At 63.1% G+C, this 57105-nt stretch carries 49 protein-coding genes and 1 pseudogene (1 of these 50 only partly in view); 28 read left to right on the top strand and 22 right to left on the bottom strand.

What is annotated here, in order from left to right:
- Positions 1-2298: the 3' portion of a xanthine dehydrogenase molybdopterin binding subunit gene (xdhB, locus tag NKH98_RS18275; RefSeq protein WP_352900509.1), read on the top strand. It extends 54 nt beyond the left edge of the window; only the last 2298 of its 2352 coding nucleotides appear in the window; its start codon lies off the left edge, out of view; the stop codon is at positions 2296-2298.
- A gap of 62 nt (positions 2299-2360) precedes the next feature.
- The gene (gene xdhC, locus NKH98_RS18270) at positions 2361-3341 is read left to right on the top strand and encodes a xanthine dehydrogenase accessory protein XdhC (protein ID WP_352900353.1); all 981 of its coding nucleotides are present in this window, start codon (positions 2361-2363) and stop codon (positions 3339-3341) included.
- Positions 3342-3349: 8 nt separating this feature from the next.
- Here xdhC and dps read toward each other — a convergent pair whose 3' ends face one another.
- From dps to NKH98_RS18250, 4 genes and pseudogenes are all read right to left on the bottom strand, one after another.
- Positions 3350-3838 carry a DNA starvation/stationary phase protection protein Dps gene (gene dps / locus NKH98_RS18265; protein ID WP_023676226.1) on the bottom strand — a complete coding sequence of 163 codons (489 nt, stop codon included), beginning with the start codon at positions 3836-3838 and terminating at the stop codon, positions 3350-3352.
- A 147-nt stretch (positions 3839-3985) separates the two neighbouring features.
- Positions 3986-5238, bottom strand: a pseudogene (locus NKH98_RS18260) (LLM class flavin-dependent oxidoreductase).
- Positions 5235-6248, bottom strand: coding sequence for an LLM class flavin-dependent oxidoreductase (locus tag NKH98_RS18255; protein WP_352900350.1), 1014 nt, complete (start codon positions 6246-6248; stop codon positions 5235-5237). Before NKH98_RS18255 ends, NKH98_RS18260 begins: the two are co-directional and overlap by 4 nt.
- Before the next feature lie 75 nt (positions 6249-6323).
- Positions 6324-7244, bottom strand: coding sequence for a LysR family transcriptional regulator (locus NKH98_RS18250; protein WP_352807437.1), 921 nt, complete (start codon positions 7242-7244; stop codon positions 6324-6326).
- 139 nt (positions 7245-7383) lie between these two features.
- On the opposite strand from NKH98_RS18250, the gene NKH98_RS18245 reads away from it, so the two are divergent.
- From NKH98_RS18245 to NKH98_RS18230, 4 genes are all read left to right on the top strand, one after another.
- Entirely contained in the window at positions 7384-8601 is a 1218-nt protein-coding gene (locus NKH98_RS18245; RefSeq protein ID WP_352480069.1) for a urate hydroxylase PuuD, read from the top strand.
- 1 nt (position 8602) lies between these two features.
- Complete coding sequence (gene guaD, locus NKH98_RS18240) at positions 8603-9916, top strand: guanine deaminase (RefSeq protein ID WP_352900347.1); 1314 nt, start codon at positions 8603-8605, stop codon at positions 9914-9916.
- 74 nt (positions 9917-9990) lie between these two features.
- Entirely contained in the window at positions 9991-10494 is a 504-nt protein-coding gene (locus NKH98_RS18235; protein WP_352900345.1) for a heme-degrading domain-containing protein, read from the top strand.
- Positions 10491-11756 (top strand): glycerate kinase type-2 family protein, encoded by a 1266-nt coding sequence (locus NKH98_RS18230; RefSeq protein WP_352900342.1) that lies wholly within the window; start codon positions 10491-10493, stop codon positions 11754-11756. The genes NKH98_RS18235 and NKH98_RS18230 overlap by 4 nt, the downstream gene beginning before the upstream one ends.
- A 1-nt stretch (position 11757) precedes the next feature.
- Here NKH98_RS18230 and NKH98_RS18225 read toward each other — a convergent pair whose 3' ends face one another.
- The 3 genes from NKH98_RS18225 to NKH98_RS18215 form a co-directional block, all read right to left on the bottom strand.
- Positions 11758-12435, bottom strand: coding sequence for a UdgX family uracil-DNA binding protein (locus tag NKH98_RS18225; protein WP_352900341.1), 678 nt, complete (start codon positions 12433-12435; stop codon positions 11758-11760).
- 132 nt (positions 12436-12567) lie between these two features.
- Positions 12568-13989: a glutamine synthetase family protein gene (locus NKH98_RS18220; RefSeq protein ID WP_352900338.1), complete on the bottom strand. Its 1422-nt coding sequence runs from the start codon at positions 13987-13989 to the stop codon at positions 12568-12570.
- 14 nt (positions 13990-14003) lie between these two features.
- Positions 14004-15386 carry an aspartate aminotransferase family protein gene (locus NKH98_RS18215; RefSeq protein WP_352900336.1) on the bottom strand — a complete coding sequence of 461 codons (1383 nt, stop codon included), beginning with the start codon at positions 15384-15386 and terminating at the stop codon, positions 14004-14006.
- 158 nt (positions 15387-15544) lie between these two features.
- On the opposite strand from NKH98_RS18215, the gene NKH98_RS18210 reads away from it, so the two are divergent.
- Positions 15545-16000, top strand: a complete 456-nt coding sequence (locus NKH98_RS18210; RefSeq protein WP_302893581.1) for a hypothetical protein — start codon at positions 15545-15547, stop codon at positions 15998-16000.
- A gap of 8 nt (positions 16001-16008) precedes the next feature.
- On the opposite strand, the gene NKH98_RS18205 is transcribed toward NKH98_RS18210, so the two are convergent.
- Together NKH98_RS18205 and NKH98_RS18200 are read right to left on the bottom strand one after the other, a co-directional pair.
- Positions 16009-16983, bottom strand: coding sequence for a WD40 repeat domain-containing protein (locus NKH98_RS18205; protein ID WP_254816026.1), 975 nt, complete (start codon positions 16981-16983; stop codon positions 16009-16011).
- A gap of 151 nt (positions 16984-17134) precedes the next feature.
- On the bottom strand, positions 17135-18202 hold the full coding sequence (locus tag NKH98_RS18200; RefSeq protein WP_352900333.1) for a CobW family GTP-binding protein: 1068 nt from the start codon (positions 18200-18202) through the stop codon (positions 17135-17137).
- A 198-nt stretch (positions 18203-18400) separates the two neighbouring features.
- On the opposite strand from NKH98_RS18200, the gene NKH98_RS18195 reads away from it, so the two are divergent.
- Both NKH98_RS18195 and NKH98_RS18190 read left to right on the top strand, forming a co-directional pair.
- On the top strand, positions 18401-19123 hold the full coding sequence (locus NKH98_RS18195) for an intradiol ring-cleavage dioxygenase (RefSeq protein WP_352800645.1): 723 nt from the start codon (positions 18401-18403) through the stop codon (positions 19121-19123).
- Positions 19124-19326: 203 nt separating this feature from the next.
- Positions 19327-19809 (top strand): MarR family winged helix-turn-helix transcriptional regulator, encoded by a 483-nt coding sequence (locus tag NKH98_RS18190; protein WP_352900331.1) that lies wholly within the window; start codon positions 19327-19329, stop codon positions 19807-19809.
- 1 nt (position 19810) lies between these two features.
- On the opposite strand, the gene NKH98_RS18185 is transcribed toward NKH98_RS18190, so the two are convergent.
- Positions 19811-20683, bottom strand: coding sequence for an AraC family transcriptional regulator (locus NKH98_RS18185; protein ID WP_352900507.1), 873 nt, complete (start codon positions 20681-20683; stop codon positions 19811-19813).
- Between the two features lie 51 nt (positions 20684-20734).
- Between NKH98_RS18185 and NKH98_RS18180 the strand changes: the two genes are divergently transcribed.
- The 5 genes from NKH98_RS18180 (at position 20735) to NKH98_RS18160 (ending at position 24818) form a co-directional block, all read left to right on the top strand.
- Entirely contained in the window at positions 20735-21142 is a 408-nt protein-coding gene (locus NKH98_RS18180) for a DUF2000 family protein (protein ID WP_254816031.1), read from the top strand.
- A gap of 176 nt (positions 21143-21318) precedes the next feature.
- Positions 21319-22203 (top strand): DMT family transporter, encoded by an 885-nt coding sequence (locus NKH98_RS18175; protein WP_352767319.1) that lies wholly within the window; start codon positions 21319-21321, stop codon positions 22201-22203.
- A gap of 68 nt (positions 22204-22271) precedes the next feature.
- On the top strand, positions 22272-23294 hold the full coding sequence (locus tag NKH98_RS18170; RefSeq protein ID WP_254816382.1) for a LacI family DNA-binding transcriptional regulator: 1023 nt from the start codon (positions 22272-22274) through the stop codon (positions 23292-23294).
- On the top strand, positions 23291-24271 hold the full coding sequence (locus NKH98_RS18165) for a 2-hydroxyacid dehydrogenase (protein ID WP_352900327.1): 981 nt from the start codon (positions 23291-23293) through the stop codon (positions 24269-24271). The genes NKH98_RS18170 and NKH98_RS18165 overlap by 4 nt, the downstream gene beginning before the upstream one ends.
- A gap of 151 nt (positions 24272-24422) precedes the next feature.
- Entirely contained in the window at positions 24423-24818 is a 396-nt protein-coding gene (locus NKH98_RS18160) for a hypothetical protein (RefSeq protein ID WP_352900324.1), read from the top strand.
- Between the two features lie 6 nt (positions 24819-24824).
- Here the strand turns inward: NKH98_RS18160 and NKH98_RS18155 are convergent, their stop codons facing one another.
- Positions 24825-25598, bottom strand: coding sequence for a gamma-glutamyl-gamma-aminobutyrate hydrolase family protein (locus NKH98_RS18155; RefSeq protein ID WP_352807403.1), 774 nt, complete (start codon positions 25596-25598; stop codon positions 24825-24827).
- A gap of 284 nt (positions 25599-25882) precedes the next feature.
- Between NKH98_RS18155 and NKH98_RS18150 the strand changes: the two genes are divergently transcribed.
- A complete protein-coding gene (locus tag NKH98_RS18150) occupies positions 25883-26992 on the top strand; it encodes a TRAP transporter substrate-binding protein (RefSeq protein WP_352469878.1) in 1110 nt (369 codons plus the stop codon).
- Positions 26993-27058: 66 nt separating this feature from the next.
- On the opposite strand, the gene NKH98_RS18145 is transcribed toward NKH98_RS18150, so the two are convergent.
- The 4 genes from NKH98_RS18145 to NKH98_RS18130 form a co-directional block, all read right to left on the bottom strand.
- Positions 27059-28081, bottom strand: coding sequence for a zinc-dependent alcohol dehydrogenase family protein (locus NKH98_RS18145; protein WP_352900322.1), 1023 nt, complete (start codon positions 28079-28081; stop codon positions 27059-27061).
- Positions 28082-28113: 32 nt separating this feature from the next.
- Positions 28114-29892 (bottom strand): TRAP transporter large permease, encoded by a 1779-nt coding sequence (locus NKH98_RS18140; RefSeq protein WP_352480106.1) that lies wholly within the window; start codon positions 29890-29892, stop codon positions 28114-28116.
- A complete protein-coding gene (locus tag NKH98_RS18135) occupies positions 29892-30476 on the bottom strand; it encodes a TRAP transporter small permease subunit (protein WP_292658329.1) in 585 nt (194 codons plus the stop codon). Before NKH98_RS18135 ends, NKH98_RS18140 begins: the two co-directional genes overlap by 1 nt.
- A 181-nt stretch (positions 30477-30657) precedes the next feature.
- Positions 30658-31563 (bottom strand): branched-chain amino acid ABC transporter permease, encoded by a 906-nt coding sequence (locus NKH98_RS18130; RefSeq protein WP_254816038.1) that lies wholly within the window; start codon positions 31561-31563, stop codon positions 30658-30660.
- A gap of 138 nt (positions 31564-31701) precedes the next feature.
- Here NKH98_RS18130 and NKH98_RS18125 point away from each other — a divergent pair, with 138 nt between their 5' ends.
- The 11 genes from NKH98_RS18125 to NKH98_RS18075 all read left to right on the top strand — a co-directional run bounded on the left by NKH98_RS18125 (position 31702) and on the right by NKH98_RS18075 (position 45388).
- Positions 31702-32310 (top strand): CGNR zinc finger domain-containing protein, encoded by a 609-nt coding sequence (locus NKH98_RS18125; protein ID WP_352900319.1) that lies wholly within the window; start codon positions 31702-31704, stop codon positions 32308-32310.
- Positions 32303-32833 carry a hypothetical protein gene (locus NKH98_RS18120; RefSeq protein ID WP_352900316.1) on the top strand — a complete coding sequence of 177 codons (531 nt, stop codon included), beginning with the start codon at positions 32303-32305 and terminating at the stop codon, positions 32831-32833. Before NKH98_RS18125 ends, NKH98_RS18120 begins: the two co-directional genes overlap by 8 nt.
- A 224-nt stretch (positions 32834-33057) precedes the next feature.
- Positions 33058-36537: an indolepyruvate ferredoxin oxidoreductase family protein gene (locus NKH98_RS18115; protein WP_352900313.1), complete on the top strand. Its 3480-nt coding sequence runs from the start codon at positions 33058-33060 to the stop codon at positions 36535-36537.
- Between the two features lie 152 nt (positions 36538-36689).
- Complete coding sequence (locus NKH98_RS18110) at positions 36690-39002, top strand: putative bifunctional diguanylate cyclase/phosphodiesterase (RefSeq protein ID WP_352650062.1); 2313 nt, start codon at positions 36690-36692, stop codon at positions 39000-39002.
- A 150-nt stretch (positions 39003-39152) separates the two neighbouring features.
- Complete coding sequence (locus NKH98_RS18105) at positions 39153-39932, top strand: N-acyl amino acid synthase FeeM domain-containing protein (protein WP_352650061.1); 780 nt, start codon at positions 39153-39155, stop codon at positions 39930-39932.
- A gap of 119 nt (positions 39933-40051) precedes the next feature.
- Positions 40052-40201 (top strand): DUF3096 domain-containing protein, encoded by a 150-nt coding sequence (locus NKH98_RS18100; protein ID WP_013528205.1) that lies wholly within the window; start codon positions 40052-40054, stop codon positions 40199-40201.
- Positions 40202-40374: 173 nt separating this feature from the next.
- Positions 40375-40599: an aa3-type cytochrome c oxidase subunit IV gene (locus NKH98_RS18095; protein WP_352900309.1), complete on the top strand. Its 225-nt coding sequence runs from the start codon at positions 40375-40377 to the stop codon at positions 40597-40599.
- An 81-nt stretch (positions 40600-40680) separates the two neighbouring features.
- Complete coding sequence (locus tag NKH98_RS18090) at positions 40681-41955, top strand: Re/Si-specific NAD(P)(+) transhydrogenase subunit alpha (RefSeq protein ID WP_352650059.1); 1275 nt, start codon at positions 40681-40683, stop codon at positions 41953-41955.
- Complete coding sequence (locus tag NKH98_RS18085; RefSeq protein WP_302893582.1) at positions 41955-42377, top strand: NAD(P) transhydrogenase subunit alpha part 2; 423 nt, start codon at positions 41955-41957, stop codon at positions 42375-42377. The genes NKH98_RS18090 and NKH98_RS18085 overlap by 1 nt, the downstream gene beginning before the upstream one ends.
- Positions 42378-42383: 6 nt before the next feature.
- A complete protein-coding gene (locus NKH98_RS18080; RefSeq protein ID WP_352650058.1) occupies positions 42384-43781 on the top strand; it encodes an NAD(P)(+) transhydrogenase (Re/Si-specific) subunit beta in 1398 nt (465 codons plus the stop codon).
- 92 nt (positions 43782-43873) lie between these two features.
- The gene (locus NKH98_RS18075; protein WP_352900306.1) at positions 43874-45388 is read left to right on the top strand and encodes a hypothetical protein; all 1515 of its coding nucleotides are present in this window, start codon (positions 43874-43876) and stop codon (positions 45386-45388) included.
- A 105-nt stretch (positions 45389-45493) separates the two neighbouring features.
- On the opposite strand, the gene NKH98_RS18070 is transcribed toward NKH98_RS18075, so the two are convergent.
- From NKH98_RS18070 to NKH98_RS18055, 4 genes are all read right to left on the bottom strand, one after another.
- Entirely contained in the window at positions 45494-46411 is a 918-nt protein-coding gene (locus tag NKH98_RS18070; protein WP_352650055.1) for a hypothetical protein, read from the bottom strand.
- A gap of 246 nt (positions 46412-46657) precedes the next feature.
- On the bottom strand, positions 46658-49129 hold the full coding sequence (gyrB, locus tag NKH98_RS18065; protein WP_352900304.1) for a DNA topoisomerase (ATP-hydrolyzing) subunit B: 2472 nt from the start codon (positions 49127-49129) through the stop codon (positions 46658-46660).
- Between the two features lie 146 nt (positions 49130-49275).
- On the bottom strand, positions 49276-51942 hold the full coding sequence (locus NKH98_RS18060; protein ID WP_352900301.1) for a caspase family protein: 2667 nt from the start codon (positions 51940-51942) through the stop codon (positions 49276-49278).
- Between the two features lie 57 nt (positions 51943-51999).
- Positions 52000-52569, bottom strand: a complete 570-nt coding sequence (locus tag NKH98_RS18055) for an NADPH-dependent FMN reductase (RefSeq protein ID WP_352882283.1) — start codon at positions 52567-52569, stop codon at positions 52000-52002.
- A 185-nt stretch (positions 52570-52754) separates the two neighbouring features.
- On the opposite strand from NKH98_RS18055, the gene NKH98_RS18050 reads away from it, so the two are divergent.
- On the top strand, positions 52755-54128 hold the full coding sequence (locus NKH98_RS18050) for a cytochrome P450 (protein WP_352900298.1): 1374 nt from the start codon (positions 52755-52757) through the stop codon (positions 54126-54128).
- 21 nt (positions 54129-54149) lie between these two features.
- On the opposite strand, the gene NKH98_RS18045 is transcribed toward NKH98_RS18050, so the two are convergent.
- The gene (locus NKH98_RS18045) at positions 54150-55124 is read right to left on the bottom strand and encodes a complex I NDUFA9 subunit family protein (RefSeq protein WP_352900295.1); all 975 of its coding nucleotides are present in this window, start codon (positions 55122-55124) and stop codon (positions 54150-54152) included.
- A 98-nt stretch (positions 55125-55222) separates the two neighbouring features.
- Here NKH98_RS18045 and NKH98_RS18040 point away from each other — a divergent pair, with 98 nt between their 5' ends.
- A complete protein-coding gene (locus NKH98_RS18040; RefSeq protein ID WP_352900292.1) occupies positions 55223-55639 on the top strand; it encodes a hypothetical protein in 417 nt (138 codons plus the stop codon).
- A 57-nt stretch (positions 55640-55696) separates the two neighbouring features.
- Here the strand turns inward: NKH98_RS18040 and NKH98_RS18035 are convergent, their stop codons facing one another.
- Together NKH98_RS18035 and NKH98_RS18030 are read right to left on the bottom strand one after the other, a co-directional pair.
- Complete coding sequence (locus tag NKH98_RS18035) at positions 55697-56698, bottom strand: Ldh family oxidoreductase (protein WP_352900289.1); 1002 nt, start codon at positions 56696-56698, stop codon at positions 55697-55699.
- A 33-nt stretch (positions 56699-56731) separates the two neighbouring features.
- Positions 56732-57105: ABC transporter permease subunit (locus tag NKH98_RS18030; RefSeq protein ID WP_352900286.1), on the bottom strand; the 374-nt coding region annotated here is incomplete at its 5' end.

The raw sequence follows: 57105 nt of genomic DNA, 5'->3' as shown, positions 1-57105 counted from the left end.
GCCACTGACCAGCGCCATGATTCCGCGCACAAGCATGTCAGTGGCACGGCCGTTTACATCGACGACATGCCGGAACCGGCCGGCACGCTGCACGGCTGCCTTGGGCTTTCGACGGCGACGCATGCCACCATCACCAGCATGGATCTTTCGGCGGTACGCGCCGCACCCGGCGTCGTCGATGTGCTGACCGCGAGCGACGTGCCGGGCGAGAACGACATTTCGCCGACCGGCCGTCACGACGAGCCGGTGCTGGCCGACGGCAAGGTGCAATTTTTCGGTCAGCCGATCTTCTGTGTCATCGCTGAAACCCGCGAGCAGGCGCGCCGCGCGACAAGGCTGGCCAAGGTCGAATACGAGGAATTGCCGTTCATCGCCGATATCGGCGAGCTCGATCCCGGGAAAGACAAGCTGGTCACGCCGCCGCTGACGCTGAAGCGTGGTGATGCAGCGGCTGCGATCAATGCGGCGCCGCGCCGGCTGAAGGGAAAAATGCGCATCGGCGGCCAGGAGCATTTCTATCTCGAAGGCCATATCGCCTTGGCCATCCCTGGCGAGGACCACGACGTCACCATCTATTCCTCGACCCAGCACCCGAGCGAAATCCAGCACATGGTCAGCCATGCGCTCGGTGTTTCGAGCCACGCGGTGACGGTGGAAATCCGCCGGATGGGCGGCGCTTTCGGCGGTAAGGAAACGCAAGGCAATCAGTTTGCGGCATTGGCCGCTATCGCCGCGAAGAAACATCATCGAGCCGTAAAAATCCGGCCCGACCGCGACGACGACATGATCGCCACCGGCAAACGCCACGATTTCCTCGTCGACTACGAGGTCGGCTTCGACGACGAGGGCAATATTCTGGGCGTAGATTTCATGTTCGCGGCGCGTTGCGGCTTCTCGGCCGACCTCTCCGGCCCGGTCACCGACCGCGCGCTGTTCCATTGCGACAACACCTATTTCTGGCCGGCGGTGCACGCGCAGTCGGCGCCGCTTTACACCAATACGGTATCGAACACCGCCTTTCGCGGCTTCGGCGGCCCGCAAGGCATGGTCGGCGCCGAGCGCGTCATCGACGAAGTCGCGTTTGCCGTCGGCAAGGACCCGCTCGAAATCCGCAAGAAGAACTTCTACGGCACCTCAGACCGCAACATCACGCCCTACCACCAGACGGTCGAGGACAACATCATCCACCGCATAGTCGCCGAGCTGGAGGCGAGTTCCAACTATGCGAGGTGCCGCCGCACCATCGATGCTTTCAATGCCAACAGCCGCTTCATCAAGCGCGGACTGGCGCTGACGCCGGTCAAGTTCGGCATCTCGTTCACCGCCACCCATTATAACCAGGCCGGCGCGCTGGTGCATGTCTATACCGACGGTTCGGTGCATCTGAACCACGGCGGCACCGAGATGGGGCAGGGCCTCTATGTCAAGGTGGCGCAGGTTGTGGCGGAAGAGTTCCAGATCGACCTCGATCAGGTCAAGATCACCGCGACGACGACCGGCAAGGTGCCGAATACCTCGGCCACCGCCGCGTCTTCCGGCTCCGATCTCAACGGCATGGCGGCGCAGAATGCCGCCCGCCAGATCAAGGACCGGTTGACCAATTTTGCCGTCGAGAGATACCAGGTGCCGCGCGACCAGGTGCTGTTCCTGCCCAACCGCGTGCGCATCGGCAACCAGGAGATCGCCTTCGCCGATCTCGTCAGGCAGGCCTATATGGCGCGCATCCAGCTTTCGGCGGCGGGTTTCTACAAGACGCCGAAAATCCATTGGGACCGCGACAAGGGCGAGGGCCGGCCCTTCTATTATTTCGCCTATGGCGCCGCGTGCTCGGAAGTCTCTGTCGACACGCTGACCGGCGAATATATCGTCGAGCGTACCGACATCCTGCACGAAACCGGCCGCTCGCTGAACCGCGCCATCGACCTCGGCCAGATCGAGGGCGGCTTCATCCAGGGCATGGGCTGGCTGACAACGGAGGAACTGTGGTGGGACGACAAGGGGCGGCTGCGCACCCATGCGCCATCGACCTACAAGATCCCGCTCGCGTCGGACCGGCCGAAGATTTTTAATGTGACTTTGGCCGACTGGGCGCAAGCAGGCGAGCCGACGGTGTACCGCTCCAAGGCGGTCGGCGAGCCGCCCTTTCCGCTCGCAATGTCGGTGCTGCATGCGCTGTCGGACGCAGTGGCGAGCGTTGCCGGCCACAAGATCTGCCCACGCCTCGACCCGCCGGCCACGCCGGAGCGTGTGCTGATGGCGATCGAACGGCTGAAGCGGGAAGCCAGGACCGGCACTTGAATCCCGGAAACGTGCAATTCAGGCCGAAAAACTCTATATTTCCCGATAGGGAACACGAAATTATGAACGCGAAAGTGCAGAGCCTGAAAGCCTTTCTTGCCGGCGCCGGCCGGGTCGCCTTAGTTGAGGTGGCCGGGACAAAAGGTTCGACGCCGCGCGAGACGGGTGCCTTCATGCTCGTCTCAGGATCGGCCACTTTCGGCACGATCGGCGGCGGCCAGCTCGAATACATGGCGATCGACAAAGCGCGGCAGATGCTTTTCTCCCCCCTTGAGGGGGAGATGGCCGCGGAGCGGCCAGAGGGGGTCGTCTCAGAAGGCACCGCCGGTGCGTCGAGCACTGCCGCAGCGACCCCACCCGGCGGCTTCGCCGCCACCCTCTCCTCAAGGGGGAGGGATACCCTCGACATCGCGCTCGGCCCGGAGATCGGGCAGTGCTGCGGCGGCAGGGTCGAGCTGCTGATCCAGCTGGTCGACCCCGCGCTTGAAGCCAAGCTGGTTGCGGCGGCGGAAGCCGAGGAAGCGCAGCTACCGCATGTCTACATCCTCGGCGGCGGCCATGTCGGCCAAGCGCTGGCCTCGGCGATGGCCTTGCTGCCGGTGCATATCGTCGTTGTCGAGACGCGAGCCGAGGCGCTCAAAGGCATGCCGGAAGCAGTCGAAACCAAGCTGACGCCGATGCCTGAGGCGATGGTGCGCGAAGCCCCGGCTGGATCGGCCTTCGTCGTCGTCACCCATGACCACGCGCTGGACTTCCTGATCGTCGCCGAGGCTCTGAAACGCCGGGATGCCGCCTATGTCGGCATGATCGGCTCCAGAACCAAGAAGGCGACGTTCCGGAACTGGTTTCTGAAATCGGCGGACGGAAGCGAGGCGGAATTTGCCCGCCTCGTCTCGCCGATCGGCGGCGATGCCGTTAAGGACAAGCGCCCGCAGGTGATCGCCGCACTCGCCGTAGCCGAGATTATGACGGCGTTGGCCGGCCATGCGGCGGCACCGTCCGCTCAGTCCAAAACCCCTCGCCGCAAGGCGATGGCCGGCTGACGTTTTGGCTATTCCTTCTCCTGCGTGTGCGCCTCAAGGAACCACAGCAATTTGTCGAGCGAGCGTGAATAGGCGGTGAAGATGTCGGCGGTGTCGGCATCGCCCGCGCCAGCCGCCTCGTCGATCGCCGCGCGTGCCCGCTTGGCGGTTGCGGCATAGCGGTCGATCAGCGCCGCCAGATGATCCCGGGTCTTGTGGATGTCGGTCGGATAGGCCTCGAGCATAGTCGCCTTCGACACCTCTTGCGATGTGCCGAGCGCCGTCCCGCCGAGTTGTACGGCGCGCTCGGCAATGGTGTCGACATGGCCGTCGATCTCCTCGCGGAACGTGTCGAGCATCTCGTGGATGGCGATGAATTGCGGTCCCTTGACGTTCCAGTGCGCCTGCTTGGTGATCAAGGCCAGATCGATGGCGTCGGCAAGACGGGCATTGAGAAGATCGATACACTCTTTCTTGGCATTGGATTGCAGGTCGTTGCGGGTGGCGATGGCATCCATGATCGGCTCCTGTGGCGGTTGCGTCCGCTTGGTTTAAAAAAAGGCGAAGTTTGTGGAAGGTCAATCGAACATGCGCGCAGACGCCCTCATCGCCGCGCGGCACAGCATCCCAAAACGGCGATCTCCGACTTTCGTTCCGCTCGTCGTTTACGCCAGCCTTTTCAAGCCCAGATGGTCGCGCAGCGTGCTGCCTTCATAATCCGTACGGAACAGCCCGCGCCGCTGCAGCTCCGGCACGACTAGTGTGGCAAAGGCATCGAGTTGGCCGGGAAAATAGGATGGCATGACGTTGAAACCGTCCGCCGCGCCGCCCTCGAAGCGTGCTTCGAGCTCGTCGGCGATCTGGGCGGGCGTTCCGACGACGCGCCAATGGCCGCGCGCGCCGGCGAAATGACGGGCAAGCTGGCGAATGGACAGCTTGTCGCGGCGTGATTGCGATGACGAGCGCCTGCCGGCTCTGCATGCCTTCGCTGGCCGGCAGCTCGGGCAGCGGTCCGTCGATGGGATAGCGCGCGAGATCGGATATGCTGAGATAGCTGGAAAGCAGCGCGACACCGACATCGTCCGGTATCAGCTCCTGCAGTTCATCATGTTTTGCCCGGGCTTCCGCTTCGCTTGCCGCGACGACCGGCGCGATGCCGGGCATGATCTTGACGTCCCCCGGCTCGCGCCCATGGGCCGCCAGCCGTCCCTTGAGGTCGTCGTAGAAGGCCTTTGCCTCCTCGAATGTTTGCGCCGCAGTGAACACCACATCGGCGGTCCGGGCGGCGAGATCGCGGCCCTCATCCGACGCTCCCGCCTGGACCATAACCGGTGCACCTTGTGGCGAGCGCGGCAGATCGAGCGGGTCACGCGTCGAAAAACTTCTGCCTTCGTGTCCACCCTGGCCTTGCCAAAGGCCAGCAACCACGGCAGCGAATTCGCGCGCGCGTTCGTAGCGGTCCGCATGTGGGCGCAGTCCGGTCGAGCCGAAATTGGCGGCCTCGATCTGGCTGGCCGAAGTGACAAGGTTCCAGCCGGCTCGGCCGCCGCTCAGATGGTCGAGCGACAGGAAGGTTTCGCGCCAGCCCGTAAGGCTCGTTATAGCTCGTCGACGCCGTTGAGACGAGGCCGATGCGCTCCGTCTGCACCGCGAGCGCCGCAAGCAGGCTGATCGGCTCGAAGCCGATCGAGCGCGACGTTTGGCTGGCGATGTTGACATTGGCCTCGCGCACGCCGGCGGCGTCCTCGCAGAAGATCATGTCGAACTTTGCCGCTTCCGCCGTCCGCGCCAGCTGGATGTAATGATCGATGTCGATACCGGCCGTGACATGCGCCTGCGGATGGCGCCAGGCGGCGATGTGGTGGCCTGTCGCCCACAGGAAGGCGCCGAGCTTCATCTGGCCCCGACCGGCGCTCATTGCCGATCCTCCCCTGCAAGCCCGAGCTGGGCGCGCAGTGTCGCGGCGCTGTAGCCGGACCGGACAAGGCCGCGGCGGCGAAGCTCCGGCAGCACGAGACCGACGAAATCGTCGAGCGACGATGTGAACGGCATGGCGATGTTGAAACCGTCGCAGGCTTTCGAGCGAAAGCACTCTTCGAGCCTGTCCGCAAACAGGTCCGGCGCGGCGGTTGTTTCGGCGCTGCCGGTAACGTTCATCAGCACTTTCAGCGCCTCCGGCCTGCGCCCGAAAGTAAGCGCACGGTGCGTCAGATCGCCAGCCTTCGCCGGCTCGACCGATGGCTCATCCAGCAGGACGACATCGGCGGTGCGGGCGGCAATATCCATGGCGGGCTCGGACAGGCCGGACATGACCAGCACCGGCGTGTCCTGCGGCGACCGCGCTACGTTGAGCGGCCCGCGCACGGAAAAATATTCCCCCTTGTGGTCGAGAAGGTGCATCTTCTCGGGATCGAAGAAGCGGCCGGCAACTTTGTCGAACAGCAGCGCGTCTGCGTCCCAGCCTTTCCACAAACCTTGCACGATGCCGATGAATTCCTCTGCGCGCAGGCGGAAATCGTCGCCGAAAAACCCCTCCGGCCGGCTGAAATTAGCCGCCTCGCGCGGTTCGGGCCTCATGCTCGCGTTCCAGCCGGCGCGACCATGGCTGATAATATCGAGCGAGGCGAAACGACGCGCGAGATTGTAGGGCTGGTGGGCGACCGTCGACGCTGCCGCGACGAGGCCGATCCTGCTTGTCACCGTAGCCAGCGCTGCCAGCAAGGTCGTCGCTTCGAAGCGCATTTGCCGGTTCGGCCCACCTGCAACCGGCGCGGAATCGCCGAGCAACACCATGTCCAGGCCGGCCGCTTCGGCTTCTTGCACGAACCGCGCCAGCAGACTGAAGTCCGGGCCGGCGCCGGGCGGATGGGAAGGGGCGGCTTCCGGAGACAGTGAAACGGCCAGACACATTGTGGCGCCGTCGGCCATCGCTTTTCCCTGTTGAGCGAGATTCCTTGGGAATTATCTCGTCGGTTGGACGGAAAGCAACCGGCCAGCCGGCGATCATTTGCCGGCCAGAATATCCCGGATCAGCCGCTGGCAGCGCTCGGCCATGAAATCGAGCAGCAGCCGCACCTTCGGATCCTGCAGCTTTTTGTGTGGGTAGACGGCGGCAAACTGCACCGGCGTCGGCGGTGTGTTGCTCAGGATCACCTTCAGCCGCTGGTCGCGGATAAACGGCTCGACCTCGAAGCGCGGTTTGTTGATGATGCCGCGGCCGGACAGCGCCCAGCCGGTCAGCACGTCGCCATCATCAGTATCGTAAGGGCCGTGCACCTCGAACTTTTGCGGGCCGTTCGGCGTCTGCAGCGTCCAGACATATTCACGCGCGCCGGAATAGCGCAGCATCAGGCAATCGTGCTTCTTGCCGATCAGTTCCTGCGGCTCTCTCGGTTCGCCGCGCGCCTCCAGATATTGTGGGGCCGCCACCAGCACGCGCTCGCATTCCATGATGCCGCGCATCCTCAGGCTGGAATCCTCGATGATGCCCAGCCGGAACGCAACGTCGATGCCTTCTTTCATGATGTCGACATTGTGGTCGGAAAGCCGGAGCCGCACCTCGATATCGGGGTACCTGTCGTGGAAATCCGGAATGCCCGATGCCACCAGCCGCCGGCCGAGGCCGAGCGGCGCTGTCACCTTTATCGTGCCGCGCGGCTGGCCGGATAACGCGCTGACCGCCGCTTCCGCCTCGGTGACCGCCTCCAGCACCTGCTTGGCGCCGGAGTAGAACACCGTGCCGTGCTCGGTCGGCATCAATTGCCGCGTCGTACGGTTGAACAGCCTGACGCCCAGGTGCTTCTCGAGCTCCTTGATCCGGTTGGAAGCGACCGCCGGCGAAATGCGCATGTCGCGCCCAGCCGCCGACAAATTGCCGAGCTCGACGACACGGACGAAAACGGCGATGTTATCGAGATAGGCCATGCGGCTTTCGTGGCTCTCATGTGGCTGCGTATGATCAGCCTAGTATTTTCCAATTTTTTTTGAAAGTCATCGTGCGTCTCGGCCCTTTCCGTTTGCGCTCCAACCCGTAAAGTCAGCCGATCGGCAGGGACGATTTTTCATGATGGATTTCGCGATATTCTGGGATTGGCTGAGTTTCGCCGTGCGCTGGCTGCACGTCGTCACCGGCATCGCCTGGATTGGATCGTCCTTTTATTTCGTCGCGCTCGACCTCGGGCTGCGCCAGCGTCCGGGCATGCCTGCCGGAGCCTTCGGCGAGGAATGGCAGGTGCATGGCGGCGGCTTCTACCACGTGCAGAAATATCTGGTGGCGCCGGCCGAAATGCCCGAGCACCTGACTTGGTTCAAATGGGAATCCTACGCCACCTGGCTGTCGGGCTTCGCCATGCTGTGCGTCGTCTACTATGCCGGGGCGGACCTGTTCCTGATCGATCCGAATGTGCTTGCCATGTCGGTGCCTGCAGGCATCTTGCTGTCGCTGGCGACGATCGGCGTCGGCTGGGTGGTCTACGATCTCTTGTGCCGTTCGCCGCTTGGCAACAGCGACACCGGCCTGATGCTGGTGCTCTACGGCGTGCTGGTGTTCATCGCCTGGGGCCTGACCCACCTGTTCACCGGCCGCGCCGCTTTCCTGCATCTCGGCGCCATCACGGCGACGATCATGTCGGCCAACGTTTTCATGGTCATCATCCCCAACCAGAAGATCGTCGTCGCCGACCTGATCGCCGGCCGTAAGCCCGATCCGAAATACGGCAAGATCGCCAAACAGCGCTCGCTGCACAACAACTACCTGACGCTGCCGGTTTTGTTCCTGATGCTGTCGAACCATTATCCGCTGGCGTTCGGCACAGAGTTCAACTGGGTCATTGCCTCGCTGGTGTTCATCATAGGCGTGCTGATCCGGCACTATTTCAACACCAGGCATGCGCGCAAAGGCAATCCGACCTGGACCTGGCTGGCCGCCGCCGTCCTGTTCGTCGTCATCATCTGGCTGTCGACGGCACCGAAGCTGCTGACAGGCGAGGTCAAAACGTCCTCGGCGGCACAGGTCTACGTCGCCTCGGCGCATTTTCCCGCCGTACGTGATACGGTGCTTGGACGCTGTTCGATGTGCCATGCGGCGGAGCCGTCCTACGAGGGCATTTACCACGCGCCCAAGGGCGTGATGCTCGATACCGATGCCGGTATCGCCGAGCACGCCGGCGAGATCTACCTGCAGGCCGGACGCAGCCACGCCATGCCGCCCGCCAACGTCACCCAGATCACCGACAAGGAACGGGCACTGCTGGTAGCCTGGTTCGAAGGCGCGGGGAAATAGCATGACCAGCACGCTCCTGCGCGGCCGCACGCTGTCGTTTTTGCGCTGGCCAGAAACTATCGACGACCATTCCGCCTGGCGCTACGAGCAAGATGGCGGCTTGCTGATGCGCGACGGAAGGATCGTTGCCGCTGGCGCCTATGCCGAAGTCGAGAAAAAGGCGGGCGAGGGAACAAAAAAGATCGACCATAGGCCACATCTGCTGCTGCCCGGGTTCATCGATGCGCACGCGCATTTTCCGCAGATGCAGGTCATCGCTTCCTTCGGCGCCGAGCTGCTCGACTGGCTGAACACCTACACCTTTCCGGAAGAGACCAAATTCCAGAACGCCCAGCATGGCCGCCGTATCGCCAGGCTGTTCCTGGATGAAGTGTTGCGCCACGGCACGACGACTGTCGCAGCCTATTGCTCGGTGCACAAGGAATCTGCCGAAGCGTTCTTTGCCGAGTCGCATGACCGCAACATGCTCAACATCGCCGGCAAGGTGATGATGGACCGCAACGCGCCGGAAGGCGTGCTCGACACGCCGCAATCGGGTTATGACGACAGCAAGGCGTTGATCGAGGAGTGGCACGGCAAGGGGCGCCAGCACTATGCCATCACCCCGCGCTTCGCCATCACCTCGTCGCCCGAGCAATTGGAGATGGCGGGCGCGCTCTGCCGCGAATATCCTGATCTGCACATGCAGACGCATTTGTCGGAAAACCACGCCGAGATCGCCTTCACGCAGCAGCTTCATCCGCAGGCGCGCGATTATACCGACGTCTATGAGCATTACGGGCTGCTCGGCCGCAGAAGCATGTTCGGCCATTGCATCCATCTCTCGGAACGCGAGGCGGACGCGCTTTCCGATAGCGGCTCGGTGGCGGTGTTCTGCCCGACCTCCAACCTGTTTCTCGGCTCGGGCCTTTTCGATTATCAGCGCTTTCGCCGCCGCGAGAAGCCGCTTCGCATCGCCGCCGCCACCGATGTCGGCGGTGGCACCAACTATTCGATGCTGCGCACCATGGACGAGGGCTACAAGGTGATCGCGCTGAACGGCGAGAAGCTCAATCCGTTCCAGTCGTTCTGGCAATTGACCCGCGGCAATGCCGAGGCGCTGTCGCTTGCGGAAAAGATCGGCACCCTGGAGGAAGGCAGCGACGCAGATATCGTCGTGCTCGACGCCCGCGCCACGCCGGCGATGCGGCTGCGGGTGGAGACGGCGGACACGCTCGCCGAGGAATTGTTTCTGCTGCAGACGCTCGGCGACGACCGCGCCGTGCGCGAGGTCTATATCGCCGGCCGCGCGGCCAAGACGGATATGGCGGTTTAGCTGTCATATGCGACCGGCTTGACCGTGCGGCAGCCATCCGGCAAAGCGTGCGGCGAAGTTGACAGGGGAACGACATGGCCGTTGCGGACGACATCGCTCTGATCAAGAAACAGGAAGCCACGCTTGTCTTTTCGGCCTTCGATGAAGCCGTCGCTTTCGAGATCGGCTCGGCGATCCGCGACCGGGCTCTCAAGGAAAACCTGCCGATCATCGTCGATATCAGAACCTTCGACCGGCCGCTGTTCTATGCGGCAATGCCCGGCTCGAATGCTTCCAATCCGGATTGGGCGCGGCGCAAGATCAACGTGGTGCGACGGTTCCTGAAAAGCACCTACCGCATGGTGCTGGAGCAGCAGCGCCCCGACCGCAGCTTCAAGCCTGGCGAGGGACTGGATATTGCCGACTATGTGCTGGCCGGCGGCGGCTTTCCCATCACTGGCAAGGGCGCCGGCGTCATCGGCGTGATCGCCGTCTCGGGCCTGCCGGAGCGTGAGGACCACGGCGTGGTGGTCGATGCGCTGTGTGAGCATCTCCGCATCGACGCGCGCGAGCTGGCATTGCCGGCGGAAGCAAAATGACAGAGGTAGACCCCAAGCCCTTCCTCACCGCCATCTTCAACGCCGCCGTTGCCGCCGCCGATCCCCAGAGGACGATCAAAGATCATTTGCCGGCAAGGCCGAAGGGACGGACCATCGTCATCGGTGCAGGAAAAGGCTCGGCGCAGATGGCGGCGGCTTTCGAGAAAGTGTGGGACGGGCCGATCGAAGGGCTGGTCGTCACCCGCTACGGCTATGGCGCGGCCTGCCGGCGCATCGAGATCATCGAGGCGGCGCATCCGGTGCCGGATGCCGCGGGGCTCGAAGCTTCCCGGCGGCTGCTCGAAAAAGTCCAGGGACTGACTGCGGACGACCTCGTCGTGGCGCTCATTTCGGGCGGCGGCTCGGCGCTGCTGCCGTCACCTGCCGAAGGCTTGACGCTGGCCGACGAGATCGCCGTCAGCGAGGCGCTGCTCGCCTCCGGCGCGCCGATCGCCGCGATGAACACCATCCGCAAACATCTTTCCACGATCAAGGGCGGCAGGCTGGCGGCCGCCGCATATCCGGCCAAGGTGGTCTCGCTGGTTGTTTCTGACATTCCGGGCGACGATCCGGCTCTGGTCGCTTCTGGTCCGACCGTGCCGGATATAGGCAGCCGTGAGGACGCATTGGCATCGATCGCTGCCTATGGCATGAACCTGCCGGTTTCGGTCATGGCGCATATCAATTCGCCGGCGGCCGATGCGCCACGTCCGGACGACCCGCGTTTTATCCGCAACGAGGTGCATCTGATCGCTTCCGCCGACGTCTCGCTGGAAGCCGCAGCGGCCGAAGCGAAGCGCCAAGGCATTCAGGCGGTCATTCTCTCCGATTCCATCGAAGGCGAGGCGCGTGAGGTCGGCGGCGTCCACGCCGCGATCGCGCGCGAAGTGGCAACGCGCAACCGGCCGTTTGCAAAACCGGTTCTGATCCTGTCCGGCGGCGAGACGACGGTGACCCTGCGTGCAAAAGGCAAAGGCGGCCGCAACTCGGAATTCCTGCTCGCCTTCGCCATTGGCATCAGCGGCATAGTCGGCGTGCACGCACTGGCCGCCGACACTGACGGCATAGACGGTTCGGAAGACAATGCCGGCGCCTTCGCCGACGGCTCGACCGTGTCGCGGATGCGTAAGGCGGGCGTCGATGCCAAGGCCATGCTTGCCGGCAACAACGCCTGGACGGCATTCAATGCCGTAGATGACCTTTTCGTATCCGGTCCGACCGGCACAAACGTCAACGATTTCCGGGCGATATTGATCAAATAGCTCAGGCGGCCATCAGCTTTTTCACCGCTCTCATATCCTGCAGGAACCGGTCGCGTTCTGCCTGCTTATCCGCCGGCTCGCGAATGCGCAGGATGAAGGAAGGGTGGATGGTGACGAAGACACGCAAGCCATCGTCGCGCTCCACCACCGCCCCGCGCATCTTCATGATCGACACCACCTTGCCGAGCAGCGCCTGCGCCGCCGTCGCGCCGAGCGCTACCGCCAGATTGGGCTTGATCAGATCGATCTCCTTGTCGAGCCACCAGCGGCAAGCCTGCACCTCGCCGGCATTGGGCTTCGAGTGGATGCGCCGCTTTCCGCGCGGCTCGAACTTGAAATGCTTGACCGCATTGGTGACGTAGACTTTCAGCCGATCGACGCCCGCATCGTCCAGGATCGCGTCGAACACCTTGCCGGCCGGGCCGACGAAAGGCTTGCCCGCCAGATCCTCCTGGTCGCCCGGCTGTTCGCCGACGAAGACCACCTTGGCTTTATCAGGGCCTTCACCGAACACCGTCTGCGTGGCGTCGTGCCATAGCGGACAGCGGCGGCAGATCTTGGCCGTTTCGCGCAGTTCAGGAATCGTTCTGGCGTCGATTTCTGTCGTTTCCGGAGACTTGCTTGCAGGCAAGCTTCTTGCCTGCACCTTGGCATGGTGCGGCGTCGGGGTTGTCTGCATCCTGGCGATCATGACTAAAGGCGGCCTTGTTCGCTCCTGCAATCAGACACGCAATGAGCAAAGCCCGCCGAAGGTTCCGCTGAAATCATTCCGCATGGGCCTTCTACGGCGGATGGCCGACGATGTGATGCCCTACACCTCGTGCAGATAGAGGTGATAATCCAGTTCGCTGACCGTGCGCGCGACGCGCAGATATTCCGACTGCTTGATTGCCACGAACGTCCGGTGCAGGTCTTCGCCCAATGCGCCCTTTAGGAAACTCGACGCCCTTGCCGCCTCGATCGCGGCACGCCAGTCGACCGGCATCGTTGTGCGCGTGACGGCCGATTCGTAGCCATTGCCGGTGGTTTCGGGACCGGGATCGAGGCCTTCGTCAAGGCCTTTGACGATGCCTGCCAGCACCGTGGCTGCCACCAGGTAAGGATTCGCGTCGACGCCCGACGGCCGGTGCTCGATGCGCCGATTTTTTGCGTTGCCGGCCGGCACACGCAGTGCCACCGAACGGTTGTTGACGCCCCAGGTCGGCGCCACCGGCGCATAGGATTGCGAGACGAAGCGCCGCCACGAGTTGGCGTGCGGCGCAAAGACCAACATCGATTCCGCCATCGTCTGGATCAGTCCGCCGAGGCCGCGCAGCAGCGGCAGCGACCAGCTTTCACCGCCGGTTTCGGCAAAGACATTCTTGCCGGCATCGTCCAGCAGCGAGACATGAAAATGCATGCCCGAGCCGGCATATTTCTCGATCGGCTTGGCCATGAAGCAAGCGGTGACACCATGACGGCGCGCCTGCGCCCGCACCAGACGCTTGAGCATGACGAGATCGTCAGCCGCCCGCATCACATCCTTGCGGTAGTTGAGCGTCAATTCGTACTGGCCCGGCGCATATTCGGAAATGACCGTCTCGGCCGGGATGCCTTGCACCTTGGCTGCAGCATAGATGTCGGAAAACAGCGGCTCCATGCCGTGCAGATGATCGACGGAATAGACCTCCGTCTTGGCCGAGCGGCGTCCGTCGAGCACCGCGTGCGCCGGCTGCACCTTGCCTTCGGCATCGCGCTCGTTGGCGAGCAGGAAGAATTCGAGCTCGAAGGCGCCGGCCGGATGCAGGCCCTTGGCCGCAAGGATATCTACCTGGCGGGCGAGCGCCAGCCGCGGGTCGGACGACATCGGCTGGCCGTCGAGATGGTACATCGCCATCAGCACCTGGCCGCGCGGCGGCTGTGTGCCGAACAGCGGCACCAGTGTGCCGGGGATCGGCCATGCCCGGAGATCGCCGTCGCCAGTCGTCCAGATCAGTCCGGTCTCGTGCACGTCCTCGCCGGTGATATCGAGGCCGAGGATCGAGATCGGCATGTGCCGGCCGTTCTCGAAGATGCTCATCAACTCATGACGGCGCACGATCTTGCCGCGCCCGACACCGTTGGCGTCGGTCAGCACGATATCGAAGGCTTCGATCTCGGGATGGGCCTCAAGAAAGGCTCGCGCCTCTGCGGGCGTGGAACCCGAAGGTGACGTCACTATGGAACTCAAATCTGGCTTGCGCGCTTCTCTCATGTCGCAAGCTTGTCTCACGCCGTGAGCCTGGCCGCAACCGCCGCGAAGGCGGTCATCAGCCGGTTCACCTGGGCCGCACTCGTGGCCGGGGAGATCAGCATCATGTTGTGGAAGGGCGCGATCAACACGCCGCGATTGACCAGCGCGACATGGATCGCCGCTTCGAGTTCGGGCGCATGGGCTGCTTCCGCTTGGCCGCCATTCATCAGCGGGCCGGGCGCGCAGATGAACTCGACGCGGGCGCCGGCACGTGAGACATGCCAGGGCAGCCGGTAGCGGTCGATGACGGCGGTCAGTCCGGCGTCGAGCCGCCGCGCCAGACGATCCATATGGCCGTAGGCCTCGTCGGTCATTACCTCTTCCAATGTGGCGCGCATCGCCGCGAATTGCAGCGGATTGCCCGACAGTGTCGTCCCCATGCCTGAATAGCCCGGCTCCTTCACCCTGTTATAGGCGGCATAGCGGGTCGCGACGTCCTCGCTCATCCCCCACACACTGGCCGGCACGCCGCCGGCGATCGGCTTGCCCAATACGAACAGGTCCGGCTCCAGCCCGAATTTCCTCGTATAGCCGCCGGGACCGGTCGAGATGGTATGCGTCTCGTCGATTAGCAGCAGCGTGCCGGTCGCACGAGTAAGACGCCGCAACCCATCATGAAAGCCGGCTTCGGGCAGCACCATGCAGGAGTTGGTCAGCACCGGCTCGGTGATGACGCAGGCGACATCGTTGCCCCGGAGTGCCGCGTCGAGCGCCGAAAGATCGTTGAACTCGACGACATCAGCTGCCCTGGTCAGGTCGCGGAATTCGCCAGCCAGTCCTGGCCGGTTGACCGGTCTGCCGTCGATCAGCCGCACCATAGTCTCGTCGACCGAGCCGTGATAGCAGCCGTTGAAGACCAGGATCTTCTCGCGGCCGGTGACGGCGCGGGCAACGCGTAACGCAAAGCGGTTGGCGTCGGTCGCTGTCGTTGCGATCTGCCAGAAAGGCAGGCCGAAGCGCTGTTGCAGCAGCGGTCCGATGGCCAGTGCGTCTTCGCTGGGCAGCATATAGGTCAGGCCGCGTCCGGCCTGCCGGCGGATGGCGCGGGCGACCGGCGGCGGCGAATGGCCGAACATCGAGCCGGTGTCGCCAAGACAGAAATCGTCCAGTCGGTTGCCGTCGATGTCGGTGATCGTGGCGCCCTTGGCGCTGTCGACCAGAATCGGGAAAGGCGTCGGCCAGTCGTTCATCCAGTGCATCGGCACGCCGCCGAAGAAGCCGGGCAAGCCATTGCCGATTATGGCCATTGATTTCGGCCGCGCCTGGCGGAAGACTTCTGCCTCGATCTCGTACAACTCGGCGATCCGGGCCGGGCCGATGCCGCCGATGGAAGTCTTTGCATGGTCGATGACGTTCATGGCGGCCCCTCTCAGTCGCAGTTTAGACAATCGGCATCCGCCACCGCAATTGGCCGGGCGGCTGCCCTGTGTTGGGTCAGCGGTCATTTAAATGGAAACAGGCGCTTGACCGCGAGCCGCCTTCGGGCGCCAATGGTACTTCGGCCGGAGGGGACAAGATGGTGCGGGCGATCGTCTGCGCAGCAACGCTGCTGTCGTCGGTTGGTGCGGCTCTGGCGTCGGGCGGCATCTGGTGTTCCGCCGAGGATGCAGCCGTCAAATTTCAGGTCGGTGCCGGGGTCACCAGAGGCATGGGCGGGCCGACCTTCAATTTTAGCGGCGAGCTCGAAATTCTGGGCAGGCCGGCTGCCGACAGTCTGCGCAAGACGGTGTTCGGGGATCAGAACCTCACGCAATATTGGCTCGACAACAAGGAACTGCGGCTGCTTGTCTACCACGAACGGCAGGTCGAAAACGCCTATGGCTATGTCGAACTGGCGATCCTGACCAAGGCCAGCGACGAAGGCGTCTATGACGGCCGCTACTTGCTCTCAATCTATGATGTTACGGCTGATGCCGAAAAGGACGGCAAACCGGATGAATTGACCGGCAAAGTATCTTGCGGAGCCGAGTAAGTAACAGGCTACGCCGAAATATCGATGACGCCGCAGTCACCCGCGGCGCTGCCAAAGGCGACGCGGCGCTCTTGCCTGTCCCACATCATCGAGGTGACGGCGCCCTTGCCCGGCCGGCGCAACAGCACTTCCCTGGCGTCGGCGAAGCGCACCGCCATCACCATGCCGTCATCATAGCCGACAGCAACGACGTCCTGGCTCGGGTGACAGGCGACGGAGGTGACCATCGCATTGCCGCGCGTGCCGAGTTCCAGCGGCGCCTTGCCCATCGGCCCGTCCTTGCCCGAAAACGGCCAGACGATCGCCGCCGGCGCGCCGGAACTCGCCAGCCATTTGCCCTTGGCGCTCCACGACAGGCTTTTGACCTTGCCGGGGTAGCCGGACATCCGCATGTGCTTGCCGTCGGCAAGCTTCCAGCCATGCAGCGCGTTTTCCTGCATGGTGGTGACGACGAAGCCGCCGTCCGGCGAGAAGGTGATGCCGGTGTGGGCACCGGCCCATTCGAGTTCGACCGGCTTGCCGTCGGCGGCCGGGAAATGCAGCGTCGCGCCATTGTAGCGGGCAACGCCGAAGCGCATGCCCTTGGGCGAGAAGGCCAGCCCCTCGACCGAGCGCGGATGCGAGAATTCCCTGGTTTTGCCGTCGGCAAAGCGCACATAGGCAATCTTGCCCGAAGCATAGGCAACAGCGCCTTGCGGCCCGGCGGCGACGCTGGTGATCCATTTTTTGCCTGCGGTCGCCAATTCCGCGGTATTGCCGCCAGCGGTCACGCCAAAGATCCTGCCGTCCTCACCACCGGTGATCAGCCGGTCGTTCGCCGCATCATGGAAGGCGGCGAGCATCCCGTCATTGGCCTGCACCGTCTTGTGGCCGTGGTCGAGCCGATGGATTGTGCCGTCAGCCAGCGCAAAGTGCGGCACGTCGCCGAGGAACACGGCGGCGAGGCAGTGGCCTTCGAGATCGAGCGGGGCGACTGTGGGCATGAGAGATAGTTCCGTCCGAGGTTTCTGCTACCTCACCCTTAAGGGGTTGAGCTGCCCGTCTCAACCCGTGCTTCGGATCGTCGTGAGTAGAGAGCGCCAGCGTTGCGGCTGCCCCTCCTCCCACAAGGGGGAAAGGAAGAAGGTAGCTAAATCAAGCGGCCTGGCAGGCCTCGAAGCTTGTCTTCAGCCGCTCGGCATCGAGTTCGCGTCCGATGAACACCAGCCGGCTCTCGTGTTTCTCGCCGTCCTTCCAGGCGCGCTGGTGGTCGCCCTCGATGATCATGTGCACGCCCTGGATGACATAGCGCTCGTCATCGCCTTTCAGCGCGATGATCCCTTTCAGCCGCAGGATGTTCGGGCCTTCCATCTGGGTGACCTTCTCGATCCACGGGAAGAACTTTTTCGGGTCCATCTCGCCACCGCGCAGCGACACCGACTGCACGGTCACGTCATGGATGTCGGAAGGGTGCGCATGATGATGGCCGTCATGATCGTGGTGATCATGGCCGTCGTGATCATGGTGGTGGTGGTCATGATCATGATCATGATGGTCGTGATCGTCATGCGCCTCGAGGAAGTGCGGATCGTTCTCCAGCGCTCGGGACAGGTCGAACGCACCGCGATCCAGCACCTCGGACAGCGCCACGCTGGCGCGCGTGGTGCGATGGATGCGTGCCGCCGGGTTGATGGCGCGGATCGTTGCCTCAACCTTGCTCAGCTCTTCGGGGGTGACGAGATCGGTCTTGTTGAGCACGACGACGTCGGCAAAGGCGATCTGGTCCTCGGCCTCGCGGGAATCCTTGAGGCGCAGCGGCAAGTGCTTGGCGTCGACCAGCGCCACCACCGCATCGAGCCTGGTCTTGGAACGCACATCGTCGTCCATGAAGAAGGTTTGCGCCACCGGCACGGGATCGGCGAGGCCTGTGGTCTCGACGACGATGGCGTCGAAGCGGCCGGGTCTGCGCATCAGGCCTTCGACGACGCGGATCAGGTCGCCGCGCACGGTGCAGCAGATGCAGCCGTTGTTCATCTCGTAGATTTCCTCGTCGGATTCCACGATTAGCTCGTTGTCGATGCCGATTTCGCCGAATTCATTGACGATGACCGCGTAGCGCTTGCCATGGTTTTCCGAAAGGATGCGGTTGAGCAGTGTCGTCTTGCCGGCGCCAAGATAGCCGGTGAGGACGGTTACGGGGATCTGCGTCTGTGCGTCGCTCATAATGTGCCTCGAATAGGGATTGTCGGCTCCATATAGGATGTGTGCTCGGCTTTTGCACGAGCCAAACCGGTGGACCAAAGAGAGGCTGGTATTGCCGAACTTTCCTCAAATTGCCGAACTTTCATTGGCGCGGGTTGGCGGTGGGCTTAGATAGGCAAAGGTCATTCACGAGGGCTGTTCGCATTGAAGAGACGCCAGATGTCCGACAAGTCCTTGCCACTAAGCCGCCGGCAGGCGCTCCGTCTCGTTGCGGTTACCGCTGGCGGCATATTCCTGCCCGCCGGTGCAAGGGCCGGGAAGGTCTCGCCCTATGCCGGGCTTGCTTTGTTCGAAGCCGGTGCCGGCGTCTGCGCCATCACGCCTGAGGTCACCGAAGGGCCGTTCTATTTCGACCCGAAGCTCGAACGCGCCGATATCACCGAGGGCAAGAAGGGCATCGCCCTCAATGTGCGGCTGCAAATCGTCGACGCCGCCTGCCGGCCGCTTCCCGGCGCACGCGTCGACATCTGGCATTGCGACGCCCAGGGCGCCTATTCCGGCTATCCCGGACAGGGCGACGGGCAGGATATCGACACGTCCGGCCAGAGCTTTCTGCGGGGCTGGCAGAGAACCGATGAAAGCGGCATCGCTTCTTTCGCCACCATCTATCCCGGCTGGTATCGCGGCCGCACCACCCACATCCATTTCAAGATTTTCCCTGACGACCGCTCGGTAATGACCGGCCAGATGTTCTTCCCCGACAGCCTCAGCGAGCAGATATTCGCCACCGTCGCGCCCTATAAAGATCGCCCCGGAAAACGCGATACATCGAACGCGCGGGACGGCATTGCGCGGCAGGCCGGGCTGCTGTCGCAGGCAGCGCTGCGGGAAATGGCGGACGCCTTTCAGGCCTTGATGGTGGTCGCGGTGAAGGCCGGTTGAGAACGCCTCGTCACGTCCCCATCCAGCCATTGCGGAAAGTCGTTTGTCATCTAACTGAAATAAACATCTGGCATTAGCCACGGCGAACACCGCGAAGCTTGCCGGCAAAGCTATTTTCCGAGCCGGAATGTTTTCGATGGTCATTGCCAACCGGCGGGCTGCTTTTATGCTGTCCGCACCGGTTCGGCCGAGGAGGGATGCGCATGGCCAAGGCGGACAAGACTGCAACAATGAGCCGGCTGCATTCGGCGGCGCGGCTAGCTCGCACGGCGCTCGCCGCCCGGCTTCTGGCGCATGGTTTCTATGCCGGCCAGGACCAGATCATGCTGGCGCTCGACCGCGAGGATGGGCAGACGCCCGGCAACCTTGCCGGCCGCCTCGGCGTGCGTCCGCCGACCATCACCAAGACCATCAACCGGCTGCAGGCGCAGGGTTTTCTGGAAAAGCGCGCCTCCTCCGCCGATGCCCGCCAGGCGCATATTTTCCTCACCGACACCGGCCGCGAAATCATCCACGCCATCGAGAAATCGGTGAAGAAGACCGAAAAGCAAGCATTGAAGGGTCTCGACAAGAAGGATCAGAAAGCGCTGTTCAAGCTGCTTGCCCGCGTCGAGGCGAACCTGTCGAACGGCGAAATGGTGCTCCCGGACGACGAACTGGATATCGAAGACAAGATGTTTGAATAGCTCACGCGTTCGCCGCTGACGGCCGCCGCGTCAGTGCCGACCAACGTCCCGGTGTGACGCCGAACGCCTTCTTGAAATGCCGATTGAAATGGCTTTGATCACTGAAGCCGGCGGCGATTGCGATTTGCGCCAGCGGCTCGTCGGCTTCGATCATCCGACGGGCTCGCTGAAGCCGGCGCATCAACAGGAACCGGTGCGGGCTGGTCGAGAAAATGGCGCGGAAATGCCGCGACAGGGCATAACGGTCCAATCCGGTTATCGCCTCCAATTCGTCTGAACGTACAATCCGCGCGACATTTTCCTCCAGATAGTCGCGCGCCAGGCTGGCGGCGCGCCACGCCGTTTTCGCTACCGTTTTCGCCGGCTGACCGGCGTGCCGGGCCAGGCTTTGCATAAGCTGCGTCATGAAATCGACGACAAACAGCTCGTCCAGTTGCTGATCCAGCGGCCCGAGCGCCGAAAGCAGCGTGGCGCGGAGATCGAGGTCTGTCACCACGGCATTCCCGACGAATGGCAGTGATCCGCCGCCGAGACAATCGAGCATCAGGGACGGCTCCAAATAAAGCATTCTGTAACGCAGGCCGTCTGCGGTGCCGGCACCGCCATCGTGCAGTTCGTCTGGATGAAGGATAATGATCTGGCCAGGCAGGCTCTGATGCATTTGGCCGCGATAGCGGAAGCGCTGCACGCCATAAAGCGTCACCCCGATCGCATAGGTGTCGTGGCGATGGAGATCGAAGGCGTTGCCGTGGAACCGGGCCTCGATGCGTTCCATGCCGGCAGCACGGGGTGCCGGTACGATGCAGTTTTCGGCTGCATCCACGCACAAACGTCCAAGACCCTGAAAGGCTTCCCCGTCTAGACCGTGCGGCATCGCTTTTCTCGCAGCCTCGGATTGGCCCCCTTTCGGATTGGAAACTGTCGCATGTTCGATACGAAATTTGCAATCGTGCTCAAGGATGATCTTCCCGTCTGGCAAAAGCTCAATGTCACAGCCTTTCTGACCAGCGGCATCGTCGCGCAATTTCCCGACATTATCGGCGACCCCTACCGTGATCGCGCCGGCAATATCTACAACCCGCTGTCGATCCAGCCGGTCATCGTGCTTTCGGCGGACGGCCAGACGCTCGGCGCGATCCAGCGGCGGGCGCTGGAGCGTGGTGTGACGGTATCGCTCTATGTCGAGGAAATGTTTTCGACTGGTTATGATCTGGCCAACCGTGCCGTCTTTGCCGAATTTGCGCCGGAAGATGCCAAGGTGGTCGGCATCGCGCTTCGCGCCGAAAAGAAACTCGTCGACAAGATCACCAAGGGTGCCCGCATGCACGCTTGACTCGTCGGCCACCAGCAACAAAACCTTAGCCTGTCGTTGTGCCAGCCTCTTTTGGCTTGCCCGCAGGCGACAATTCCCGCATGGGTGAAGGACTGCCTTGCTTCCCGTCCGGCCTGAAATTGAATGCTTCCCCAAGACATGACGAAAGCGCGACATCGCCGGCGGCGATCCTGTGCATGCTTTCCGTCTATGTGTTTTTCACCTTCCTCGACACCAGCAGCAAGTACCTTGTCCTGGCCGGCGTCTCGGCGCTGATCGTCGCCTGGACCCGCTTCGCGGTCCATGTGCTGATCGTCGGCGTTTTTCTGCGAGGATGGCGTGAGCCGCTGCGCTTTCGTCCCGCCAACCTGCCGGCGCACATCACGCGCGGTCTGCTCCTGTTCGGATCGACGATGTTCAACATTCTGGCGCTGCGGACGCTGCAACTGGCGGAAACCACCTCGATCTACTTCTTCGGCCCGATGGTGATCACCGCGCTTGCCGGTCCGTTGCTCGGCGAATGGGCCGGCTGGCGGCGCTGGCTGGCGATCATGAGCGGCTTTGTCGGCGTCCTCATCATCACCCGGCCGGGTGTCGGCGTTTTTGGCGTCGGCCATCTCTTTGCGCTCGGCTCGATGCTGTCGAACAGTTTCTACGTCATCATGACGCGCCGCATGTCGGCTACGGAAACCTCCGAAAGCCTCATCCTGTTTTCGGCGCTGGCGCCGGCCGTGCTGCTTTTGCCGACACTGCCGTTTTCGCCTTCGCTGCCGCAGGATGGCTGGCACTGGTTCATATTGCTGATGCTTGGCGTCTTCGGCGCCATCGGTCATTGGCTTCTTGTGCAGGCCTATCGCCTTGCCACCACCACGGCCCTGGCTCCCTATCCCTATTCGCAGATGATCTGGATGATCATCTCCGGCCTGATCGTCTTCAACCAGTTTCCCGATCGCTGGACGCTGGTCGGTGCCACAGTCATCGTCGCCAGCGGCCTCTACATCGTTCACCGTGAGCACCGGCTTCGTTTGCGCAACCGCGCGACGCTGGACGCGGAGGCGGAAGCGCTGGCAAAAAAACTTTGATTTGCTCGGAATCGATGGCATAAGAGCCGGCCTTTAAACAGTTTAAATTGCTTCGGGAGCGCAGGGCGCTGGCACAGAAGATCAAGCTTTCGACCATCGCGGATGCGCTCGGCGTGTCCACGGCCACGGTCTCGCTGGCCTTGCGCGACAGCCCGCTGGTCGCCGGCGGCACCCGCGACCGCATCAAGGAACATGCCCGCGCCATCGGCTATATCTACAACCGCCGCGCCGCCAGCCTGCGCACCTCGCGCTCGGGCATAGTCGGCGTCGTCGTCCACGACATCATGAACCCGTTCTTTGCCGAGATATTGCGTTCGATAGAGAGCGAGCTTGACCGCAGCCGGCAAACCTTCATCCTGTCGAACCACTACGACCAGCTCGAGAAACAACGCACTTTCATCGACACGCTTCTGCAGCTCGGCGCTGACGGGGTCATCATGTCGCCGGCCATCGGCACGCCTCCCGAAGACATATTCATGGCCGAGGAGAACGGTCTCCCGGCAGTGCTGATTGCACGCACCGTCGAAGGTGCCGACGTGCCGGTGTTTCGCGGCGACGATGCCTATGGCACCGGGCTTGCCACCAACCATCTGATCTCGCTTGGCCACAAGCGCATCGCAATGATCGGCGGTACCGATCAGACGTCGACCGGCCGCGACCGCTATCAGGGATATGTCAACGCCATGGAGGCGGCGGGGCTTGAGGTCAGGCCGTCCTGGCGCATCGCCGGCCCGCGCACCAAGCAGGCCGGCTTCGAGGCTGCCGGGCAGTTCCTGGCGCTAAAGGACAGGCCGACCGCGGCCTGCTGCTGGAATGACCTCGTCGCCATCGGCCTGATGAACGGCATTGCCCGCGCTGGTCTGGTGCCGGGCATCGACATTTCGGTCACTGGTTATGACGACCTCGAGGAGGCGGCGATCGCGACGCCGGCGCTAACCACGGTCTGGAACGGCCAGCGTGAGGTTGGCCGCCGCGCTGCCAGCGCGCTGCTCGACAAACTCAACGGACAGACGGTGCGGCCGTCGCAGGAACTGATCAAGCCGGAACTGCATGTGCGCCAGTCGACCGGCAAACCGGTGGAACGTGCATGACAAAAACCGACCAGCAAGCTGTCACCATTCTGGTGCCGGGCCAGTTCAACGACCATGCGGTCGGCCGCATCGACGGGGCGTTCAGCCGCGTCCTGATCGAACGCGCCGATCCGTCGCTGGTCACCGACGAGATGCGCCTTACGGTGCGCGGCATAGCCGCCTTTGGCGGCATAAGCGCCGCGTTGATGGACGCGCTGCCAAAGCTCGAGATTATCGCCAATTTCGGCGTCGGCTATGATTCGGTAGATGTCCACCACGCCGCACGGCGCGGCATCATGGTCACCAACACACCGGATGTGCTGACCGAAGAGGTCGCCGACACGGCGCTCGGCCTGTTGATCAATACCATCCGCGAACTGCCGCGCGCCGAGGCCTGGCTGCGCGACGGAAGTTGGTTGCGCAACGGCAACTATCCGCTGAGCCGTCTGACTTTGCGCGGTCGCCATGTCGGCATCTTCGGCATGGGCCGCATCGGCCTCGCCATTGCCCGCCGGCTCGATGCTTTCGGACTGCCCATCGCCTATCACAACCGGCGCCGCGTCGAAGGCCTGCCCTATGACTATCACCCGACGCTGAAAGGTCTCGCCGAGGCGGTCGACACGCTGATCTCGGTGGCGCCCGGCGGGGCCTCGACGGACAAGGCCGTCAATGCCGAAATCCTCTCGGCTCTGGGGCCGAACGGCGTCTACGTCAATATCGGCCGGGGCAGCACGGTCGACGAACCAGCTCTTGCCGCCGCACTTGCCAGCGGCAGCATCGCCGCTGCCGGGCTAGACGTTTTTGCCGACGAGCCGAACGTGCCTGCGGCGTTGCTTGCCGCGCCCAACACCTCGCTTTTGCCTCATGTCGGCTCGGCCTCGCAGCACACCCGCCGCGCCATGGCGGACCTGTGCGTCGACAATCTGGTCTCGTGGTTTTCGCAGCGCAAGGCGCTGACGCCGGTGCCGGAGACGGCAAACGTCAAGGCGAGGCCGTGACCGCCCTATGTTAACTTCAGCTTAACCCTTCGGAATCATTCTGCCTCCTTGGCTAGTGTATGTCCCCTTGACAGCACATGGCAGCAAGATGAAGCGCGCCTCCTCCTGATGACATCGAACACGGCGCGCTTGAAATGCGCGGAGAAACAGGATGAAAACGCTTCCCGCATTGATGGCGATTGCTGCGCTGTTAGGCAGCGTCCAGCTGTTTTACGCCGGTAGCGGTCAAAGCCGCGCAGCCAGTGAACCAGCACCTTCGTCCAGCACCTACAGGCTGGTAGCCCATGGTGACGAGGCGTCTTGTGCGGTCACCCGTGGCGCCGAGATTTCGCAAGGCCTGTCGCTGTTGACGGTCGCCGCGAATTGCCGCCGGGTGTTGCCCGGTGTCGAGCAGGCGAAGTTCTGGCGAGAGCAGGATGACGCCACGGTCACATTCAGCGCCAACGGCAGCGATCCGATCGTCATGTTCTCGGTCGCCGATGGCGACGGTTACGAATCCTACGCGCCGGCGCTACCGCTACTGACCCTGGCGTCGGCCGGCAACTGACGAGCGCTATTCTGCCGCAGCGCGCGCACCCGATTTCGCCGCCTGATGCAGCCGCACCGCGTCGCCGAAAGCGCGAAATATCTTTACCGAGATGCTGTCCGATTTGACCCAGTATTCGGGATGCCACTGGACGCCGACGGCGAAAGCCCGTGCATCGCGCACCGAGACCGCCTCGACAGTGCCGTCGGCGGCGACCGCTTCGACCTGCAGCTTTGAGCCAAGCCGGTCGACAGCCTGGCGATGCACCGAATTGACCATGATGTCGCCGGCGCCGAAGACCCCGGCCAGGCAGCTGCCGGGTTTTATCGACACGCTCTGGCGGATGGCGAAGCGTTCGTCCTGATTGTCGCTTGCAGGCGCACGATGATCGAGCGAACCGGCGCGTTCCTGGATTTCAGTGGCCAGCGTGCCACCCAGCGCCACATTCATCTCCTGGATGCCGCGGCAGATCGCGAGCAGCGGTACTCCGCGCTCCACCGCCCTGCGGATCAGCGGCAGCGTGGTGGCGTCGCGGGCGGGGTCGTAGGGACCATTGGCTTCACTGGCGTCACCGCCGTAGAGCGAGGGATGAACGTTGGACTTCGAACCGGTGACCATGACGCCGTCGACGGCGGAAAGCAGTTCATCGAAGTCGAGCCGGTCGCCGAAGGACGGTACCAGCAGCGGGAACACGCCTGCCCCTGAAAGCGCCGCTTCAAGATATTGCTGCGGCGCGGCATGCCAGGTGTAATTGTCGAACTGGCGGACGTCGGTCGATATGGCGACGAGCGGCTGGTGCATTTGGTCCGGATCCCATCGGGTGCAACGAATTATCTGCCTGCAAAATAGGCGATCCGAAGGCGCATTTCCATGGCAAGTTTCGGCGTGTCGCGTAGACCAGTTAATCGACGTTAGACTATAGTTGCAAGATCTGGCCCAACGCCGTGAATTTCTCCGAAATGCGCCACTCAAACCGGGCTGCCGCGCTGGACTCGACTCCTTGCCTGTGTATTGTCGGCTCGAAGCCGATGCGGGCGCCGAAGCGTCCCGAACGTCGGTCAGTTGATCCAAACGGGAGGAACTTCATGGATCGTCGTTCGTTCATCCGCAAGGCCGGCACCACCGGTTTCGGCGCTGCGGCCGCTGCCGCGACACTTGCTGCGCCGGCCATCGCCCAGTCCAATCCGAAAGTAACCTGGCGGCTGGCGTCGTCCTTCCCGAAGTCGCTCGATACGATTTACGGCGGTGCCGAAGTGTTTTCCAAGATGCTTTCGGAGGCGACCGACGGCAACTTCCAGGTCCAGGTCTTCGCCTCCGGCGAACTCGTTCCCGGCCTGCAGGCCGCCGATGCCACCACAGCCGGCACGGTCGAGGCCTGCCATACTGTGGCATACTATTACTGGGGCAAGGACCCGACCTGGGCGCTGGGAGCGGCGGTTCCGTTTTCGCTCAACGCGCGCGGCATCAACGCCTGGCACTATCATGGCGGGGGCATCGATCTGTTCAACGAGTTCCTGGCGACGCAGGGTCTGTTCGGGCTGCCGGGCGGCAATACCGGCGTGCAGATGGGCGGCTGGTTTCGCAAGGAGATCAAAACGGTTGCCGACCTTTCCGGCCTCAAGATGCGCATCGGCGGTTTTGCCGGCAAAGTGGTGCAAAGGCTCGGCGTGGTTCCGCAGCAGATCGCCGGTGGCGACATTTATCCGGCGCTGGAAAAGGGCACGATCGATGCCGCCGAATGGGTTGGCCCTTATGATGACGAGAAGCTCGGCTTCTACAAGGTTGCGCCCTATTACTACTATCCCGGCTGGTGGGAAGGTGGACCGACCGTCCATCTGATGTTCAACAAGGCGAAATACGACGAACTTTCGCCGGCTTACAAGTCGCTGGTGCACACTGCCGCCCAAGCGGCCGATGCCAACATGCTGCAGAAATACGACTACCTCAACCCGGCGGCGGTGAAGCGGCTGGTTGCCGGCGGCGCCAAGTTGAGTCCGTTCAGCCAGGAGATCATGGCCGCCTGCTTCGAAAAGGCCAACGAGGTCTATGCCGAGATGGAAGCCTCGAACGCGCCGTTCAAGAAGATCTGGGACTCGATCAAGGCGTTCCGCAAGGAGCATTATCTCTGGGCGCAGGTGGCCGAGTACAACTACGACACCTTCATGATGGTCCAGCAGCGCAACAGCAAGCTCTGAACCTTGCTGCTCTGCGGCGCCGGCGTTCCTTCGGGACGCTGGCGCCGCAGCGCATTCCGTTTGCGATCAGCCGGGCACCACCAGAACCTTGACCTCGCCTGGCGCAGGCGGATTGGCGATCACTGCAGCTGACTCTTCAAGCGTGACCTGCCGCGATATCAGCCGGTCTACCTCCATTGCCCCCGAGGCGATAAGATCGGCGGCCCGGCGATGGGTAAAGGGATTGAGGAAGGAGCCCAGGACCTTCAACTCGCGGAACAGCAGGTCGAACGGTTCGAACGCCGCTTTCATGCCTTGCGGCATAACGCCGACGACGACAATTGTGCCGCCCGCTTTGGCCAGCCGCATCGCCTGCTCAACAGTGTCTTTCACGCCGGCGCATTCGAACACCACGTCGACGCCGCCCGGCATCAAACCCGACTGGCCGACGATCGCATCGGTGACATCGAAGGCGCTGGGATCGAGCGTCGCCGTTGCGCCAAGTTGCTCGGCAAGAGCCCGTCGCGAGGCCTGACGCGTCGACAGGATGATGGTCGTCGCACCGGCGAGCTTTGCCAGCTGAACGGTGAGCAGGCCGATCACGCCGCCGCCGAGCACCGCGACCGACGAGCCTGGTTTGATCGCGGCAAGGTCCACGCCATGCAGGCAGCAACCGAGCGGCTCGCAGAAAGCACCATGCGTAGGCTTCAGATCGCCTGGCAAGGCGAAGGCCTGTTTCTGCGGCAAGGCAACATATTCGGCAAAGCCGCCGTCGCGATGGATGCCGATGGCACGCAGATTGCTGCAGAGATTGACTCGGCCCGCCTGACAATGCGCACAGCGCCCGCAGGCAATATTGGGATCGCCGGTGACGCGGTCGCCGACCGAAAAGCCGGATACCTCAGGTCCGATCGCCTCGACGATGCCGGAGAATTCATGCCCGAGCGTCACCGGCGGCGTGCACGGGAATTCACCGTGGAAAAGATGCCTGTCGGTGCCGCAGACGCCGCACGCCTCGATCCGCACCAGCAGCTCGTCTGGCCCGGCAGTCGGTTTCTCGACCTCGCACACGGCGAGGCCGCCCACTCGCTCCAACCGAACCGCCTTCATGGCTGCAGGGCCTTCCTCAGTTGAAACTCGCCTCAGTTGAAACTCGGGGGTTGCGACAGATCGATTGCCGGCGCCGCCGGCTTCGCGGGCGGCTTTTCGTCGAAGCTCGGCGGCTGCGACAAATCCGGTGTGGAAGGTGAGGCCGGGGCAGTGCCGCCGTTGGCCGGCGGCGTGCCAAGCGGCGACAAGCCGATGCCAGGCGTTTCCGGCACCTGGTAGTTGATGGTGCCCGGATCGACGACGGTGCCTTTGTAGTGCATCACCATCTGCGGGAAGGCGATGGTCAGGCCGATCATGATCACCTGGATACAGACGAAGGGCACTGCGCCCCAATAGATCTGCCCGGTGGTGACCGGCGCGATCTGCTTGCCGGTGAGCCGGTCGAGATAGGGCACGCGCGCGGCGACCGAGCGCAGATAAAACAGCGCGAAGCCGAAGGGCGGATGCATGAAGGAGGTCTGCATGTTGACGCCTAAAAGCACGCCGAACCAGATCAGGTCGATGCCGAGCTTGTCGGCCGCCGGTGCCAAAAGCGGAACGATGATGAAGGCAAGCTCGAAAAAGTCGAGGAAGAAGGCGAGCACGAAGACGAGGATGTTGACGCCAATCAGGAAACCGACTTCACCGCCCGGCAGCGAGGTCAACAGGTGCTCGACCCAGATGTGGCCATTGACCCCGTAAAAGGTCAGCGAGAACACCCGCGCGCCGATCAGGATGAACAGAACGAAGGACGACAGCCTGGTCGTCGAGGCCAGCGCCTGCTTGACCACGTCGAGCGACAGCCGCCCCTTCATCGCGGCCATTGCCAGCGCGCCGACGGCGCCCATGGCGCCGCCTTCCGTCGGCGTGGCGATGCCGAGGAAGATGGTGCCCAGCACCAGGAAGATCAGCGCCAGCGGCGGGATCAGGACAATGATCACCTGCTGCGCCAGCCTCGACATCAGGTTGATCTTCAGGCGCTGGTCGACGATCGCCACGACATAGATGAAGATGACGCCAATAGTGGCGCCGAGGATATCGGCGTTGCCGCCATGGTTCGGCGCAAGGTAGCGATACGCCGCATAGGAAACCACCACCGCCGCCAGCACCGCCGCCAGCAGCGACAGCACGCCGTGGCCGAGCGTGCGGGCCTCCAGCGGCAGGGCCGGCATCGACTTCGGCCGGAAGATCGACATGAGCAGGATGTAGAGCATGTAGATGCCGGTCAAAATGAGCCCGGGGATCAGCGCCCCCTTGTACATATCGCCGACCGAGCGGCCGAGCTGGTCGGCCAGCACGATCAGCACCAGCGACGGCGGGATGATCTGGGCGAGCGTCCCGGACGCGGCAATGACGCCGGATGCCAGCCGCCGGTCGTAGCCGTAGCGCAGCATGATCGGCAGCGAAATCAGACCCATGGCAATGACGGAGGCCGCCACCACGCCGGTCGTCGCGGCAAGCAGCGCGCCGACGAAAATCACGGCATAGGCAAGGCCACCACGAACCGGTCCGAACAGCTGGCCGATGGTGTCGAGCAGGTCTTCGGCCATGCCGGATCGTTCGAGCACGATGCCCATGAAGGTGAAGAACGGGATCGCCAGCAGCGTATCGTTCGACATCACCCGGCTGCCATAGAAATTATCCGGCAACGCGTGCAGCAACGGCCAGGCGAGATTGATGGAGCCGCCCGAATAGGGCGACAGCAGCACGCCGATGAAGAAGAACATCAGGCCGTTGGCAGCGAGCGAGAAGGCGACGGGGTAGCCGATCAGCAGGAAGACGACCAGCGAGGCGAACATGATCGGCGCCATGTTCTGGGCGATGAACTCGATCACGAGCGCACCTCTTCGACGAGCGCCTTGGCTTCTAGCTCGGCCTGCTCATGCACCGATATGAACGGAGTGGGATCGTCCATCTGACCGCGCATGATGGCGATCTTCTTGATGATCTCGGAAATGCCCTGCAGCGCGAGCAGAAAAAAGCCGACCAGCAGAATCGCCTTCGCCGGCCAGATGATCAGCCCGCCAGAATTGTTCGACATCTCGCCGCTGCGATACGACAGCGACACATAGGGAACGAAATAGACGACCATCAACGTCACGAACGGCATCAGGAAGAAGACGTGACCGAAAAGGTCGATCCAGTGCTGCACGCGGCGCGAGAACATGCCGTAGACGATATCGATGCGGATATGGTCGTTCTGTTTCAGAGTGTAGGCGGCGGCCAGCATGAAGGCGGCGCCGAACAGATACCATTGCAATTCCAGCCAGGCGTTCGAGGACATGTCGAACACCTTGCGGATCACGGCGTTGGCGGCGCTTACCAGGATCGCCAGCAGGATCAGCCACGAAACCCATTTGCCGATGAATTCGTTCAAACGGTCAATGGCTCTGGAAAGAGCGAGAAGCCCTGCCATGCATTCCTCCCTTGTGTCGGAGCGCGCCGGTTCCCTGTCCGTCGCGTCGCTGTGGACCAACGGTATGCAGTGCGTGGTTCGGCGGGTCAACATCGGACAGCCCGCATAAACACAGTTGTGAGGTGGCCGCCGGCAAAATGCTGCCGCGTCCTTTGCATGTCCAACCAAAGTCGGATGCGGCTCAGGCGATCTTCTGTTGGTCGCGGCCGGAGCCGATCAGCACAAGCATAGCGACGAGGAACAGGTACATCCAGCCGTCCCGCCATTCGAGCGGGAAATAGCCGGACCATAGCGATTCGGCCATGCCGAAAGCGGCGGCGCCCAGTGCCGCCCGCAAAGGCGAGAGATAGCCGCCCACTGCGGTCACGAACAGGATTTTCAACCCGTAGACCAACCCTGTGCCGAAGCTGATGTTGCCGTAGTAGAAGGCGGCGAGCACGCCAGCCATTGCCGCGCAAAGGCCGCCGAAAAGCACTGCACGCCGAAACACCGCGCGGACATCGACGCCGCACATCGCAGCGGCCTTTGGATCGTCGGATACGGCACGCCAGCTTCGGCCGAAGCTGGAATGTGTGAACCCCCACGCAGCCAGCGAAATAGCCGCCAGCACGGCGGCGCAATCGAGCAACTGAATCAGTGTCAACGTCGCCTTGAAGCTGGCATTCTGCGCGAAGACGATGGTCTGGGCCAGCATTGGCGGCAACCATAGGTCATGGGTATCGGCGGCGATGCGGCTGGCTTCCGACAAGACCAGCAATATGCCGAGCGTCGTCACCACGATGGCGTTGGGCGAGCGGGCGGCCAGCGGTTCGAAGATGCTTCGCGACAGGACATGGCTGAGCAGCGCCGCATAAAGGAATGCCGCCACTACGCCGAGCGCGACCGATGCAAACAGCGTCAGCCACAGCGCCTGATAGCCGAACGCCGCGGTGAGGATCATCGTATGCCCGCAAAAGGCGAACAGCGCGCCATAGGCAAGATTGGTGCGGTGCAGGATGCCGTTGGTCAGCACGTAGCCGAAGGCAAGCAATGCGTAGAGCGCGCCCGAATGCAGCCCGTTCAGAACCTGCTGGAAGAAATAGAGCATGCAAGACCCTCGATGCATGCCCCACAATCGGGGCGGGGCTTGAGACGACGACATTCTCGATACGGCGATCGCCTCACTGACGAGCGTTGCACCCGGAATCTAACTTGTCAAACGCGATTTATCGGTTAGATTCGCGATATGACAGTATCCTGGACTCCGCACCGCTTCACCGGTGGCATGCTGGCGCTCGACACGGCGAACACCGTCGTTTTGCGGAACGATCCGGAGGAAACTTTCGACCGTTTCGACGATCCGGCCGAGATCGCCCGCTTTGCCGAAGCCGCGAGTGGCTTTCGCGCCACCGAGCTCGGCGGCAGGCGGCTCATAGCGCCGGCGCCTGAAAAGATCGCACCGGTGGTGCTGTCGATTCGCGAGACGACCGATCGGCTGTTTCGCGGCGCGGTATCGAAAGGTGCGATCGACACTGCCGACATGCCTGAATTCCTGGAAGCCTGCGCCGATGGCCTCGCCCATGGCCACACCGAAATAGGCGCGCCCGGAAAACCGTTCGGCGATCCGGCAACGCCGATCGCCTTCGAGGTGGCGCTTGCGGTCTCGGCGCTGTCGCTGCTGCGCAACGACACCATCGCCAGGCTGAGGATATGTCCGAACTGCAGCTGGCTGTTTGTCGACAAAAGCCGCAATTCCAGCCGCCTCTGGTGCGACATGGCGGTGTGCGGCAACCGCCAGAAGGCAAACCGATACTATCGCCGCCGGACCGCGGCCAGGGAGGTCACCAATGCCTAAGAAATATTTGCGCGCGATGATTGTCGTCGCGGCGTTGTTCGCGGCGGCCGCGCTCGGCGCCTGCCGTGATTCCGGCAAGGACCAGCTGTTCGCCATTTCCGGGAAGCTGTTCGAGTTCAACTACCGGCTGGGTATCGCCACCTACGTCATCACCCTCAATCCGCTGCGGCCGGTGGGTGAGGGGCAGGTCGCCGTGGTCTCCTTCCAGAACCCGGCCGGTGGTGATCCGATCATCGTCACCCAGAAAATATGGCCGAAGCTGCCGCATGTGACGCTCACCAGCCCGCCGCTCACCTGCGTTGTCAAGGACAAGCCCTATGCGGTGTCGATCCGAATCGAGGATTCCAGCGGCAAGTTGCTGCAGAGTTTCGAGACCACTCTGACGTCCTCGCTCGACCAGTCGGTCCTGCCCGACCGGCCCCTGGTGGTCGGGCCAGTCTACGAGCTCAACAAGGACTTGGCCGGCCATGTCGACGGCAAGCTGCCCGGTGAACCGAAGCCCAGTTGCCCAAAGGCTGCATGATGCGTCACCAGCGGCACCGACCTCCGCCGGAGTTTTCGTGCTCGGCCATCCTCCCCGACAGGCGTTTCGTGGCGCCACACGGCCGCGCACCGATCGTTTGTTGCGGACCGCCTGGCACCTTCGATTTCGTTTGACCTCCCCGGCAAGGGAAGAAAGACTGTAGGCACTCGACTCCGACGTTGGCCGTGCACCTCCTGGCACGGTCTCCGCACAGGAAACGCCTGATGACGCTGCACAACGTCGCGCTCGACGACAAGTTCGACCTGGCAAAGGAGCGCATCTTCCTGTCGGGTGCCCAGGCAGTCATCCGCATGCTTCTGATGCAGCGCGAGCGCGACCGCCGGGCTGGCCTGAACACCGCCGGTTTCGTCTCCGGCTATCGTGGCTCGCCGCTCGGCGGCCTCGACATGCAGCTGTGGAAGGCCAGGAACCAGCTCGCGCAGTCGGACATCGTCTTCCAGCCCGGTCTCAACGAGGAGCTCGCCGCCACCGCGTGCTGGGGCTCGCAGCAGGCGGAATTGCTGGGCGAGGGTACCCATGACGGCGTTTTTTCGGTCTGGTACGGCAAGGGTCCGGGCGTCGACCGCTCCGGCGACGTGTTCCGCCACGCCAATCTCGCCGGGTCGTCGAAACATGGCGGCGTGTTAGCCCTGATGGGTGACGACCACATGGCCGAATCCTCGACCAACGCGCATGCCACCGAGTTCCTGTTCGTCGACACCATGGTGCCGATCCTCAATCCGGCCGGCGTCCAGGAGATCATCGACTACGGCCTCTACGGCTTTGCCATGTCGCGTTTTGCCGGCACCTGGGCGGCGATCAAATGCGTCAAGGACAACATCGAATCGACGGCCTCGGTCGATGCCGCGCTCGACCGGCTAGATATCGTCGTCGCGGATTTCGACATGCCGCCCGGCGGCCTCAACATCCGTAACGAGATCGACATGCTCGGCCAGGAGGAGCGGTTGCATGAATACAAGCGCGCCGCAGCTTCGGCCTTCATCCACGCCAATGGGCTGAACCGGATCGTCTATTCGGGCGGCAGCAGCGCCAGGCTTGGCATCGTCACCATCGGCAAGAGTTATCTCGACGTTCGCCAGGCGCTGGAGGATATCGGCATCGACGAAGCGGCCGCCAATCGTATCGGCATCAGGCTATTCAAGGTCGGCTGCCCGTGGCCGCTCGACCTGCAGCACATCGCCGACTTTGCTCGCGGCCTCGATACCATCGTCGTCGTCGAGGAGAAACGCTCGCTGATCGAGGTGCAACTGCGCGAGAACCTTTACGGCACCGCGACGCAGCCGGTCATCATCGGCAAGAAGGACGAGCGCGGCGACTGGCTGTTCCCGGCCAAGGGCGCGCTCGACCCCAACGATATTGCCATCGCGCTCGGCGAGAGGATTTTGCGAACGATCGGCCCGTCGGAGGAAATCGCCGCGCGGGTGGCGAAGTTGCGCCAGTTCCAGGCGATGCTGGCCGACACGTCAGACATCGCCTCGCGCACGCCGTTCTTCTGCTCCGGCTGCCCACACAATTCCTCGACCAAGGTGCCGGACGGCTCGCTCGCCGCCGCCGGAATCGGCTGTCATTTCATGGCGTTATGGATGGACCGCAATACGGTAGGCTTCACTGCCATGGGCGGCGAGGGCGCGCAGTGGGTCGGCCAGGCGCCGTTCTCGAAGCGCGAGCACATCTTCCAGAATCTGGGCGATGGCACCTACAACCACTCGGGCGTGCTGGCGATCCGCTTCGCGCTGTCGACCGACGCCAACATCACCTACAAGATCCTCTACAATGACGCCGTCGCGATGACCGGCGGGCAGCCGCACGAAGGCGGCCTGACGGTGGACATGATCGCCAGGCAGGTGCGCGCCGAGGGCGTCCAGCGCATCGCCATCGTCACCGACGAGCCGGACAAATATACCGGCAAGGTGGAATTTCCCGCCGGCGCCACTATCCATCACCGCGACGACCTCGATCTCATCCAGCGCGAGTTGCGCTCGGTCAAAGGCGTCTCGGTGCTGCTCTACGACCAGACTTGCGCTGCCGAGAAGCGTCGTCGGCGCAAGCGCGGCACCTTCCCCGATCCCGACAAGCGTATCTTCATCAACGAGCTGGTCTGCGAAGGCTGCGGCGATTGCGGCGTGCAGTCGAATTGCGTCTCGATCCAGCCGGTCGAGACGGAATTCGGCCGCAAGCGCAAGATCGACCAGTCGAGCTGCAACAAGGACTTCTCTTGCGTCAACGGTTTCTGCCCGTCCTTCGTCACCGTCCACGGCGCCAAAATCAGGAAAGCCGAAGGCATAGCCGGCGCGGCCGACCCGCTCGCGGGTGTGCCGGCGCCGGCGCAATTTGCGCTCGGTGAACAAGGCTGGGCGGCGATCATCGACGGTGTCGGCGGCACTGGCGTCGTCACCATAGGCGCGGTGCTAGGCATGGCCGCACATCTGGAAGGCAAGGGCTGCGGCATGATCGACATGGCCGGCCTCGCCCAGAAGGGCGGCTCCGTGTTCACCCATGTCCGCATCGCCCGCACGCCGGACGACATCCACGCCATTCGGGTATCGGCCGGCAAAGCCGACCTCGTGCTTGGCTGCGATCTCGTCGTTTCGGGTGCCAAGAAGGTGCTGGCCGCGGTGCGCGAAGGCCATACCATCTTCCTCGCCAACACCGCCGAGATCATGCCGGGCGAGTTCGCCCGTTCGGCCGATTTCTCGCTGCCCGTCGAGCGGCTGAAGAAAGCGATAAGAACGGCCGCAGGCGACGACAAGACGCATTTCTTCGACGCCACCCGCACCGCCACCGCGCTGTTCGGCAGCTCGCTTGGCGCGAACATGTTCATGCTCGGCTTCGCCTTCCAGCATGGCGGCCTGCCGCTGTCGGCGGAGGCGGTCGAGAAGGCGATCGAACTCAACGGCGAGGCGGTGGCGATGAATGTCGCGGCATTTCGCTGGGGCCGCCGCGCTGCCCACCAGCCGGATTTCGTGCGCGGCCCTCTCGCCCAGCCGGGCAAGGCCACGCAGCCTGCCGCCATTGCCGAGACGCTGGACGACATCATTGCCCGCCGCGTCGCCTTCCTGACCGCCTATCAGAACGCCGCCTATGGCAGGCGCTATGCCGACAGACTGGCGGCGCTGCGCAAGGCCGAAACCGATGCTGTGCCCGGCTCGACCGTGGTGACCGAAGCTGCCGCGAAGAACCTGTTCAAGCTGATGGCGATCAAGGACGAATACGAGGTGGCGCGGCTTTATACGGACGGCTCCTTTGCCGCAGAGCTCGCAAAGCAGTTCCAGAGCTATGGCAAGCTTGAATTCCATCTCGCACCGCCGATCATGGGCAGGCGCGGCAGTGACGGGAAGCCGAAGAAATCGAGCTTTGGCCCGTGGATGATGAACGGGTTCCGCCTGCTGGCGGCGATGAGGGGGCTGCGCGGCACCGCTTTCGACCTGTTCGGCTACAGCGCCGAGAGGCGTATGGAGCGGCAGCTTCTTGCCCTCTATGAAGCCGACCTGGAGCTTGTCGCCGGCGCGCTGGCGCCGGGCAAGATCGAGGCCGCTGCCGCGCTTGTTTCGGTACCGGTGCTCATCCGCGGCTTTGGCCACGTCAAGCAGGCCAGTGCCGAAAAAGCCGCCGGCGAACGCCAGCGCCTGCTCGACCGCCTCTCGAGGGCGCCGCTGCGGCCGCAACTTCAAGCCGCCGAATGATTCCGCGCTCTGACACCCCTTGTTTACCTGAACTGTAGTTTCCCTGCTTCCGCGGCGTCACCAATGGATGCCGGCAGGGCTCGAAACGCCGCTCTAAACCTTTCTTAAGGCCAATGTGACACTGCTGGGTTCCCCAGGGTTGGGATCCAGGCGTGAATCTGAGACGAAAAAACGAGATTCCGGTCGACGTTTACATTCCGTTCGTGGAAACGCTGTTTCGCGACGGCGTGACGCTTTCGATCGGCATTGTCGCGCAGAGCTTCCTGATTGGCCTTGTCTGGTGGAAAAGCGGCGACCCGCTTTATCTGCTTGTCGCTATCATGATGGTTCTTGTAGGCATCTTCCGGATGAGAAACTTCCGGAAATACAACAGTTTGCCCCCGCCGACGACCTGGGAAGAGGCGCACAAGCGCGAGAACGACTATATCCTCTACGGGTCCTTGCACGGGCTCACGCTTGGCGCGTTCTGCCTGCTTGGCATCTATTTTGCGCGCGACAATTTCGCTGAGATCGCCTCCGTCTGCCTGACGCTGGCCACGGCCACCTCGATTGCCGGGCGCAACTATGGCTCCCCGCGCATGGTCACCATCCTGACGCTTGCCTTGACGTGGCCAATCTCGTTGGGGTTCCTTCTGCGTGGCGACATTTACCACATCCTTCTCGGACTCCTGTCCGCGCCGTTCCTGTTTGCGATCCGCAAATTCGCCAACACTGTCCGCGATGTACTTTTCGCCGCTGTCTCGGAAGAAAAAAAGGCGAATCGCATTGCGCAACGTTTCAACCGTGCGCTCAACACCATGTCGCATGGCCTTGTCATGCTCGGTCCCGACGGCCGGGTGGCGGTGGCAAATGCCGAAGCCGCGAACCTGATGTCGCTCAAATCGGCCGATGCGCTGCTCGGCCGCTCTATCCACGGTCTGCTGATGCGTGGGGTTGCCGGCGGCATGCTGGCGCCGAAGGATTGCCGCTACATCGAAGCCCAGCTGACGCGTGCGTTGCGCGAGGGCCGCGACCGAAAGGTCCTGGTCTCGCTCGCCAACGGCCAGCACTATGAATTTTCGGCGCGCGAGGGCAGCCAGGAACTGGGCGTCGTCACTTTCGAGGATGTGACCGCCCGCGTCGAGGCGGAAGACAAGATCCGCTTCATGGCGCGTTACGACAGTCTCACCGGTCTGCCCAACCGCGCCTATTTCCATGAGTTGGTGGTGGAAGCCATGGCCTCGGGCGATCCAGACCGTCTCTGCGGGCTTGCCGTGCTTGACCTCGACGATTTCAAGAGCGTCAATGATACGCTCGGCCATCCGGTCGGCGACGGTTTGATCTACGCCGTTGCTGAGCGGCTGGCCGCGGTCGCCGGGCCAGGCATCACCGTCAGCCGCTTTGGCGGCGACGAGTTCATGATCTTCTTCGAGCGCATCGAGGATGAGAGCCACCTCACCGGCCAGATCGACGAGATCTTCGTCGACCTGCAGGGCGAGGTCGATGTCGCCGGCCACGGATTACGCATCCAGGCCAGCGGCGGCGCGGTGCTGTCGCGGGTCAAGGATACCGACGTCGACGCCATGATCGTCAAGGCCGACCTTGCACTCTACAAGGCCAAGGAGCTTGGCAAGAACGGTTGGCGGCTGTTCGAGGCTTCGATGGATGCTGCCTTCCGCAGCCGTCAGCTGATGAAGGCGGACCTGCGCAGCGCCGTGGAAAACAACGAATTGCGGGTGGTCTATCAGCCGATCGTGGCGATGAGCACGATGCGTATCGCCAGTTGCGAAGCGCTGTGCCGCTGGGATCATCCCGATCTCGGGCCGATTTCCCCCGGTATCTTTATTCCGCTGGCGGAGGAAATGGGGATTATTTCCGACATCAGCACCTTCGTCCTGCATGCGGCCTGCACGGAATGCGCCAAATGGCCGGCCCAGACCAGCGTCTCGGTCAATCTCTCGGCCAAGGATTTTCGCAACCGCGACGTCATCCAGAAGGTTCGCGAGGCGCTTGCCGGTTCCGGTCTGCCGGCCGGCCGCCTCGAGATCGAGGTCACCGAGACGGCGCTGCTCGACGACAAGTCGCTGACACGCCAATATATCGAGGAGTTGAAGCGGCTCGGCGTGCGCATTGCGCTCGACGATTTCGGTACCGGCTATTCGAGCCTCAGCTATCTCCACAAACTACCACTCGACAAAATCAAGATCGATCGCTCGTTCCTGATCGACGTCACCCAGAACAGCCGGTCGCTCGAATTGCTCAAGGGCATCGTCAACCTGTCGCGACCGCTGGGACTTTCAGTCACCGTCGAAGGTGTCGAGACCTTCGAACAGCTCAAGATCCTGGCATTGCAGGTCAAGCCGGACCTGGTCCAGGGCTTTCTGTTCGGATCTGCGCTCAGCGCGTCCGGCATCGAGACCATGTCGAGCACGGTTTGGCCTTTCGCCAAGGATATTAAGACGGCAAGGAAGGCGACGCGACGCTGACTTCACGCTGAAAAACTGCATATTTTAGTATAATTCTATTAATTATTAACCTTAACGAACGGTAAACGACCTCCTGCTTATTTTCAGCTTTACATCTCCTGACCCGTCCGTAGTGTCGGCTGGTGGCGGTAATCGCGGGGAATAGAGTTCATGTGTGCCCAGTTGAGTTCGCTCGGCCATGCGGCGGGCGCTGGTGGGAAAGATGCGTCCGAGACCATGTCCAGCTTCGCCAGGAATATTTCGGCGATGCTGGAGCGGACGGAATACCGCCGTTGCGACAAGGGCGAGGATCTCGAAGACATCTATCGCCTACGCTACAAGTCGTACCGTTCCAACGATATGGTTCCCGACAACGAGAACCACACCATTCACGACGAACTCGACGAGGTGCCTAACGTCTTCCGGTTCGGTGTCTACATCGACCAGGAACTCGTCAGCACGCTGCGTATTCATCACGTCACGCTGTCGACGCCAAGGTCGCCTTCCACCAAGGCTTTTGGTGACATCGTAATGCCGATGCTGGGGGAGGGCATGAGCTTCATCTGCCCCAGTCGGTTCGCCTCCGACCCGGAATGGTCGCGCGTCTATCCGCAGATACCTTATCTCACGCTGCGGCTAGCCGGCATGGCATGTTTTCACTTCAACGCGCCCTATTGTCTTTCGACCATTCGCGAAGATCACGCCGGCTTCTACAAGCGGATCTACTATGCCGAGAAGATCAGTGAGCCTCGTGCCTACCCTGGCGTCTATAACAAGGTCGTGCTCTACCGCGCCGACGTCGGCGCCATCCGCGAGCGGTCGCTATCGCGCTTTCCGTTCTTCCGTTCGACGCCGATGGAGCAACGCATGTTGTTCGATAAGCCCGGCGCCGGCGAACTCGCGCCGCTGACCATCCTGCCCACCGCCAAGTATTTTCGCGAAGCCGCCTGAACGAGCCCATGGAGCCTTCCGATCGCTTTGGCGTTCTGGGCAAAGGTGCTGGTGGTAGGTCGGCATGGCCGACATCCATCACGCACCGCTTCGATAGCGATCCGATCAAAGGAACCGATATGACCATTTCCACGCTCGCCCTTACCCCGCTTATCTCGCTGATTGCAGGCGTGCTGATCCTGGTGATGCCGCGGCTGCTCAATTATATCGTCGCCCTTTATCTGATCGTTGTCGGCCTGCTCGGTCTGTTCCCGCATCTCGCCGGCTAACGACATCGGCAATAGCGGACCTGCCATTCATTGTGATTGGTATCGCCGCGCTCCGCGCAGCGATTTCAAGTTTTGCTTGAGATTGTTGGCTGCGGCGATGCGGCAATAGCGCCATTGCCCTTAACGCGGCTTTTCGCTATGTGCCTGAAAGATGTCTTCGAAGGGGTATTCCAATGGCTGAACACACGCCGACCGGTCCTGTCGAACTGGGCGCGAAGATGGACTATGCCGAGCACGACCGCACCTATGCCGGCTTTGTGATGCTGGCCAAATATGGGTCGCTATTTTGCACCGCCGTGCTTCTTGCCATGGCGTTCGGCTTCTTTGTGGGCGGCTTCTTCTCGGCGACTATCCTGTTCGTGCTGATCCTGGCCATCGGCGCTTTTATTCTCCGATAGCTCCTCCAACCTTTGTCGAAGGCGCCGCCGCGGACGGTCGGTGTCTTGCGGTAACAGGGTTCCGGCCGAAAGGATCGTGCGGTGGGACAGACGGTTTTCATCCCTCGTGAGCTCGATGCAAACGAGCCTCGCGTCGCGGCCTCGCCCGATACGGTGAAGCGGCTGGCAGCGCTGGGTTTCGACGTAATCGTGGAAACCGGCGCCGGCACGGCGTCGCGCATTCCCGACGAGGAGTTTGCCAAGGCGGGCGCCGCGATCGGCAAAGCCGGCGATGCTGCCAAGGCCGACGTGGTGCTAAAGGTGCGCCGCCCCATGGACGTCGAGCTGAAGGGCTACAAGTCCGGCGCCGCTGTCATCGCGATCATGGATCCCTACGGCAACGATGCTGCCGTCGCAGCCCTCGCCAGGGCCGGTGTTACTGCCTTCTCCATGGAGTTCATGCCGCGCATCACCCGGGCGCAATCGATGGACGTTCTATCCAGCCAGGCCAACCTCGCCGGCTACCAGGCGGTGATCGATGCGGCTGCCGAATATGACCGGGCGCTGCCGATGATGATGACGGCGGCTGGCACGGTGCCGGCTGCGAAGGCGTTCGTCATGGGCGTCGGCGTCGCCGGTCTGCAGGCCATCGCCACCGCGCGCCGCCTCGGCGCCGTGGTCACCGCCACCGACGTGCGCCCGGCCGCCAAGGAGCAGGTCGCCTCGCTCGGCGCAAAATTCCTGGCCGTCGAGGACGAGGAGTTCAAGGCGGCTGAGACGGCTGGCGGCTACGCCAAGGAAATGTCGAAGGAGTACCAGGCCAAGCAGGCGGCGCTGACCGCCGAGCACATCGCCAAGCAGGACATCGTCATCACCACGGCGCTCATCCCCGGCCGGCCAGCGCCGAAGCTGGTTTCGGCGGCGATGGTCGCCTCGATGAAACCCGGCTCCGTGATCGTCGACCTCGCGGTCGAGCGCGGCGGCAATGTCGAGGGCGCCGTGCCCGGGAAGGTGGTGACCACCGCCAACGGGGTAAAGATCGTCGGCCATCTCAACGTTCCCGGTCGCGTCGCCGCCTCGGCCTCGCTTCTCTATGCCAGGAACCTCTATGCCTTCCTTGAGACGCTGGTCGATAAGGCGACGAAGACGCTTGCCATCAACCGCGACGACGAGCTGGTCAAGGCAACCATGCTGACCGATGCCGGCAAGGTCGTGCATCCCGCGTTCGTCAGGGCTGAACAGGAGCCACCAAAGGGCCAACATGTCGAACCACCGGCCATTCCTGCGAGGACGATGGTTGCCGAGGCTTCGGCGAAGCCGGCTGCGAAGAGACCAGCCGCTTCGAGGAAGCCCAAGACCACCGGAGGGATCGCGTGATGGATCAGACTCTGCAGAAAGCCCTCGACCAGCTCGACCAGGCGACAGCTGCCGTGCGGCTCGCGGTTCAGAACCTGGCCGCCGCGCCCGGCACCGAAGCGGCGGGTGACGCCGCTCACGCGCTGTCCGGCGGTGCCATCGATCCCTTCGTCTTCCGCTTCGCCATCTTCGTGCTGGCGATCTTCGTCGGCTACTACGTCGTCTGGTCGGTGACGCCGGCGCTGCACACGCCATTGATGGCCGTCACCAACGCCATTTCCTCCGTCATCGTAGTCGGCGCGTTGCTGGCCGTAGGCATCTCGGCCTCGGGCATCGCCACCGGCTTCGGCTTCGTTGCTCTGATGCTGGTATCGGTCAACATCTTCGGCGGCTTCCTCGTCACCCAGCGCATGCTGGCTATGTACAAGAAGAAGGAAAAGTAGGCCGCTATGAACGCCAACTTCGCTTCCTTCCTCTATCTGGTCTCCGGCATCCTGTTCATCCTGGCATTGCGCGGCCTGTCGCATCCGACCACCAGCCGCCAGGGCAACATGTACGGCATGGTCGGCATGGGCATTGCCATCGCCACGACGCTGGCTCTGGCCACCCCTTCCGCCGGCCGCTTCGCGCTGATCGTGCTCGGGCTGCTGATCGGCGGCTCGGTCGGTGCGGTCACGGCACGGCGCATCGCCATGACCTCGATGCCGCAGCTGGTCGCCGCCTTTCACTCGCTGGTCGGTCTTGCTGCGGTCATGGTGGCGGCCGCCGCCATCTATGCACCGGAAAGCTTCGGCATCGGCACCGTCGCCGATATTCATGCCCAGGCGCTGATCGAGATGAGCCTCGGCGTTGCCATCGGCGCCATCACTTTCACCGGCTCGGTCATCGCTTTCTTGAAGCTCGACGGCCGCATGTCGGGCAAGCCGATCATGATCGGTGGCCGCCACTTCATCAACGCGGCCCTGGGCATTGCGCTGATCGTGCTGATCGTGCTGCTCGTCACCACCGAATCCAAGCTGGTGTTCTGGCTGATCGTTGCCGGCTCGCTGGTGCTGGGCGTCCTTCTCATCATCCCGATCGGCGGCGCCGATATGCCGGTGGTGGTGTCGATGCTGAATTCCTATTCCGGCTGGGCCGCCGCCGCACTCGGTTTCACGCTCGGCAATCTGGCGCTGATCATCACCGGCGCTCTGGTCGGTTCATCGGGCGCCATCCTGTCCTACATCATGTGCAAAGGCATGAACCGGAGCTTCATCTCGGTCATCCTCGGTGGCTTCGGCGGCGAGACATCAGCCATTGCCAACGACGGCATCGAGCGCACGGTCAAGCAGGGCTCGGCCGAGGATGCCGCCTATCTGATGATGAATGCGCAAAAGGTCATCATCGTGCCGGGCTACGGCATGGCCGTCGCCCAGGCGCAGCACGCGCTGCGCGAGATGGCCGACAAGCTCAAGGCCAACGGCGTCGACGTCAAATACGCCATCCACCCCGTCGCCGGCCGCATGCCCGGCCACATGAACGTGCTCTTGGCCGAAGCCAACGTGCCTTATGACGAAGTGTTCGAGTTGGAGGACATCAACTCTGAGTTCGCGCAGGCCGACGTCGCCTATGTCATCGGCGCCAACGACGTCACCAATCCCTCGGCTCGTGACGACAAGTCCTCACCGATCTACGGCATGCCGATCCTCGACGTCGACAAGGCGCGCACTTGCCTGTTCGTCAAGCGCTCGCTTGGCTCCGGCTATGCCGGCATCGACAACACGCTGTTCTACAAGGACGGCACCATGATGCTGCTCGGCGACGCCAAGAAGATGACCGAGGAGATCGTCAAGGCCATGGATCACTGAAAAGGCCTCGTTGCCAATTCACTGCCGATCGTCGAATACAGCTCGGCTCCGCGCCGGGCTTTTTCTTGGCTGTTACCGGTTCTGAAGCTACGATGCCGACCCGTCGTCTTGCAACCGGCGTCATCGTGGAGGTGCTGGTGCCCGACCCTGGTTCTGCTGCATCGCCGGCCGCCGATCTGACCGCAGCAGAGAAGGCGCCACGCAAGCGCAGCCAGGCGGTAGTGGTCGTGCACGGCATGGGCGAGCAGCGGCCCATGGACACGTTGAGGGAGTTTGTCCAGGCCGTATGGAGCCACGATCCGGCCCGTGCACCGTTCTATGCCCATGTCGCCGATCCGGCCGACCCGATGGGTGCGAAGATCAACCAGAGCTGGATCACGCCCGACAGCCGGACCAATTCGCACGAACTCCGCCGGATCACCACGCCCTATGATGTCGATGGCCGCCGCACCGATTTCTACGAGCTTTACTGGGCCGACATCACCCAGGGCACGACCCGAAGCCGCCTTGCTGCCTGGGTGACGACCCTGCTCTGGCGCAAGCCCGTCGATATTCCGCGCGATGTGCGCAAACTCTACGTCGTCACGCTTTTGGCCACCATCGTCGTCCTCGGCGCGGCGCTGGCGCTCGCAACGTCGACCTGGCAAGGCTACATCTCCTGGACGACCGGTGTGCTTGTCACGGTTCTGGCGTCGTTCGTCATCTGGTCGGTGGACCAGTTTGGCTTGCCTTATTTCGGCGACGTCGCCGCCTATGTGCGGGCCGAAGCGGCAACGGTCGAGAAACGGGCGCTGGTCCGCGAGCGTGGCCTCAAGCTGCTGAAGCGTCTCATGATGGACGATGCCTATGATCGCATCGTGCTGGTCTCGCACAGCCTCGGGTCGATCATCGCCTATGATCTGTTGCAGATCTTGTGGGCTGATTTCAGGCCTAGAAAGCTGGAAGCCATTCGCGACAAAGCGCGGCTGAAGGCGATCCACGCCGTCGACAAAGCGACGCTGGCCGCCGATGCCTCCGCCTGGCCCGACAGCCTCGATGACCTCCCCGCATTCCGGCGCAGCCAATGGGAGCTCTATCGGCAGCTTCGCGTCGGCGACGCCGATCATCCGCTGCCGTGGAAGATCAGCGATTTCGTCACGCTCGGCAGTCCGCTGACTCACAGCGAGTTTCTGGTGACCCACAACCTCGCCGAATTCAGGCGCGGCATCGCCGAGCGCCTGTTTTCGGCATGCCCGCCGATCGCCGACAGGGCGGCGGGCGGGACCATGCTCTACCAGGAAGGGCGCAGCCATTCCGGCAAGCCGCTGCGGGCGGTGCATCATGGCGCCGTGTTTGCCGCGACGCGCTGGACCAATATCTTCGACCGGGGCGATGGCTGGCTGACCGGCGCCCCGATTTCAGGGCGGATGACGGAGAACTTCGGTCCCGGCATGGAAAACGTTCAGGTCGAGTTGCGCGGCTCGCGGGGCCGTATCTTCACGCACAGGCTCTACTGGTCGCTGACGGCGAGCGGCGTCGAGGTCAACGCGCCGGCCGGCGCACAGCCGCGCTCGCACCTTGCAGTGCTGCGCGATGCAGTCGATCTCGGCCGCAAGCTGGGGGACTGAGCTATCGGCGGCGAGCAGCGCCCGACAATGCTGTGCCGGAGTTCAAGGCAAGGGTCCGCTTCGGGGGAATCTTCCCGAAGCGGATGGAGTTGGCTTAGCCACGGATCAACGATTGGTCAGGAAAATTGCTTCCTCGTCGTCGCGCTGCCTGCCGCCAAGTGCTGCAGCCGCACTGGCAATGAAGGCGCCGATGACCAGCGACAGCGCGCCAATCAGCGAGAAGGTGGCGCCTGCCTTTCTGGCGGTGTCGGCCGCCTGCTGGGCCTTGACCTTGGCCTCCTGCGCTCTGGCGATTACTGCATCGACGCGAGCGGTGGCATCCGCTTCGGACAGGCCTGTGCGGGCGGCCACCAGCCGCGACAGATAGGTCTTGTCGTCGGCCGATATTTCGCCTGCTGCGGCACTCGCGATCAGAATGCGCGATGCCTGCGCCGTTGCCGCGGCGTCGCTCTCCGGATTGGCGGCAGCGAGCCTTGCCGGATCGGCCGGGCGGAACAGCGTATCGACGAAATACGATGTCGCGTCGTTAGTCGAGGCGCCACCAGCGTTTGCAGCAGCACCTGCCGAAGCGCCCATTGCCGCGCCCGATGCCACAGTCGAAGCAGCCTGTACACCGCTACCTATCGCGGCCGAAAGCGCCGTGCCGAGCACGCCGGCGACGAGCAGCGTCGCCAGCGCCCAGGCCAGGAAACCGTGAGCGGTATCGCGGAAGAAGACTTCATCGGTGTGGATGCCGACCCATTTGGTGCGCAGGCGTCCGGCGAGGTAGCCGCCCAGCGCCGACGACAGCCACTGCACGACGATCAGCCAGACGGCGGTGGAAACTGCGAAAGTGGTGACTGACGCACCCGAGCCGGACCATGGCGACACCATGCTCAGCCCAAGCCCGGAGCCGAGCAGCATCAAGATGAAGGTAAGCGTCGACGCAGCAAAGGCGCCGGCGACGATTGGCCCCCAGCTGACAGCGGGGGTAGCGGATTCCGTCGGTGCGGAAACGTCGGCAGTTGTTAGGGTGGACGGCATCGAAGCCCCCTATCTTGCAAACAGCATGATCAGAATAATGATCGGAATCGGGACACCGAGAAGCCAGAGCAAAATGCCACGTCCCATGGATGCCTCCTGCGGCGATTGTGATCAACTACAATGCCTTGAAAGCCTTTCCGTTCCGGCGGTCCTGGTGATCTCTGTTGCTTGCAACAGTCGGCATCGGTGCGCCAAGGCGCACCAATGCACTTCATTGCCTTCTGGCTGGGTATCTGAGATCGTGGCTCAGATGTCCAGATTGGCGACCGACAGCGCGTTTTCCTGGATGAATTCGCGCCTGGGCTCGACCTCGTCGCCCATCAGCCGCGAAAACAAGCTGTCCGCATCCGTTGCATCATTGACCTTGACCTGCAAGAGCGAGCGCACATTCGGGTCAAGCGTCGTTTCCCAGAGCTGCTCGGCGTTCATTTCGCCAAGGCCCTTGTAGCGCTGCATGGTCAAGCCCTTGCGGCCGGTGGCAAACACGGCATTGAGCAGTGCCAGCGGCCCCGAAATGGTTTCCGAGACATCCTTGCGGCGCAGCACCGGCGGCTCGCCATAGATTTCCGCCAGACGCGGCGCATAGCGGTCGAGCTGGCGTGCGTCGGCGGAATTGATCAGCGCCAGGTCGAGATGTGCGAACTCCTTGACGCTGCGCACCGTTCGCTCGAAGACATAGCCGCCAATGCCCTCGTTCGAGGTCGACATGCGGCCGATCCAGCCGCGCTCGGTGTCCTCGGCGATAATGTCGAGACGGCGGGCAACACGCTCGGCCGTCTCATTGGCGCGGCCGAGGTCGGTGAAGATCTCCGGGTTGAGCGCGCCGGCAATCGCTGCCTGCTCGACCACGCCTCTGTTATAGCGGGTGTGCAATCCGTTGATGAGCTGGCGGACAGCCAAGGCGTCGTCGATGGCACTGCGCAGGTCCTGCCCGGCCCGCACCTCGCCCGTGCTGAGCGCAAGCGACGCTTCTTCCAGCCCGGAGCCGATCAGGAATTCCTCGAAGGCGGCTTCGTCCTTGATGTATTGCGAGCTCTTCCCGCGCGTCACCTTATAGAGCGGCGGCTGCGCGATGTAGAGATGACCGCGTTCGATCAGTTCCGGCATCTGGCGAAAGAAGAAGGTCAGCAGCAAGGTGCGGATGTGGGCGCCGTCGACATCGGCGTCGGTCATCAGGATGATCTTGTGGTAGCGCAGCTTGTCGGCATTGAACTCATCCTTGCCGATCGAGGTGCCGAGCGCAGTGATTAGCGTGCCGATCATGTCGGAGCCGAGCATGCGGTCGAAGCGGGCGCGCTCGACATTGAGGATCTTGCCGCGCAGCGGAAGAATGGCCTGGTTCTGGCGCGAACGGCCGCCCTTGGCCGAGCCGCCGGCGCTGTCGCCCTCGACGATGAAGATCTCGGATTTTGCCGGATCGCGCTCCTGGCAATCGGCCAGCTTGCCGGGCAACGAGGTGACGCCGAGCGAACTCTTGCGGGTGATGTCGCGTGCCTTGCGCGCGGCTTCACGCGCGGCCGCGGCCTGGATGACCTTCTCGATGACCGCCTTGCCCTCGGTCGGGTGCTCCTCCAGCCAAGTGCCGAGCGCTTCGTTGACCAGCCCTTCGACCACCGGACGGACCTCGGACGACACCAGCTTGTCCTTGGTCTGCGAGGAGAATTTCGGGTCGGGAACCTTGACTGACAGCACCGCCGTCAGCCCTTCACGGCAATCGTCGCCGATCAGCGCCACCTTTTCCTTCTTGGTCAGGCCCGAAGAGTCGCCATAGCCGGTTATCTGGCGTGTCAGCGCACCGCGAAAGCCTGCCAGATGCGTGCCGCCGTCGCGTTGCGGGATGTTATTGGTGAAGGCCAGCACGTTCTCGTGGTAGCTGTCGTTCCACCACATGGCGACCTCGACCGTGATGCCGTCGCGCTCGGCGCGGATCGATATCGGCTTATCGAGCAACGGCTTCTTCGTCCGGTCGAGATATCGGACGAACTCTTCGAGGCCGCCATCGTAGTGCAGTTCATGGCGCACGATGTCGGCATGGCGGGCATCGGTCAAAACGATGCGCACGCCGGAGTTCAGGAAGGCGAGTTCGCGCAGCCGATGCTCCAGCGTGCCGTAGTCGAATTCGACCATGGTGAAGGTTTCGGACGACGGCAAAAACGTAATTTCGCTGCCGCTGCGGCCTTCATAGGTGCCGGGGAGCTTGTCTTGTTCATAACTGCCGGTGACGCGCAGCGGCGCGTCGGCATTGCCATGCGTGAAGCTCATCTCGTAGATCTGGCCGTTGCGGCGGATCTTCAGTTTCAGCCAGGCCGACAGTGCGTTGACGACCGACACGCCGACGCCGTGCAGGCCGCCCGACACCTTGTAGGAGTTCTGGTCGAACTTGCCGCCGGCATGCAGCTGCGTCATGATCACTTCGGCCGCCGAAATGCCTTCGCCGGTGTGGATATCGGTCGGAATGCCGCGGCCATTGTCGATGACCGTCACCGATCCGTCCGGATTGAGCGTCACCGTCACCAGGTCGGCATGGCCGGCCAGGGCTTCGTCGATGGCGTTGTCGACGACTTCATAAACCATGTGGTGCAGGCCCGAGCCGTCGTCGGTATCGCCGATATACATGCCCGGCCGCTTGCGAACGGCATCCAAGCCCTTCAAAACCTTGATGGAATCGGCGCCGTATTCGGCTTCAACGCCGTTGGCGATGTCGGTCTGTTCGCTCATGAAAACCTGTCTGATTGATGCCGTGTGCAGAGCGCGAAAAATCGGCTTCGAATCGCGCATTTCTAATGTCGTAGATATAGGCGCAAAAGGCGGTTTTTCCAAGGTTTGCAGGCATTTCCGGACGGAATGACGGTCGCGTCGGCCGGCTACTGGCGCTTGGCTTCGATCCTGGCCAGCCGCTCACGCAGGAACTTGATCATGAATTTGTATCGCGGCGCCAACCGCCCGCTTCGGTCGAGCTCGAGCGTCATGTCGAGCGCCTTGGAAAGCACGGCTTTCGGATCCTTAGCGACTTGCGCGTAGTCGATATAGGCGACCACCAGGTCGCGCTGCCAGGTGGCGTTGTCCGGATCGGACCGGGCAAGTTTCTCGCGGATGGTCAGGCTGTCCTGAAAGGCTTGCCGGGCTCCGCTGACGTCGCGCTGCTTTAGGCGCAGGGTGGCGACTTCGGACAGCGTTATCGACAAGTCACGCTGCCAGTCGGAATTGGCCGGATCGAGCCTGGCCAGCCGCTGCGCAATCGCATAACTGTCCAGATAGGCTTTCAGCGCGCCTTTGTGGTCGCCCTGTATCGCCAGGACGCCGGCGACCTTCTCGAGGCAGACGGACAGGTCGCGCTGCCATTCGGTGTTGTTCGGGTCGCCGGCGGCGAGCGCGCTTGCCTGCGAAAGTGCCTCACGATAAGCCGAAAGTGCCGCAGGCCAATTCTGCTGGTCGCTCAGCGCATTGCCGGTCTTGGCGTTGCCGACTGACAGGTCGCGTTTCAGCTCGGTGTCGTCCGGATCGCGTTTCGCCAGGTGCTTGACGATCGCGAGGCCTTCCCTGTAAGCCGCCAGCGCCCCGGCGGCGTCGCCGCGTTCGCGCAGCAGGTCGCCTATCGTATCGTGGCTGACCGAGACGTCACGCTGCCGGTCGGCGTCTCCCGGTTTGGCCGCCGCCAGCGCCAGCCGCACCTTCAGGCTCTCTTCATAGGCCGCCTGTGCGTTGTCCAGTTGGCCTGCGACATGGGCAAGGTGACCGATCTCATCATAGGTGATGGTCAGGTCGCGCTGCAGTTCGGCACGGTCGGGCTCTCCGGCGGCGAGCTGTTTCTTGATCGACAGACTTTCCTGGTAGACCTCTGCGGCGCCGGCCAGATCGCCTTGCGTCGCCAGTACGTTGCCGATCTTGTCGTCGGCCATGGCGAGGTCGCCGAACCACTCCAGATTGTCCGGTTCTGCCTCGGTCAGGCCCTGCAGAATGGTCTTGGCGGTCTCATAATTCTGCAGCGCTGTCGGCAGATTGCCTTGCGCCATCCGCACATTGCCGAGCTTGACGTGGCTGACGGCGAAGTCGCGCTTCACGTTGGGATCGGTTTCATGATGCAACCGCCGTTCGAGATCGGCTTGCAGCGCCTCGAAGGCGCGGCCGGCCGCATCGATATTGCCGACCGTGGTATAGAGCTTGCCCAGCTCGTCCAGCGTGCGGATCAAGCGGTCGGCATCGTCGAGCGACAGCACCACCTGTCCGGCTTCGCCATAAAGCGCGAGCACCGACTCATAGTCCCTGATGGCTGTGGCGTAGTCGAGGTCGGCGCGCGCCGCCCCGCCGGACAGATAGCGCGTTGCGGCCTCGGAGAGCGTGCGGCTGACGAAATTGGCCTTCAGAGCGTTGCGCGAGACATTATCGATCTCGGCTGCCTCGGCGAGCTTTTTGCGCGCCGCATCGAACGCTCCCAGCGAAAGCTGCTCTTCGGCCTGCCGGCGCAACGCTGCCACCCGCAGATCGTCTGATCCAAGCGTCTGCATTTCGCTCCGCACCTTGACGAAGGCGTCGGCTGCCTCACGCAGCCTGGCGTTCAGACTGTCAGCGGAGAGGTGGCCGGTATCGGAACTGATCAACGCGCCATAGAGCGGTGCCAGCGGCATGTCGGCGTCGCTGGCGATCTTCTCCACCTCGCCGCGCATCTGAGGCGTCACCTCGGCCATGGCGAGCAACAGGCGTTCGCGCTCGGGCAGTTTCTCCTTGGCTGTCGTGGCAAAGAACAGATGCGGCAGGCCGCTCTCGACATAGGGCAATTGCTTGCCGCGCGAGAGGTCGTAGACCTCCTGCTGCACGAGCGTCAGCACGGAGCGGATCTCGAGTCCATCGGTGCCGAGATATTTCGTCAATGCCGCGGTGAACGGCGAATTCTGGCCGGTCCCATCCGCGGCCGTCTCGCCGGGTGCCGCCGAGAAGGCAAACAGAATGTTTTCTGCCCGCCCGACGCGGCCAAGACCCGGCCGGACCTTGACGCCGACCTCTTTTGCAAGCGCCGTTGCGCCGCGGCCTTCGCCGCCCGTAGCCGCAAACGGATCGCTGCGGCAGGCATCGAGCACGATCAGTCCGACCTTGCTGGTGGCGGCGACGGTCGTGCGGATCTCCTCCAGCGGCAGGCTGGTCTTTTCCAGTGCGTCGAGCGACGACGCGTCTGCATCGACCGGCAGGAGCCGATTCTCGCCGGCGATCTCGACGCCATGGCCGGAAAAGAACACCAGTACCACGTCGGCGCCTTTGGCATCCTCGCGGAAATCGTCGAGCGCCCGGCGCATGCGCCGCAGGTCGCGGTTGGTTTCGAGGAAGACCTCGAAGCCGAGCTTCCCCAGCACCGTTTCCATCACCTCGCCGTCGTTGACGGGATTGGCGAGCGGCCGGATCAGCCGGTAGTCGTTCTCGGCGATGACTAGCGCAACGCGCCGCTCCGCCACGGCAGCGGAGGCCGTCGAGAGGATCAGCAGCAAGGCAAACAGAAGACGCAAATCGAACCGCCCCGGCCCGGTCATTCGCCGGAGCATTCATCTCTTTATGGCATGAGCAAGTTATGGCATCGGCAAGCTCGGCCGTTCGCGTTGTCAGCCGACCCGCATCGGCTTCAGCGCTTCGCTCCAGCGGAACAGCTCGTCCAGCATGGTCCTGGCCCCGCCGAGCACCTGCTCGCTGGGTAGGAAGGCGCCGGTCTCGTCGAGCAGCTTCTGGTACATCGGCAGCGCCACGCCTTCCGGGATCGGCATGACGCCGACCGCGGTCAGCAACGGTTTGACTGCCTGCGCCGCTCGCAAGCCGCCGGAGACACCGCCATAGCTGAGGATGGCGGCCGGCTTGTATCGCCATTCCCTGAGCAGGTAGTCGACCGCGTTGACGATCGCGGGAGCGGTGAAATAATTGTACTCCGGCGCCACGAAGACGAATGCGTCGGCGGCGTCGATTGCTTTCGACCAGGCTTTCGTGTGGCTGTTTTCGTATTTGCCGAGTCTCGGATGATGCGGCTCGTCCAGCACCGGCAGGTTGAAGGCGGCGATATCGGTGAGCACCGGCTCGAATTTCCCGTGTTCGCGCGCAAAGCTCTCCAGCCACTTTGCGAAAACCGGCCCGGCGCGGCCCGGCCGCGTGCTGCCGATGATGACGTTCAACTGGTGCTTCAAAGCGGGGCTCCTGCCGGTTTCTGACATCTGTGGTGCTGCCACCTAAGACACGCGGCCGGACACAGCAAGCAGGCACTTTCCGGTGCCCCGGTCACATTCCAGAGAGCGGATGCTTCGCCTTGTCGTCCAGTCACATGGACGCCTGCCTTGCCCGCCACTACATTGAGGTGTCAGCGGAGCAAGCCATGGACAGTCAGCCCGTCCCCTTCGTCCCGCCGGCGCCGAAGCCGCGCACAGCGCCGCCCTCGACGCTGGAGATGATCCGCATCGTCTACCGCAATCCGCTCGAGCTGTGGGGCGAGCCGACCTATAACGAGCCCTGGATTTCGGTGACCGGTATCGGTGGGCCGCTGGTCATCGCCAACGATCCCGGCCTCATCCGCCATGTGCTCGTCGATAACGCCAAGAACTACAAGATGGCGACGGTTCGCCAGCTGATCCTGCGGCCGATCCTGCGCGACGGCTTGCTGACCGCCGAGGGCGAGGTGTGGAGGCGTTCACGCAAGGCGATGGCGCCAGTGTTCACGCCGCGCCATATCTTCGGTTTTGCCGAGCCGATGCTGAGGCGCACGCGGGAGTTCGTCATGCGCTACGAGGGCGGCGGTACGTTCGACATCGCTCACGACATGACGCTGCTTACCTTTGACATCCTGGCCGAGACGCTGTTTTCCGGTGAGATTTCAGGCGAGCCGGGCAGCTTTGCCAAGGAGATCGACCGCCTGTTCGAGACCATGGGTCGGGTCGATCCACTCGACCTTTTGCGGGCACCCGATTGGCTGCCCCGCCTGACCCGCATCCGCGGCCGCAAGACCATGGCCTACTTCCGCAAGATCGTCACCGACACGGTGCAAATGCGCGAGGCGCGGTTGAAGCGTGCTCCGGACACGGTGCCGCAGGATTTTCTCACGCTGCTGTTGAAAGCGGAGGGACCGGGCGGGCTGACCCGGGCCGAGGTCGAGGACAACATCATCACCTTCATCGGCGCCGGCCACGAGACTACGGCCAGGGCGCTCGGCTGGACGCTCTACTGCCTTGCCGAAGCGCCGTGGGAGCGCGAAAAGATCGAGCACGAGATCGATGCCGTGCTGGCGCGTGAGCCCGACCCGACGAAATGGCTCGACGCCATGCCGCTCACCCGTGCCGCCTTCGAAGAGGCGCTCAGGCTCTATCCGCCGGCGCCATCGATCAACCGCGAACCGATCGAGCCCGAAACCTGGAACGGCCTCTACATACCGCGACGTGCCGCGGTGCTGGTGATGCCGTGGGTCGTCCACCGCCATCGCAAGCTGTGGGACAGGCCCGACGCCTTCATGCCGGAACGCTTCCATCCGGGAAACCGCGGAAAGATCGACCGTTTCCAGTATTTGCCGTTCGGCGCCGGGCCTCGCGTCTGCATCGGCGCCAGCTTTGCCATGCAGGAGGCAATCATCGCGTTGGCGATCATGCTGTCGCGCTATCGTTTCGATACCACCGCGCAAACCCGCCCCTGGCCGGTGCAGAAGCTGACGACGCAGCCGCAAGGCGGGCTGCCTATGCTGGTTACCAGGCGCGCGGCGTAGGCAACCCGACGTCCGTTCGTGTTATACGGCGGACTTGCGTTGGAACTGGCCGGCGGCGCGGTAGCGCCAGAGATAGCTGGGCAGGATGGTTCCGATCGACCGCGGCTGGATACCGAGGCCGGCGAGCGTCCTGTTGTCCTTGACAGCGTCATCCGACACGACATTGTGCTGGCGCAGCAGCAGTACCTGGTCCTTGGTCAACAACGGATTGGGCAGCAGCCCGAGAATTGATGCCTGGAGGTTCGCCAGCCACCATGGCACGGGCAGCAAAAACCGCTTGCGTTCGATGATGACGAGCAGCTCTTGCATGCATTCCTTGAAGGTAAGCACCTGCGGCCCGCCGAGTTCATAGATCCGGCCGCCCTGGACCTTGCCGTCGACCGAGTGCGCCACCGCCTCGGCGACGTCGCCGACATAGACCGGCTGGAATTTCGTCTGCGCGCCGCCGATCAGCGGCAGCACTGGGGAAAAGCGGGCCATGTTGGCAAAGCGGTTGAAGAAACCGTCCTCCGGCCCGAAATTGATCGATGGCCGCAAGATCACGGCGTCTTGGACCGTCTCAAGAACGGCCTTTTCGCCGAGCGCCTTGGTACGCGCGTAGTCCGATTGCGCGTGGAGGTCCGCTCCCAGAGCCGAGATGTGGGTGAGGCCGGCGCCGACGGCGCGCGCCGCTTCGGCAATAGCGCGCGCGCCGAACTCGTGGACGGCAGTAAATTTCTGCCGGCCGGCCTCATGCGCGATCGCCACCAGATTGACGACATGGTCGGCGCCTTGCACGGCGCGGTCGACCGACCAGCGCACCCGGACATTGGCCTGCACCGGCTGGATCTGCCCGACATTGCCAAGCGGTTGCAAATGACCGGCGAGATCGGGCCGGCGGCAGGCCACCCGGATGCGGTAGCCGCGCTTGGCCAGCGCCCGCACGACATGACGACCGACAAAGCCGGAGCCGCCGAAAACGACGACGAGCTTTGGGGTCTGAAGGATTTCGGTCATGGCTGGCTCCGGCGGGCTATCCAGATGGCTTGATTGAAGCCGTTTCATAGTCGGTTTCGCGCCAAAGGCAAAGGGCGAACATAGGTCGCCCGGCACTGTTGAAGCATGATTTTCCGGATCCGTTCGAAATGGCAGAAACGCCGCCGAGGCCCGGCTTTACGGCAACTCCATTAGGAACAGGAACCTTTGTTCGGTCGGCGATTTTAGATGTATGGTTTGATTCCGAATGGAGGATATTGCCGATGACGACAAAACGCGTTGCGATCTTCGCTCTGGCTTTCGCAACAGGCTGCAGCGTCGGTGCCTCGGCATTCGCGGCAAACCGGCATCACCACCAAGCGCAACCCGAACGCTACGTTCCCACCAACGGCGACATCATCGACATTCTGTTCGGTGGCCCGCGCTACTATGACAACCACCTGTTCACGACGGCCGCCGAACCCTGCTCCTACAACAGGGTAGGGCCGGACGCGAACGCGGTGAACGTCATCAACGATCATCATTGCGGGAAGTAGGCTCGCGCTGCCGGATCGGCCGGCCTCCTCAGCCGCTCATCCGACAAACGAATTTCTTCACGACGAATAGCGCGCGGCGAATTCGGAAATGCGTTGCACCACGGCTTTCGGCGCGCTTATGCCGCGCGCCGCCGCCTTCTCTGCCGCTTCTGCCCGGGCACGCCCCGGCACATGCACGCCATAGCGCCGCCGCAACCTGTCGAGTTGGTCCTTCATCCGTTTCTCGAAGTTCGGATCGAGCAGCTTGGGCTCGACGGCGAGCACGAACAGGCCGGTCCCCGGACTGTCCGGCCCGCCGCTGAACCATGGCGCATCGAGCGACCAGTTGGCGCCCGACAGGCCCGCAGCCAGCACCTCGACCATCAGCGCGATGTTGGCGCCGCGCTGGCCGCCGAAGGCAAGCATGGCGCCTTTCATGGCGGCTGCCGGGTCCGTGGTTGGATTGCCGCTGGTGTCCAGTGCCCAGCCTTCGGGGATCTTCTTGCCGTCCTCGGCCGCCTTGCGGATGTTGACGAAGGCGGTGGCGCTCGACGACTGGTCGATGACCAGCGGCGCCCCGTCCATGGTGGGTGCGGCAAAGGACATCGGGTTGGTGCAGTAGACCGGCTTGACCGAGCCTGAGCCGGCAAGCACGGCCGGGCCGTTGGTGGCGGCGAACGACACCAATCCCTGCGCGGCCAGCCGTCCGGTGAAATAGCCGAGCGCGCCGCAGGTGTAAGCATTCTTCTGCGAAAAGATGGCGACGCCGAACAGCCGCGCCGCCTTGGCGAGGTCATCGATCGTGCGGTCGAAACCGGTATGCGCTAAGCCGCCGCGCGCATCGGAAAGATAGACCGCGAGTGCCGGCCTGGTGATCACCGGATCGGCGTTGCCGTCGATACGGCCAGCTTCCAGTGCTTCGAGATAATCGATGAAGTGCGACAGCCCGACGGTCGACAGTCCTTCAGCCTCGGCCGCGACGATCGAGGCAGCCAGCGACTGCGCCGCCTCTTCGTTGGCGCCGGCGCCAAGTGCGGCCATCCGGCACAGCCCTGTCGCCTGGTCGAGACTGAGTTGCATGGCAGCTGCCCTGAATTCGCGACTTTAACAGCCTTAGCCTAGCTTGCTCGGGATCCGCGCCTCGAGCCTGCGGAAACCGAACACCAGGATACCGGTGATGGACATATAGACCAACGCCAGAAGCAGCAAGGGTTCGTAGGTGATGAATAGATCCTGGCGCACCCGCGAGGCTACGGCGTAGATGTCGACCATGGTTATCGTTGCCACCAGCGGTGTTGCTTTCAGCTGGAGAACAGTTTCACCCGCCAGCGTCGGGAGTGCCCGGCTGATCGCCTGCGGGAGCCATATGCGCTTGAAGATTTTCCAACGGCTCATGCCGAAAGCGCGGGCCGCTTCGAGTTGGCCATGCGGTACCCCGGCGAAGGCGCCACGCATTACTTCGCCTTCATAGCCGGCATACGAGATCG

Source organism: Mesorhizobium sp. M0833 (genome assembly GCF_040319905.1).
Taxonomy (GTDB): domain Bacteria; phylum Pseudomonadota; class Alphaproteobacteria; order Rhizobiales; family Rhizobiaceae; genus Mesorhizobium.
The sequence above is the reverse complement of the archived record's forward strand: the minus strand, read 5'-3'. Positions and strand labels throughout refer to the sequence as shown.

What these genes read in the sequence shown, in the direction of transcription:
- NKH98_RS18235 (WP_352900345.1), top strand. Translation starts at nt 9,991, where the DNA reads ATGGCCGTTGCGGACGACATCGCTCTGATCAAGAAACAGGAAGCCACG.
- guaD (WP_352900347.1), top strand. Translation starts at nt 8,603, where the DNA reads ATGACCAGCACGCTCCTGCGCGGCCGCACGCTGTCGTTTTTGCGCTGG.
- NKH98_RS18035 (WP_352900289.1), bottom strand. Translation starts at nt 56,698, where the DNA reads ATGCAACTCAGTCTCGACCAGGCGACAGGGCTGTGCCGGATGGCCGCA.
- NKH98_RS18195 (WP_352800645.1), top strand. Translation starts at nt 18,401, where the DNA reads ATGTCCGACAAGTCCTTGCCACTAAGCCGCCGGCAGGCGCTCCGTCTC.
- NKH98_RS18115 (WP_352900313.1), top strand. Translation starts at nt 33,058, where the DNA reads ATGACGCTGCACAACGTCGCGCTCGACGACAAGTTCGACCTGGCAAAG.
- NKH98_RS18150 (WP_352469878.1), top strand. Translation starts at nt 25,883, where the DNA reads ATGGATCGTCGTTCGTTCATCCGCAAGGCCGGCACCACCGGTTTCGGC.
- NKH98_RS18135 (WP_292658329.1), bottom strand. Translation starts at nt 30,476, where the DNA reads ATGGCAGGGCTTCTCGCTCTTTCCAGAGCCATTGACCGTTTGAACGAA.
- NKH98_RS18200 (WP_352900333.1), bottom strand. Translation starts at nt 18,202, where the DNA reads ATGAGCGACGCACAGACGCAGATCCCCGTAACCGTCCTCACCGGCTAT.
- NKH98_RS18105 (WP_352650061.1), top strand. Translation starts at nt 39,153, where the DNA reads ATGTGTGCCCAGTTGAGTTCGCTCGGCCATGCGGCGGGCGCTGGTGGG.
- NKH98_RS18160 (WP_352900324.1), top strand. Translation starts at nt 24,423, where the DNA reads ATGAAAACGCTTCCCGCATTGATGGCGATTGCTGCGCTGTTAGGCAGC.
- NKH98_RS18180 (WP_254816031.1), top strand. Translation starts at nt 20,735, where the DNA reads ATGTTCGATACGAAATTTGCAATCGTGCTCAAGGATGATCTTCCCGTC.
- NKH98_RS18125 (WP_352900319.1), top strand. Translation starts at nt 31,702, where the DNA reads ATGACAGTATCCTGGACTCCGCACCGCTTCACCGGTGGCATGCTGGCG.
- NKH98_RS18095 (WP_352900309.1), top strand. Translation starts at nt 40,375, where the DNA reads ATGGCTGAACACACGCCGACCGGTCCTGTCGAACTGGGCGCGAAGATG.
- NKH98_RS18215 (WP_352900336.1), bottom strand. Translation starts at nt 15,386, where the DNA reads ATGAACGTCATCGACCATGCAAAGACTTCCATCGGCGGCATCGGCCCG.
- NKH98_RS18205 (WP_254816026.1), bottom strand. Translation starts at nt 16,983, where the DNA reads ATGCCCACAGTCGCCCCGCTCGATCTCGAAGGCCACTGCCTCGCCGCC.
- NKH98_RS18185 (WP_352900507.1), bottom strand. Translation starts at nt 20,683, where the DNA reads ATGCCGCACGGTCTAGACGGGGAAGCCTTTCAGGGTCTTGGACGTTTG.
- NKH98_RS18100 (WP_013528205.1), top strand. Translation starts at nt 40,052, where the DNA reads ATGACCATTTCCACGCTCGCCCTTACCCCGCTTATCTCGCTGATTGCA.
- NKH98_RS18045 (WP_352900295.1), bottom strand. Translation starts at nt 55,124, where the DNA reads ATGACCGAAATCCTTCAGACCCCAAAGCTCGTCGTCGTTTTCGGCGGC.
- NKH98_RS18075 (WP_352900306.1), top strand. Translation starts at nt 43,874, where the DNA reads ATGCCGACCCGTCGTCTTGCAACCGGCGTCATCGTGGAGGTGCTGGTG.
- NKH98_RS18250 (WP_352807437.1), bottom strand. Translation starts at nt 7,244, where the DNA reads ATGGCCTATCTCGATAACATCGCCGTTTTCGTCCGTGTCGTCGAGCTC.
- NKH98_RS18130 (WP_254816038.1), bottom strand. Translation starts at nt 31,563, where the DNA reads ATGCTCTATTTCTTCCAGCAGGTTCTGAACGGGCTGCATTCGGGCGCG.
- NKH98_RS18050 (WP_352900298.1), top strand. Translation starts at nt 52,755, where the DNA reads ATGGACAGTCAGCCCGTCCCCTTCGTCCCGCCGGCGCCGAAGCCGCGC.
- NKH98_RS18080 (WP_352650058.1), top strand. Translation starts at nt 42,384, where the DNA reads ATGAACGCCAACTTCGCTTCCTTCCTCTATCTGGTCTCCGGCATCCTG.
- gyrB (WP_352900304.1), bottom strand. Translation starts at nt 49,129, where the DNA reads ATGAGCGAACAGACCGACATCGCCAACGGCGTTGAAGCCGAATACGGC.
- xdhC (WP_352900353.1), top strand. Translation starts at nt 2,361, where the DNA reads ATGAACGCGAAAGTGCAGAGCCTGAAAGCCTTTCTTGCCGGCGCCGGC.
- NKH98_RS18145 (WP_352900322.1), bottom strand. Translation starts at nt 28,081, where the DNA reads ATGAAGGCGGTTCGGTTGGAGCGAGTGGGCGGCCTCGCCGTGTGCGAG.
- NKH98_RS18155 (WP_352807403.1), bottom strand. Translation starts at nt 25,598, where the DNA reads ATGCACCAGCCGCTCGTCGCCATATCGACCGACGTCCGCCAGTTCGAC.
- NKH98_RS18210 (WP_302893581.1), top strand. Translation starts at nt 15,545, where the DNA reads ATGGTGCGGGCGATCGTCTGCGCAGCAACGCTGCTGTCGTCGGTTGGT.
- NKH98_RS18255 (WP_352900350.1), bottom strand. Translation starts at nt 6,248, where the DNA reads ATGGCCGACGGCGCCACAATGTGTCTGGCCGTTTCACTGTCTCCGGAA.
- NKH98_RS18190 (WP_352900331.1), top strand. Translation starts at nt 19,327, where the DNA reads ATGGCCAAGGCGGACAAGACTGCAACAATGAGCCGGCTGCATTCGGCG.
- dps (WP_023676226.1), bottom strand. Translation starts at nt 3,838, where the DNA reads ATGGATGCCATCGCCACCCGCAACGACCTGCAATCCAATGCCAAGAAA.
- NKH98_RS18060 (WP_352900301.1), bottom strand. Translation starts at nt 51,942, where the DNA reads ATGCTCCGGCGAATGACCGGGCCGGGGCGGTTCGATTTGCGTCTTCTG.
- NKH98_RS18070 (WP_352650055.1), bottom strand. Translation starts at nt 46,411, where the DNA reads ATGCCGTCCACCCTAACAACTGCCGACGTTTCCGCACCGACGGAATCC.
- NKH98_RS18085 (WP_302893582.1), top strand. Translation starts at nt 41,955, where the DNA reads ATGGATCAGACTCTGCAGAAAGCCCTCGACCAGCTCGACCAGGCGACA.
- NKH98_RS18175 (WP_352767319.1), top strand. Translation starts at nt 21,319, where the DNA reads ATGCTTTCCGTCTATGTGTTTTTCACCTTCCTCGACACCAGCAGCAAG.
- NKH98_RS18225 (WP_352900341.1), bottom strand. Translation starts at nt 12,435, where the DNA reads ATGCAGACAACCCCGACGCCGCACCATGCCAAGGTGCAGGCAAGAAGC.
- NKH98_RS18230 (WP_352900342.1), top strand. Translation starts at nt 10,491, where the DNA reads ATGACAGAGGTAGACCCCAAGCCCTTCCTCACCGCCATCTTCAACGCC.
- NKH98_RS18220 (WP_352900338.1), bottom strand. Translation starts at nt 13,989, where the DNA reads ATGAGAGAAGCGCGCAAGCCAGATTTGAGTTCCATAGTGACGTCACCT.
- NKH98_RS18245 (WP_352480069.1), top strand. Translation starts at nt 7,384, where the DNA reads ATGATGGATTTCGCGATATTCTGGGATTGGCTGAGTTTCGCCGTGCGC.
- NKH98_RS18120 (WP_352900316.1), top strand. Translation starts at nt 32,303, where the DNA reads ATGCCTAAGAAATATTTGCGCGCGATGATTGTCGTCGCGGCGTTGTTC.
- NKH98_RS18165 (WP_352900327.1), top strand. Translation starts at nt 23,291, where the DNA reads ATGACAAAAACCGACCAGCAAGCTGTCACCATTCTGGTGCCGGGCCAG.